Source organism: Thermosynechococcus sp. M98_K2018_005 (assembly GCF_015295825.1).
GTDB lineage: Bacteria > Cyanobacteriota > Cyanobacteriia > Thermosynechococcales > Thermosynechococcaceae > Thermosynechococcus.
In genome coordinates, this window is the sequence record NZ_DVEH01000064.1 from 1 (window position 1) to 45,209 (window position 45,209).

General features: G+C 54.1%; 38 protein-coding genes, 2 tRNA genes, 1 other RNA gene and 1 pseudogene. 14 read left to right on the plus strand and 28 right to left on the minus strand.

Features of this window, described 5'->3' with window-relative positions; genetic code table 11:
• The 3 genes from IGQ15_RS08490 to murC all read right to left on the minus strand — a co-directional run.
• Positions 1-1,094, minus strand: a 1,094-nt coding sequence (locus IGQ15_RS08490; RefSeq protein ID WP_297050782.1) for a glycosyltransferase, incomplete at its 3' end; no start/stop codon positions are given.
• A gap of 5 nt (positions 1,095-1,099) precedes the next feature.
• The gene (murB, locus tag IGQ15_RS08495; protein WP_297050784.1) at positions 1,100-2,005 is read right to left on the minus strand and encodes a UDP-N-acetylmuramate dehydrogenase; all 906 of its coding nucleotides are present in this window, start codon (positions 2,003-2,005) and stop codon (positions 1,100-1,102) included.
• Positions 2,002-3,426 carry a UDP-N-acetylmuramate--L-alanine ligase gene (murC, locus tag IGQ15_RS08500; protein WP_363315828.1) on the minus strand — a complete coding sequence of 475 codons (1,425 nt, stop codon included), beginning with the start codon at positions 3,424-3,426 and terminating at the stop codon, positions 2,002-2,004. Before murC ends, murB begins: the two co-directional genes overlap by 4 nt.
• 348 nt (positions 3,427-3,774) lie before the next feature.
• Here murC and IGQ15_RS08505 point away from each other — a divergent pair, with 348 nt between their 5' ends.
• From IGQ15_RS08505 to fba, 5 genes are all read left to right on the plus strand, one after another.
• Positions 3,775-4,869 carry a Ycf66 family protein gene (locus tag IGQ15_RS08505; RefSeq protein ID WP_297050787.1) on the plus strand — a complete coding sequence of 365 codons (1,095 nt, stop codon included), beginning with the start codon at positions 3,775-3,777 and terminating at the stop codon, positions 4,867-4,869.
• 555 nt (positions 4,870-5,424) lie between these two features.
• The gene (locus IGQ15_RS08510; protein WP_297050789.1) at positions 5,425-5,628 is read left to right on the plus strand and encodes a DUF2811 domain-containing protein; all 204 of its coding nucleotides are present in this window, start codon (positions 5,425-5,427) and stop codon (positions 5,626-5,628) included.
• A gap of 24 nt (positions 5,629-5,652) precedes the next feature.
• The gene (hemG, locus tag IGQ15_RS08515; protein ID WP_297050793.1) at positions 5,653-7,056 is read left to right on the plus strand and encodes a protoporphyrinogen oxidase; all 1,404 of its coding nucleotides are present in this window, start codon (positions 5,653-5,655) and stop codon (positions 7,054-7,056) included.
• A gap of 2 nt (positions 7,057-7,058) precedes the next feature.
• Complete coding sequence (locus IGQ15_RS08520; RefSeq protein ID WP_297050795.1) at positions 7,059-7,304, plus strand: type II toxin-antitoxin system HicB family antitoxin; 246 nt, start codon at positions 7,059-7,061, stop codon at positions 7,302-7,304.
• Positions 7,305-7,465: 161 nt separating this feature from the next.
• The gene (fba, locus tag IGQ15_RS08525; protein WP_297050797.1) at positions 7,466-8,545 is read left to right on the plus strand and encodes a class II fructose-bisphosphate aldolase; all 1,080 of its coding nucleotides are present in this window, start codon (positions 7,466-7,468) and stop codon (positions 8,543-8,545) included.
• Between the two features lie 112 nt (positions 8,546-8,657).
• On the opposite strand, the gene IGQ15_RS08530 is transcribed toward fba, so the two are convergent.
• Positions 8,658-8,731: transfer RNA gene (locus IGQ15_RS08530), tRNA-Arg, on the minus strand.
• A gap of 113 nt (positions 8,732-8,844) precedes the next feature.
• Here IGQ15_RS08530 and IGQ15_RS08535 point away from each other — a divergent pair.
• Both IGQ15_RS08535 and IGQ15_RS08540 read left to right on the plus strand, forming a co-directional pair.
• A complete protein-coding gene (locus IGQ15_RS08535) occupies positions 8,845-10,512 on the plus strand; it encodes a hypothetical protein (RefSeq protein ID WP_297050799.1) in 1,668 nt (555 codons plus the stop codon).
• A 24-nt stretch (positions 10,513-10,536) separates the two neighbouring features.
• Positions 10,537-10,618 (plus strand) — tRNA-Leu (locus IGQ15_RS08540).
• A 4-nt stretch (positions 10,619-10,622) separates the two neighbouring features.
• Here the strand turns inward: IGQ15_RS08540 and IGQ15_RS08545 are convergent.
• Positions 10,623-12,062 (minus strand): TldD/PmbA family protein, encoded by a 1,440-nt coding sequence (locus IGQ15_RS08545; RefSeq protein ID WP_297050801.1) that lies wholly within the window; start codon positions 12,060-12,062, stop codon positions 10,623-10,625.
• Between the two features lie 45 nt (positions 12,063-12,107).
• Here IGQ15_RS08545 and IGQ15_RS08550 point away from each other — a divergent pair, with 45 nt between their 5' ends.
• Entirely contained in the window at positions 12,108-12,731 is a 624-nt protein-coding gene (locus tag IGQ15_RS08550) for a TMEM165/GDT1 family protein (RefSeq protein ID WP_297050803.1), read from the plus strand.
• Between the two features lie 49 nt (positions 12,732-12,780).
• Here IGQ15_RS08550 and IGQ15_RS08555 read toward each other — a convergent pair whose 3' ends face one another.
• The 5 genes from IGQ15_RS08555 to IGQ15_RS08575 form a co-directional block, all read right to left on the minus strand.
• Positions 12,781-14,481 (minus strand): hypothetical protein, encoded by a 1,701-nt coding sequence (locus tag IGQ15_RS08555; RefSeq protein ID WP_297050806.1) that lies wholly within the window; start codon positions 14,479-14,481, stop codon positions 12,781-12,783.
• Between the two features lie 111 nt (positions 14,482-14,592).
• Entirely contained in the window at positions 14,593-15,642 is a 1,050-nt protein-coding gene (locus IGQ15_RS08560; RefSeq protein WP_297050808.1) for a SpoIID/LytB domain-containing protein, read from the minus strand.
• Positions 15,643-15,716: 74 nt separating this feature from the next.
• Positions 15,717-16,706 carry a glycosyltransferase gene (locus IGQ15_RS08565; protein ID WP_297050811.1) on the minus strand — a complete coding sequence of 330 codons (990 nt, stop codon included), beginning with the start codon at positions 16,704-16,706 and terminating at the stop codon, positions 15,717-15,719.
• A gap of 91 nt (positions 16,707-16,797) precedes the next feature.
• Entirely contained in the window at positions 16,798-17,745 is a 948-nt protein-coding gene (locus IGQ15_RS08570) for a F0F1 ATP synthase subunit gamma (protein ID WP_297050814.1), read from the minus strand.
• Positions 17,746-17,807: 62 nt separating this feature from the next.
• Positions 17,808-18,875, minus strand: a complete 1,068-nt coding sequence (locus tag IGQ15_RS08575; RefSeq protein WP_297050816.1) for a hypothetical protein — start codon at positions 18,873-18,875, stop codon at positions 17,808-17,810.
• A gap of 103 nt (positions 18,876-18,978) precedes the next feature.
• Between IGQ15_RS08575 and IGQ15_RS08580 the strand changes: the two genes are divergently transcribed.
• Positions 18,979-20,229 (plus strand): APC family permease, encoded by a 1,251-nt coding sequence (locus tag IGQ15_RS08580; RefSeq protein WP_297050818.1) that lies wholly within the window; start codon positions 18,979-18,981, stop codon positions 20,227-20,229.
• Here the strand turns inward: IGQ15_RS08580 and IGQ15_RS08585 are convergent.
• Positions 20,199-20,783: a GerMN domain-containing protein gene (locus IGQ15_RS08585; protein WP_297050820.1), complete on the minus strand. Its 585-nt coding sequence runs from the start codon at positions 20,781-20,783 to the stop codon at positions 20,199-20,201. The genes IGQ15_RS08580 and IGQ15_RS08585 overlap by 31 nt on opposite strands.
• A gap of 143 nt (positions 20,784-20,926) precedes the next feature.
• Here IGQ15_RS08585 and IGQ15_RS08590 point away from each other — a divergent pair, with 143 nt between their 5' ends.
• Positions 20,927-21,172 carry a DUF6439 family protein gene (locus IGQ15_RS08590; RefSeq protein ID WP_297050822.1) on the plus strand — a complete coding sequence of 82 codons (246 nt, stop codon included), beginning with the start codon at positions 20,927-20,929 and terminating at the stop codon, positions 21,170-21,172.
• Here the strand turns inward: IGQ15_RS08590 and IGQ15_RS08595 are convergent.
• Positions 21,169-21,660 carry a metal-binding protein gene (locus tag IGQ15_RS08595; RefSeq protein ID WP_297050825.1) on the minus strand — a complete coding sequence of 164 codons (492 nt, stop codon included), beginning with the start codon at positions 21,658-21,660 and terminating at the stop codon, positions 21,169-21,171. The genes IGQ15_RS08590 and IGQ15_RS08595 overlap by 4 nt on opposite strands.
• 270 nt (positions 21,661-21,930) lie before the next feature.
• Here IGQ15_RS08595 and IGQ15_RS08600 point away from each other — a divergent pair, with 270 nt between their 5' ends.
• The gene (locus IGQ15_RS08600) at positions 21,931-23,733 is read left to right on the plus strand and encodes an N-acetylmuramoyl-L-alanine amidase (protein WP_297050827.1); all 1,803 of its coding nucleotides are present in this window, start codon (positions 21,931-21,933) and stop codon (positions 23,731-23,733) included.
• Here the strand turns inward: IGQ15_RS08600 and ssrA are convergent.
• The 3 genes from ssrA to IGQ15_RS08615 form a co-directional block, all read right to left on the minus strand.
• Positions 23,731-24,116, minus strand: a transfer-messenger RNA (tmRNA) gene (gene ssrA, locus IGQ15_RS08605). The two genes, IGQ15_RS08600 and ssrA, sit on opposite strands and share 3 nt — an antisense overlap.
• A gap of 54 nt (positions 24,117-24,170) precedes the next feature.
• Entirely contained in the window at positions 24,171-25,871 is a 1,701-nt protein-coding gene (locus IGQ15_RS08610; protein WP_297050829.1) for a DUF87 domain-containing protein, read from the minus strand.
• Between the two features lie 231 nt (positions 25,872-26,102).
• A complete protein-coding gene (locus IGQ15_RS08615) occupies positions 26,103-26,867 on the minus strand; it encodes a TPM domain-containing protein (RefSeq protein ID WP_363315829.1) in 765 nt (254 codons plus the stop codon).
• A gap of 241 nt (positions 26,868-27,108) precedes the next feature.
• Between IGQ15_RS08615 and IGQ15_RS08620 the strand changes: the two genes are divergently transcribed.
• A complete protein-coding gene (locus IGQ15_RS08620) occupies positions 27,109-27,324 on the plus strand; it encodes a DUF2949 domain-containing protein (protein WP_297050834.1) in 216 nt (71 codons plus the stop codon).
• 143 nt (positions 27,325-27,467) lie between these two features.
• On the opposite strand, the pseudogene IGQ15_RS12080 reads toward IGQ15_RS08620, so the two are convergent.
• From IGQ15_RS12080 to mrdA, 4 genes and pseudogenes are all read right to left on the minus strand, one after another.
• Positions 27,468-27,563, minus strand: a pseudogene (locus IGQ15_RS12080) (IS630 transposase-related protein); the annotation flags it as partial.
• Positions 27,564-27,693: 130 nt separating this feature from the next.
• Entirely contained in the window at positions 27,694-29,802 is a 2,109-nt protein-coding gene (locus IGQ15_RS08625) for a M3 family metallopeptidase (protein ID WP_297050836.1), read from the minus strand.
• Positions 29,803-29,809: 7 nt separating this feature from the next.
• A complete protein-coding gene (locus tag IGQ15_RS08630) occupies positions 29,810-30,748 on the minus strand; it encodes a M23 family metallopeptidase (RefSeq protein WP_297050838.1) in 939 nt (312 codons plus the stop codon).
• Positions 30,749-30,825: 77 nt separating this feature from the next.
• Positions 30,826-32,604 carry a penicillin-binding protein 2 gene (gene mrdA, locus IGQ15_RS08635; RefSeq protein WP_363315827.1) on the minus strand — a complete coding sequence of 593 codons (1,779 nt, stop codon included), beginning with the start codon at positions 32,602-32,604 and terminating at the stop codon, positions 30,826-30,828.
• A gap of 96 nt (positions 32,605-32,700) precedes the next feature.
• Here mrdA and IGQ15_RS08640 point away from each other — a divergent pair, with 96 nt between their 5' ends.
• Both IGQ15_RS08640 and hisF read left to right on the plus strand, forming a co-directional pair.
• Positions 32,701-33,384, plus strand: a complete 684-nt coding sequence (locus IGQ15_RS08640; protein WP_297050842.1) for a hypothetical protein — start codon at positions 32,701-32,703, stop codon at positions 33,382-33,384.
• Between the two features lie 15 nt (positions 33,385-33,399).
• Positions 33,400-34,194 carry an imidazole glycerol phosphate synthase subunit HisF gene (gene hisF, locus IGQ15_RS08645; protein ID WP_297050844.1) on the plus strand — a complete coding sequence of 265 codons (795 nt, stop codon included), beginning with the start codon at positions 33,400-33,402 and terminating at the stop codon, positions 34,192-34,194.
• A gap of 25 nt (positions 34,195-34,219) precedes the next feature.
• On the opposite strand, the gene IGQ15_RS08650 is transcribed toward hisF, so the two are convergent.
• The 9 genes from IGQ15_RS08650 to psbA form a co-directional block, all read right to left on the minus strand.
• A complete protein-coding gene (locus IGQ15_RS08650; protein ID WP_297050846.1) occupies positions 34,220-36,658 on the minus strand; it encodes a phosphoketolase family protein in 2,439 nt (812 codons plus the stop codon).
• A gap of 202 nt (positions 36,659-36,860) precedes the next feature.
• Positions 36,861-37,670, minus strand: coding sequence for a TatD family hydrolase (locus tag IGQ15_RS08655; RefSeq protein ID WP_297050848.1), 810 nt, complete (start codon positions 37,668-37,670; stop codon positions 36,861-36,863).
• A gap of 5 nt (positions 37,671-37,675) precedes the next feature.
• Positions 37,676-37,972: a 30S ribosomal protein S20 gene (gene rpsT / locus IGQ15_RS08660; RefSeq protein ID WP_149820827.1), complete on the minus strand. Its 297-nt coding sequence runs from the start codon at positions 37,970-37,972 to the stop codon at positions 37,676-37,678.
• A 42-nt stretch (positions 37,973-38,014) separates the two neighbouring features.
• Complete coding sequence (gene larB, locus IGQ15_RS08665; protein ID WP_297050853.1) at positions 38,015-38,776, minus strand: nickel pincer cofactor biosynthesis protein LarB; 762 nt, start codon at positions 38,774-38,776, stop codon at positions 38,015-38,017.
• A complete protein-coding gene (locus IGQ15_RS08670; protein ID WP_297050855.1) occupies positions 38,777-40,234 on the minus strand; it encodes a site-2 protease family protein in 1,458 nt (485 codons plus the stop codon).
• Positions 40,235-40,259: 25 nt separating this feature from the next.
• Positions 40,260-42,188, minus strand: a complete 1,929-nt coding sequence (htpG, locus tag IGQ15_RS08675; RefSeq protein WP_297050857.1) for a molecular chaperone HtpG — start codon at positions 42,186-42,188, stop codon at positions 40,260-40,262.
• A 37-nt stretch (positions 42,189-42,225) separates the two neighbouring features.
• On the minus strand, positions 42,226-43,425 hold the full coding sequence (hemW, locus tag IGQ15_RS08680) for a radical SAM family heme chaperone HemW (protein WP_297050859.1): 1,200 nt from the start codon (positions 43,423-43,425) through the stop codon (positions 42,226-42,228).
• A gap of 7 nt (positions 43,426-43,432) precedes the next feature.
• The gene (locus tag IGQ15_RS08685; protein WP_297050862.1) at positions 43,433-44,239 is read right to left on the minus strand and encodes a hypothetical protein; all 807 of its coding nucleotides are present in this window, start codon (positions 44,237-44,239) and stop codon (positions 43,433-43,435) included.
• 101 nt (positions 44,240-44,340) lie between these two features.
• Positions 44,341-45,209 (minus strand): photosystem II q(b) protein (gene psbA, locus IGQ15_RS08690; RefSeq protein WP_297050865.1); only part of this gene is annotated, 869 nt, incomplete at its 5' end.

A 45,209-nucleotide genomic window follows, 5' to 3' on the forward strand; every position in this document is an offset into this window, starting at 1 on the left:
GACCTCTCCTCGCTGGGTGAGAGAAGTCCCATTGCCTGCAGTTCTTGGGTGAGGCGCTGGGCTTCCGCGGGATTTTGATCGCGCAATAGGTTAATGGCTTGACGCAGCTTGTCAAGAGCCGCACTGACGTTTCCTAAGCGCAGTAGGAGTGCCCCCTGATTTTGATAGGCCAAGGCACAGGTGGGATCCAATGCTTGCAGGCGATCGTAGGTGGCCAAGGCATCACCCCAGCGTTTTAATTGCTTTTGGGCTTCTGCTAGCCGCAGATAGGTGGCAAGATGCATCACTGTAGGGGTGGGCGTTCGTAGGGCCATTTCATAGGCCGCAATTGCCGCTGGCCACTCACCGCGCTCGGCATAGAGATTCCCCTGCTGATAGTAAAGTTCATGGGCGATCGCCGGCGGGAGTGTCTTAGCCTTTAAGCCCTGTTCTAAACACTGCTGAGCCGACTCCAAGTCACCTTTGGCCAGATAGACACCGGCTAATTTACTCCACAGGTAGACATCCTCAGGGTGCTGCTCAAGGTGGCGGCGCATGATCCGCTCGGCTCGTTCCTGTTTCTGTTGTCGCTGGGCACCAAGATAGCCGCTATGGACAATGGCGACACCGTTGACGTGACCAATTTGCCAATGGGGTTCCCGCTGTTGCAGGGCCAGCACGCTGTCATCAATCGTTTCGTGGTAGGGACGCTGAAAAACGAGGTCGGGATGGCGACGAAAGAGGCGCGACACATAGGTATAGGGGGGCACTACACCCAATTCCTGCCGTAGCAGTGTCACCACGAGCAACTGGGGGTGTTGGCAAATGTCAGGCAGTACAGCCGCAAAGGCGGGAGTTAGGGTTTCATCGGCATCCAGAACCAGCACCCACTCCGTCGCGACATATTGCAGGGCAATGTTGCGAGCTGCTGCAAAATCCTCTTGCCAAGGGACTTCATAGACCCGTGCCCCCCAATCGCGGGCGATCGCCACCGTTGCATCCTGTGACCCTGTATCCACAATCACCGCCTCATCCACAACACCAGCCACACTGGCAAGGCATTGGGGCAAGCGTGCCGCCTCATCCCGCACAATCATGCAGAGGGTGATGGCCATAGGCGCTAGGCAAAGTCACCAATCAGCTTGACTTCTGGGTGCAGCCACACCGACCAGCGATCGGCCACAGTGGTTTGCACATGGCGGATCAAATGATAGACCTCCATGGCCGTTGCGCCACCACAGTTGAGGATAAAATTGGCGTGTTTCTGAGAAACTTGGGCACGTCCAATCTGGTAGCCCTTCAAGCCCGTTTGCTCAATTAACCAACCCGCCGTTCGCTCTTGGGGATTGCGGAAGACACTGCCACAGTTGGGGAAATCGTAGGGCTGCGTCCGCAGGCGATCGCTCAGGTGTTTTTGGGTCGCTGCCTTGACTTGCGCTGGATCATGGCCAGGTTCCAACTGCCATGTGGCTTGCAATACCAAGCGCGGCGTATCCTGAAGATTCGAGGTGCGGTAGGCATAACCCAACTCCTGGGCCGATACCACTGCCAAGGTGCCATCGGGTTCTAGAATCACTGCTGACACCAACCGCTCCGCTGCACAGCCGCCATGGGCACCCGCATTCATCACCACTGCCCCTCCTACGGTGCCGGGGATGCCAACCATCCACTCCAGACCGCGCCAGCCCAGTTTTGCGGCACAGTGAGCCAACCTAGGTAAGGGATACCCCGCACCCACCGTCAGTTGTCCAGTCTCTAGATCACGTTTGAGATAGCGCAGATGCTTAGTCGAGATCACAAGACCGGCCACACCGCGATCGCTCACCAGCAGATTAGACCCTGCCCCCAAAACCGTAATCGGCAGTGCCTCTTCCTGTGCCCAAGTATAGGCCGCTTGCAATTCAGTAATCGTACGCGGTTCCACAAACCATTCGGCAGAGCCACCCACATTCAAGGTGGTAAACTCGGCAAGGGAGATGTGGCGTTGCAGAGGGCACTGGGTTTGGGGCACGCAGGCCAAGCTCATAGGGCGATCGCCTCAGTAAGGGAAGAGACACTTAATTGTTCTTGATCCGCCATCACAGACGGAATGAGTTGATTGAGGTTGCCAGCCCCAAGGAAGATAACCAAATCTCCCGGCTGCAGCAGATGCGCCAAGCGAGTTTGTACCGCTTCAAGGGTGGGGCAATAATCCACTGCAGCATGATACTGACGGGCACAGGTGGCCACATCGGCACCACTAATTGTGCCGGGATCGGGTTCGCCCGCACTATAAATATCCGTCAAGATCACGTGATCCGCTGCGGTAAAGCACTGGCCAAAGGCCTCGAGAAAGGTTTGGGTGCGGCTATAGCGATGGGGTTGAAACACGGCTACGACCCGTTGCCAAGGGGCTTGCGTACCCACTTGCAGGCGGGCTGCCTCTAGGGTTGCAGTAATTTCGCTGGGGTGGTGGGCATAGTCATCAATAAAGCGAATCCCATTCACCTGTCCCCGTTCTTCAAAGCGGCGGCGGGCACCGCGAAACTCCAAAAGGGCAGCAGCAATGGTGGCAAAGTCAATGCCAAGATAACGTCCCACGGCAATCACCGCCAAGGCATTTTGCAGGTTGTGGGCGCCCAAGACATTCAATTGCAAAATTCCAAGGGAGGTGCCCCGCTCCCAAACCCGTGCCGTGGTGCCCTCAGAGGTGTATTGAATATGATCCACACAGTAGTCCACCGCTGCTTGCCGCTGAAGGCTATAGGTCAACAGGCGCGGATGATGCAGGCGATCGCGAATATTTGGACAATCGGCACAGCCAATAACAATGTCTGCCTGATCGGCAAACTGCTGAAATGTGGCCACCACCTCTTCAAGGGAATTGTAGTGATCCGGGTGGTCGAGTTCGATATTTGTAATCACCCCAATATGGGGATGGAATTTGCGCAGGGAGCCATCGGACTCATCGGCTTCAGCAACAAGGTAAGAACCTTGACCCACACGGGCATTGCCCTGCCACGCCGCCACTTCACCCCCGACAATAATCGTTGGATCCAGTCCGGCTTGCAACAGCAAATAGGCAATCATGCTGCTGGTGGTTGTCTTACCGTGGGTACCGGCAACGGCAATACTTTGGCTACGGTGCATCAGTGCCGCCAGCACATCGGAACGGTGAAAAATAGGACAGCCTAACCGTTGAGCCGCTTGATATTCGGGGTTATCGCTGCGAATAGCGGTGGAGCAGATGACTTGAGGCAGAGGGGCAAAGGGATACGTTTCAAGGTTGGCAGCACTCTGGCCAATAAAGATCTGCACGCCTAACTCAGCCAGTTGCGCGGTCAAGCGGTTGGGGCGCAAATCGGACCCAGACACCCTAAAGCCCTGCTTGGCGAGAATGTAGGCAAGGGCTGACATACCAATACCACCGATGCCAATGAAGTGGAATGGACGCTCACTAAACTCCATCACTGGCTGATTTGCCACAAACAACTCCTTTGCTCCACCAAAAAGAAATACTCTGAATCAATAATTAATATCAATAGATGAGTATTAATAGGCATAAATCCTTAGGCTCATCATAGCAGGTCACCCTCAATCCTCATGGGCTAATACTGGCAGATCCAAGGCAAATATGTCACCCTGAGCCAAAATTTTTTTTGCAAACAGTTTATTCAGCCTATGGCGCCCTCTTCCTTCGGGATCAGCGGTTCGACAAAGAATAAACTCTAGTAGAGACAAATTCAGTGCGGTGTAAGGTAGAAGGTTGATACCGCCTTGTCGGTGTGTGTGCCGTTATCTTGCTGAGGACTGGGAATGCTGACGAACTTGCTGGCTTGGAGTATGGCGATCGCCAGTTTAAGCCTGTATCTGTTGGGGTTCTTCCTGCCGGAACTGTACCGTAGGTTTGATCTGGTGGCCAGTGGCGCGGGATTATTCTTTGCCCTAACTCTGTGGATCTATGGCGATCGCATTGGCGGTGGATTGCTCCTAGGAACAGCAGCCGCAGTGGCCTTAATTCTCTGGCTGGGTTGGCAGACCCTTAGCTATCGCTGGCAACTCACCTATCCGGGCGATCGCACCGACACCCAAAAAGCCCAAGCCCTCTGGCAAAAAGTCCAGTCTCTACTGCCCGAAGGCACCTTTGCGAAAATCGGTGAGCAACTGCAAGGCCTCATCAGTGGCTTGCGCGATCGCCTCCAGAAACAGCCGGATCGCCCCCAGCTTCCCGTGGATACCCCGCCACCGCCGATGGATACTGGTGACATCAAAGAAGATCTGTGGACAGGGGAGACAGAGACTCCCAGTACCGTTGCCAAACAACCCACCCCAGCCACTGAGGAAGCTGCCGCAGTCCCAGAAGAATCTGCTGAACCTGAACCAACGCCAGTTGCAACAGCCAGCCCCACCGCAGAGACTCCTACAGGCGCACTGGCTGATCTGCCGTCCGAAGGGGTTGCCGAAATGACTGCCCCAGAAGCGCCTAGGGTTGAAACGCCGCCGCCGCCCCCTGCGAGCACCCCAGAGGAGTCAGAACCAGCAACGGTTGCCGCTTCAGAAGAACCACCCCCTCCTGAGACAACAGTTGATGCTCCCGAGCCCACAGTGACCGCCGAAGCACCAGAAGAGGACGCATCTCCTGAAACAGCAGTTGAGACTCTAGAACCCACGGCAACCCCTGAAGCAGTGGTTGAACCCCCTCCAACCTCTGAATCTGCTCCCGATGCTGAACGGCCAGAAACGCTGCCTCCAGCTCCAGAATCGCGCACCTCTGCTGCCGATCTCCTAGGGGATATTCCCGAAAGTAGTGATGTTGACGATGAGGCAACGCCAGAGGGAACAACCATCGAAAATCCAGAACATACTCCCCCTGAGGACGATGACTGGCCGCCCCGTGAAGCCCGTCTGTGACATCTCACTCCATCGGGTGCAGGGCAGGACTTATCGCTCCCCGAATCCCGCAAAAGTTAATAAAGTCATGAATCCCTGACTTTTGCTGCTTTTATTTTCTCTGAAGCGAACCTTAATAGAACCTTAATTTTCCCCTAACTTTCCCCAAAAATTCCCCAATTTTCCCAACGTTTTCCACAGATTGGGGCAAAGTTTTCCACAGGTCTTTACGGTGTGATCGGATTTCAAGACATTTCTGGGGATAACTGCCTCTGGTCCCTTGGGGAAAACGCAAGGAGCGCCAAAAGTCTGGAAACGCTGATTCTGTCGTGGATTGCGATCGCCAAGATGGGTGAAAACAAGGATTGACAGACCCTAGAACAACCCAGACAATGGAGTTCCACGGATAGAGATTCACTTGCTCTGAAACCTTGTGGATGTAGGGCTAAATCCCGCTCTGAGTCAGAGGTTTGGGGATTTGGTCAGGACTTTTATGTGAAGTTTTCCACAGGTTTACCCAGGGCGAGCTGATGGTGCCTGCAATTTTGTCTTGGTTTTATTGAGGTAACTCACGGTATGAACGCTCAAGCCACGATTAGTATTCTTGCCGAGATTCCAGAGGAGCTACACGAGACCCTGAAATACTACCTCGAGCGGCATCCCGATTGGGATCAAGATCGTGTCTTTGTGGCCGCATTGTCGCTCTTTTTGCTGCAAAATGGAGAATGCGATCGCCGCACGGCACGGGTCTATCTCGACTCGTTGTTCAAGCGAGCCTAGACACTTTGGAGGGTAGCAAAACGGGTGAATGAGGTAGATGTCGCAATTGTGGGTGGTGGCCTCAGTGGCCTGAGTCTGGCTTGGCGGTTGCAGCAAAGTGCCCCCCAGTACAGTGGGGTTCTTTTCGAAGCCAGCGATCGCCTTGGGGGGAATATTACGACACAAACAGCGGAGGGCTTTGTCTGGGAACTGGGTCCCAATAGCTTTGCACCGACCCCTGCCTTGTTACAACTCATTGCTGAGGTGGGCTTGCAGTCGGAACTCATTCGGGGCGATCGCCACCTGCCCCGCTACATCTACTGGCGGGGACAACTCTACCCCCTAGAACCCACCCGTCCCCTTGCCTTAGCCACCTCAAATCTCCTCAGTCCTTGGGGAAAAGTGCGGGCGGCCCTTGGTGCTTTAGGGTTTGTGCCCCCCTATCTGGGCAGTGGCGATGAATCAGTCAATTCATTTTTCCGTCGCCATTTGGGGCAGGAGGTGGCTGAACGGCTGGTGGCGCCCTTTGTCTCTGGGGTTTATGCGGGTGATCCGCAACAACTGAGTGCCGCTGCTGCTTTTCGCCGTATTGCTCACCTAGAAAAACTCGGGGGTGGCCTCATTGCTGGTGCCCTGCGCCTGCGGCGTCAACAAGCCCCTAAACCGAAGCCGCCTACGGGGGTGCAGATGCGACCGGGGGAACTTGGCTCCTTTAAGGAAGGCTTGGCTGCGCTACCTCGGGCGATCGCTCAACAATTGAAGGCACCGATTCACCTGCAAACCGCGGTTCAAGAAATCACCCCAGAACCCAAGGGTGGCTATCTGCTGCGCAGTGGTGAGCAAACGTGGCACGCTCGCAGTGTGGTCTTGGCAACGCCCGCCTATCAAAGCGCAGAGTTGGTAGCGCCTTTTCAGCCAGCGATCGCCCGTGTTTTGGCCACTATCCCCTATCCCACCGTGGCCTGTGTGGTCTTGGCTTACCCTGCTGGACTGGGACGCAGTGTCCGCTGCGGCTTTGGGGTACTGATTCCTCGCGGTCAGGGCATCCGCACCCTTGGCACCATTTGGTCGTCCTGTCTCTTTCCCCAACGCACTCCCGCCGGTTGGCAAGTCTTTACGAGTTTTATTGGCGGTGCCACGGATCCTGATTTGGGGAGCCTGAGCGAAGAAGCCATTATCCAGCAGGTGCAGCAGGACTTGGCCCGACTCCTTGATTTACCCGCAGCTAAGGCACGCTTACTCGGTATGAAGGTTTGGCGACGGGCAATTCCCCAATACATGGTGGGCTACCCTGAGCAGTGGCAGCAGGTGACCCATGCCCTTCGTCAAACTCCCGGCCTTTTTCTGTGTAGTAACTATGCTGAGGGTGTCGCCTTGGGCGATCGCGTCGAACATGGCAATCGAACCGCTGCTGCTGTTGCTGCCTACCTGTCAGGAGGCCACCCCTAGGGATGTCGCTGTCGGACTATATGAATGCGGCCCTTGAGCGGGCTATCTATCACTTCAATGCAGAGGATGGACTGATCTACGGTGAAATTCCAGACCTTGAGGGGGTCAAGACCCATGGCAACACAGTGCTGGAATGCCGCGAGCATCTCTCCGAACTTTTGGAGGACTGGATCTATTTCCATGTCTCGCGGGGCATCCCTGTACCCGTGATTAACGGCATTGAAGTACCCGTACGCGAGATTTTTTGAACCTTATCCTCATTTTGTGTACCCCTTATCTATAAAAAGGGACTGTATTCTCAATAGGCCAGCGATCGCTCCCCTGTAACATAAACGAGCAAACATAGCCTAAGATTATCGGTAAGGTTAACGAAGCGATACATCCGCTCTACTAAGGAGGACATCAGCCTATGGCACTCGTACCCATGCGCTTGCTGCTAGATCACGCAGCCGAAAATGGTTACGGCATTCCCGCCTTCAACGTCAACAACATGGAACAAATCCAAGCCATCATGCAGGCGGCCCACGAAACCGACAGTCCCGTGATTTTGCAAGCATCGCGGGGTGCCCGTAAATATGCTGGGGAAAACTTCCTGCGTCACCTGATTTTGGCTGCGGTGGAAACCTACCCCCACATCCCCATTGTCATGCACCAAGACCATGGTAACGAGCCTGCCACCTGCTACTCCGCCATTCGCAACGGCTTTACCAGTGTGATGATGGATGGCTCCCTCGAAGCCGACGCCAAAACTCCCGCTAGCTATGAGTACAACGTCGCTGTCACCAGTGAAGTGGTAAAAGTCGCGCACTCCATTGGTGTTTCTGTGGAAGGCGAGCTGGGCTGCCTTGGTTCCTTGGAAACCGGTAAAGGGGAAGCCGAAGATGGCCACGGGTTTGAAGGTGCCCTCGATCACTCGATGCTCCTCACCGATCCCGATCAAGCCGTGGACTTTGTGGAGCGCACCCAAGTGGATGCCCTTGCAGTGGCCATTGGGACCAGCCACGGTGCCTACAAATTTAGCCGCAAGCCCACCGGTGAAATCCTCGCCATCAGCCGCGTGGAAGAAATCCACCGCCGTTTACCCAACACCCACTTGGTGATGCACGGTTCTAGCTCCGTGCCCCAAGACTTGATTGACATCATTAACCAGTACGGGGGTACAATTCCTGAAACCTACGGCGTGCCTGTGGAAGAAATCCAAAAAGGTATCAAGAGCGGCGTCCGTAAAGTGAACATTGACACCGACAACCGCCTAGCCATTACCGCTGCGGTGCGCGAAGCCCTTGCCTTGGCACCCAAGGAATTTGACCCCCGTCACTTCCTCAAGCCGTCCATTAAATACATGCAAAAAGTCTGTGCCGATCGCTATCAGCAATTTGGCACCGCCGGCAACGCCAGCAAAATCAAGCAACTCAGCCTCGATGACTATGCCGCCAAATACGCCAAAGGTGAACTGAGACAAGTGACTCAGAAAACCGTGGTGGTCTAGGCAGTCTGCGATCGCTGAGAAACCATAAAAATTCAGTAAAGGGTGGCGACGACCACCCTTTTTCCTTTGAATCAATGAATCAACAGAGGAACACTCTTATCAATTGATTTAACGGGCTTGGAGGGACTCGAACCCCCGACCTGCTGATCCGTAGTCAGCCGCTCTAATCCACTAAGCTACAAGCCCAAGTCAGGAACACTATCTTAGCATGAATTCCCAGAGATCTCAAAGGGGGAACAAAAAATTTGGGCGCCGGTGTGCCATAGTCGGGAGCGAAGGCCGTTGACCCAAATGGATAGATGCTGAAGAAACTCCACCGCTGGTTCCTGACCACTCCCCATCTGCCGCGATCGCTGGTGGCTTTTGGTCTGAGTCTGGCTGCCCTTGCCCTCTTGGATAGCAGTGCTAACCTTGTCCTGACTCATCTGAAAGCGACTGCCCCAAGGCTCTTTGCTGGGTTGGTTGCCGGTACCTTTGACACTGACTTTGCCCCAGAGGTGTGGCTCTCGGTGATTGGCCTCACCCTCGGCACCTTAATCATTGTGATTTCCATTGCGGCGCAAAATATTCCCAAAATTACTGAACTGTACATGCAGGACTGGACAAGCCTGATCTATGTCTGGTGTCTGGTTTTGGGCGGTGCCCATATCTTCTACATCAAGATTTTGCAGGACTTGGGCAGGCCTGCCGTTGGCAGCATCCTGTTGAATTTATACGGCCTTTTGCCCTTGGCGATTTTGACGGCACTGCCCTACATCTTCTACATCCTCAAGTCCATCCAACCAGAAAGTGTGGCTCAGCAAATTTACCGCCGCCAGTATCACTACATGAGTCAACTGGGCATCGTTCTCAAGGATGGCGTGTCCTATCAACCGCAGTTTTTGCGCCGCAGTCAGGCTCACCTGATCGCGGGATTGAACCAATTGGATGATTTGCTGGCCTATGTGGCGTTTCGGGGAGCGCAGGCCGAGATTATTGGTGCAGTCAGTGAACTGCTTCAGCACTACATCAGTTGCAAGCCGAACTACCCAGCCTATTTCTTTCGCCTCAGTGGTGCGGTAATGGGGGATATCGCCTTCAAGACGATGTTCGATCAATTTAGCCAGATTGAAGAGAACCATACCTTCTATGAGCAGAAGTGTTTTCGGCTCCTCGGGAATGCCTATGTGCGCTTTTTGGAGGAGGAGCAGTTTCCTTTGGCGTCGCTGTGTGCCTCTGAGATGTGTGCGATCGCCCACCGCATTCTCAGTATGGGGGATGACATTTTGCTGGACTTAATTATTATTCGCTTCAATACAATGATGCGCTTTGCCATTAAACACGGCAGTCGTCATAATGAGGCACGCAATCTCTATAACTTGGCCTTTCACTATCGGCGGTTTATCGAGAGTCTGGTGCATTACCAGCGACCCCAGCTCACCCAAACGTGTGTGAATTATCTACGTGCCTACGGGAATGAAGTCTATGAGTTGGCACAGAATAGTCCTGCCCTTTACTTTATTGTTGATGTTTTTGCTGCTGAGCTAAAGAAGGTCTTGATCCTCGTGAACGAGCAGCAGTGGGAGCAGCGACTGCAACTAGAACTCTTGGAGGAAATGCTTCGCCTAGATAATCCGCCGGAACTGCGTCAACCCCAAAATGGCGATCGCCCCTATGGCAAAAGTACAGGCGTGCGCCTACTGCAAATGGGACTCGCCCTCTTTTACTTGGCACGGCAACAACCCCAGTTTGCCCAGCGGATTGTTGAGGATATGGTGGAGGATGCAGCGGTTCTGGGCTTGGCGGGGTTTAAGCGTCTCTTTCAGCAAAATTGCGATCGCCTGCGCCATGCTCAGCCCAAGTTTTGGGAGGACACCGATCGCGGCAATGCCAATTTGTACTACTCAGAACACACCGAGCAACTGCCTGCCCTACAGACCCTTGTGGAGCGCGCTTGTCACGCTCTGGAGATGGCTCAGTCGTCCTAAAGCATGGTACAATAATAAGTCTGAGGGCGAGTGGCGAAATGGTAGACGCACTACACTCAAAATGTAGCGGGGTTTCCCCATGTCAGTTCGAGTCTGACCTCGCCCATTGACTAACCACCACCAAAGACTTGGATATTGGCAAAGGCACATACTGGCGAAGCGTGTCCCACACGAATGGCTTGGTTCGGTTCTCCCTTGCCACAAAACGGTGTGCCAAAGATGCCAAAGGTGGAGGCATCTCCGACAGCAATCAAGCTCTGCCAAAATTCGGGGGTTGTGCCGCGATAGTTGGGATTGCGCAGTGTGCGGGTCAGGCGGCCATTTTCAATGAGCTTGGCATATTCGCAGCCAAACTGAAATTTGAGACGATAGTCGTCAATTGACCAAGAGCGATTGGATTCCATGTACACCCCTGACTCGATATTGCCGATAATCTGATCAAACGATTGTGTGCCCGGCTCGATATTCAGATTGGCCATACGGTCAATGGGGGGACGATTCCAAGAACAGGCACGGGCATTGGCAACACCGGCAACCCCGGCTCGCTGCTGACTTTCAAGGCTGCCCAGACCCCGCAGCAGGCATCCTTCCTTGATGAGATAGGTGCGTTCAGCCGGCACCCCCAAGTCATCAAAGGCGTAGCTGGCCAGCTCACCGGGAACCGTCGGATCAAACGTGACATTCAAGAGGGGGGAGCCATACTGCCGCTGCCCAAAGTCCTCAAGGCGAATAAAGCTGCTGCCGGCATAGTTGCGCTCATCTCCCAAAATACGGTCTAGCTCTAGGGGGTGGCCGATGCTCTCATGGATTTGCAGCATCATTTGATCGGGAGCAAGTACCAGCGTCGTCGTTGTTTCTGGACACTCTTGGGCACTGAGGAGTTCAACGGCCTGCTCGCCAATGTGGTGGGCGCGATCGCTCAATTGATCAGTCGTCAGCCATTCTAGACCCCCTTGATAACAGCGGGCTAACCAACCGTGATCTGTCCGTTGCTGCACTACCCCTGCCCCCTGAGCGGTGGCACTCATGTCGGTGAGCACTTGATAAAACTGCTGTTCAATTTGACTGCCATCACTGGTGAACCACTGGCTAGTAGTCTCTACGGTTTGCACAAAGGCACGGGTTTGCACAATCTCGTCACTCACCTTGAGGCTATGGCAAATGTCCTTGAGGAGGTGACTCAACTCAGCGGCTGAGAGGTGATCAAAGGGTTGCTGTTGGGGCGATCGGTAATGTCCTTTGCCCTTGCCCCGTGCCGCTGGCGTAAAGTTAAAGACTCGCCAATGGGCAGCGGCTTTCGCCTGTTGATAGGCCTGCTGAATCGCCCGATGGATAGCACTGGGTTGCAAATCTGGGGTTGCTGTATAGGCAAATTGACCATTGACGAGCACCTCAACCATGACACCCCGCTGGTGCGATCGCTGGTTCATTTCAGGATGTCCATCCCGAGCACTGCGAGTCGTGACAATCTCCTCAACATAACGCAGCCCTAGCCAATCGAGGGGTAAATCAATCTGATTCAAGATGGCAGTAAAGTTGGGTGCAGTCATGGCAGCGTGCTACCTTAAGGGGTGGTCAAGTTAGAATCCTTTCCTATGCTAACGGCTTTTACTGCGGGGCTGACCCTCATCACGATTTCTGAGCTGGGAGACAAGACCTTCTTTATTGCTATGATTTTGGCGACCCGTCACAGCAAGCGGTGGGTCTTCCTAGGGTCATGGGCGGCTCTAATTGTGATGACACTGCTTTCAGTGGCCGTGGGTAAGGTCTTTCAACTTTTACCGCGAGAATTCACCTTCTATGCGGCGATTTTGCTCTTCACCATTTTTGGCCTAAAGATGCTGATTCAAAGCTGGCAGATGGAGGATACCCCCTGTGAGGATGAGTGTGAAGCGGCAGTGGAAACCGTTGAAAAGGCAGAAGCCAATCTCAGCCGTTGGGGCAGTAATCCTGCTTGGGCGACTTTTTTGGAGGCCTTTAGTCTCACTTTCATTGCTGAATGGGGCGATCGCACCCAAATTGCTACGATTACCCTTGCTGCCACTAACCATGCTTTGGGCGTTGCCCTCGGTGCCATGATGGGCCATGGAAGCTGTGTGGCGATCGCGGTGCTAGGCGGTGGCCTGATGGCTGGACGGATTTCGGAGCGGATACTGACCCTGAGTGGGGGAGCCTTATTTTTAATCTTTGCAATTGTAACTGCATTAGGGGGAGTTTGATTCATCAGTCCCTATTCCTAACTATTGGGACCATTGAGTCCAGAATTGATTAGGGGAGACACTGAGAGGCTGCAAATTTGCCCACTGTGGTGCGAATAAAGTCTTCTAGGGAACGTATGCCAGCCTGATCTTCAAACACCTTAGGGAGGTTCTGTTGCACCTTCTGGCGGATATACTGGCGATATTCAGGATTTTGCCCCAGTTCGGCAGCCCTTTGAATGTAGGCTGGGATATTTGGGGCAATCAGTTCAGGCATCTGTAATAGGGTCAGAATTCCCGCTGTATGTCGTCCGCGCATAAACCGCCCCGGTGTTGTTACAATTGGCAATTGAGCATAGTAGAGCGCCTCCAGGGTAGAATTACCCCCTGACCACTCAATACTATCCAAGAAAACATCTAAGCAGTGGAGCAGAGATGTAAAGCCATAGAAGTTCAAGGGTCGTGAGAAGAAACAGTAGTCCTGATAGTCTAAATTTTTTTTAGCAAAGGATTGCTCTAGCCGCGCTTCAAACCGCCGGCGGGTGTTCTTGCTCATCATAGTGGTGAGAAAGACAAATTGACAATTGGGAACCAATGCCGCAATTTCGGGATAGATAGTGTCAAATTGGGGCAGATACTTAAAAACACTCTGAAGGCAGCCGTAGATAACAGCGTCCTTCTTCAGCCCAAACTCCTCACGGGTGATAGGAGGCCGCGGATCCTGTGGCAGCGGCGAGAAGAAAATACCCAGATTTTTTAATTGCACTAATTTTTCAGTGTAGTGATTCTGGCCGTCGGTAGGCTCCATTAACTCACTACTTAGAAAGTAGTCTATTGTGGGTAGCCCCGACGTATCTGGGTGTCCCCAACTCATACACTGAATAGGGGCCAACCGCAACGCCGCCAACATTAAAACCGTGAAACTCATGCCAATTTCTGGAAAAAGGATTAGGTGGAGGCGATCAGAGCGGATCTGCTTTAGCCACCAATCAGGGGGATGATTCCCCTGAACAAATTTGTAGGCGTAGGTTTTAGCGATCTCTGTGCAAGAATTATTTCGATCAGAAACGGAGTAAACGTACAACTCAAACTCCTCTTTATTGAGGTGTTTCAGCAAGCCATGGAGCATGAGCTTCCAGACCGTGTGTTCCCAAAAGTGCTCACTGAGAATGCCAATCCGTAGGGGCTGGTGGGGGGCCACTGGCGGCAGCGGAGGACGCTCCTTGCCCTCCGGAAAGACGCTGGTTAGGACTTCGTGGAGGATGGTTCCATAGCACTGCTGGAGATTGCGCGTTTCTTTGCCCAAATAGGGCAGTAGGAAAGTGTTCGTTGTGCACAACCAAGAGTAAAGGGATTTTTTCTTTTCTGTAGAAAAGGTCTGAAAGTCGCTGTAGAAGTCTAGAAGGTCGGCTTTGAAGCGCTGATAGCATTCCTCTACCTCGGCTGGATCGCGGTAGCTGTAAAGAAGGTGGCGCGTTATGGAGAGATAGCGAATTCCTAATTCCCAATCTGTCCTCAGGCTAACTGCTCGGCGGTAAGCCTCCTCAGCTACTTCAGGCCTACTATCGTAGCCACTCAGTAGTCCCAATAACTGCCATGAAGTTTCGAGGGTGGGATTGAGGGCAAGGGCATGATGCACGGCAGCAATAGCGGCCTGCTTGTCTTTCTCTTCGTTTTTCTTTAGAGCCAGTTTTTGCCACCCTGTAGCAAAGGCCACATTACTTTTCTTGGCGGCAGCCTCCTGAAAGAAGAGCTCTAGCTCAGTAGCCATTCTTAGAATCCAGCTCTCCCATTTAGTATAGCCAGTACAGCTAGGGGGAATATCCTATCCTGAGGTCACTAACAATAGCCACATCTACATCAGTTGGCTCACTGCTTCGTCTTAATTTAGACGAATTTGTGATAGACCTGCCCCTGGGTAGTAGGTGCCTAAAATTTGCAGGTGGTTGTAGCCACGCTTGCCCAGTTCATAGGCACCCGTCTGACTCATTCCCCGCCCGCCAAAGACATCCCGCACAATGTCGTCGGTTGCCGCATACATCGAAACCATCACTCGTCCACTTTTGGTGAGGACAATGCCCCGTGTGGCTTGCACTGCCGCTTGCGTGGTGTTCCACTCGGTTTCAATTCCACGATACACCTGCCAACGCTCATCGTTCCCCAGATCAAAAAAGCGGCTAGCGGGTTGAAACATTTGGGCAAGGGCATAGGAACGGGCGGCAATTGCCTGTGCTTTTAAGGTTTCCATTGGCCAGTGGGGATAGACTTCTGAACCGACAACACTCACTAAGTAGTGTTCTAGATCTACTTGGTTGACAGCTGTAACTGTATTTCCCTGAGCAATGAGGCGGACAGCACCACGATACCATTTCTCACCCACAAATATAAGTTGATTGCTGGAGCGAATCCAGAGGGAGGGAGCAAGGGGTTGGCCATTCCAGAGCAACACTCCCCCACGGGCTGTGACCACAGCGCCTTGAAAAGGAGCAAGCTGCGTCATCACTTGCTGTTGATCATTGGTAACGGCGGTGGCTACGGCGGTGCCAACGGTCAGTTGACTTTGATCGCGGGCGATCGCCACCCGCACTTGAGGGGCAGGGCCTTGGCTCGGAGGCACGGGTTGCAAGGCAGGAGGGGGCACTGTGGGCAACATTGCCTTGGCGGGGGTAGAGGTAGCCGCTGGTGGTTGGGGGGCTTGATTGGGGACAGTTGCTAGTAGGGGATCGCGGCCATCCAAAATCGGCCGGGGCAGAGGTCGTTCAAGTTTAACTGGGTCAGGTAAAGGCATTGGTTCTGAGAGAGCCATCGGTGTCGGGGATAGACTCCGCAAAAACCAGAACCCTAGGCCTGCACTAGCGATCGTGGCCATCGTAAAGGAAATGAGCAACGGTGAGTGTCCTCGCTTTGTCCCCTGGAACAGAACCCAGCCCATTCAGGTGTCATCTCCACTAGCACCTTGCCTATTGTATAGGGGAGTACGGAATTGACCATGCAACATTTGCTGATTTAGAGCAGCGAAGAAGCTGCTACCTGCTGTAGCCATTGCTCCACCGTATTCCCATAAACAGCTAAGCTGTACTCCTGTTCCGCCTGCTGCCGACAGGCCGCCCGATCAATTTGATCAATCTTGCCAATGGCGGCAATTAAGGCCTCGACCGAATCTGGGGTAATGAGAAACCCTGTTTGACCATCACAGACAATTTCACTCGGCCCACCGCGATCGTAGGCAATGACGGGAACGCCACAGGCGAGGCTCTCAATGACCACATTGCCAAAGGCTTCAACCCAGCGGGAGGTGAGCAGGAGGGCGCGACACCGCCGCAAGCGTGCCTGCATTTCCCGGGTGGGGAAAAATCCCAAATATTCAATGGGGGCATCGGGGTAGTCGGCTTGGATGCGCTGCCAATAGTCCATATCTTGCAGTTGCCCCATGATTTTCAAAGGGGTGCGGGTGACATTGACGGCGGCGACAGCATCTTCGAGTCCCTTTTCGGGAGCAATGCGCCCCAGCCAGCACAGAGCATCCTCTGGTTCTGCACAAAAGTCGTAGAGGGAAAGATCAAGACCACTGCCCAAGCACACACAGCGATCGCCAAAGGGGAAGGTAGCGGCTTGGGTGCGGGTATAGACACTAATGGTTCCCGGATAGTCATCAATCACACGGGCGATCGCCTGATCCATGACATCGGAGACCGAGGCCATACTCACCAGGTGCCCCACAGGACGACTGAGAAAAGGCGTCAGGTAAAAGGGGAGCCAGTCGTAGGCAAAGTTGACAATGACATCAAATTCCTGTTGAAGCTGCCGCACCCGTGCCCACATATTCGCTAACACACTATTGGGCGGCAGCATAATCGGTTGATCGCGGGTTTGATGCTGTGCTGGCACTTGCAGGGCACCCGCTACTTGTTCAATGGTTGCCGCCACCGGCAAGTGGGAACCCTCGGGGGCAAGGATGTGAATGGTGTGCTGGCGATCGCCCAAGGCTTGAGCCATATTGAGGATCGTTAATTCAACACCGCCCCCTTTTCCTGTCCCCAGAGGGCCAACCGAAGTGGAAACAAAAAGCAGCTTCAGAGGTCAACTCCTAGCGCAGAGCTTCAGCACCCGCCACCACTTCAAGAATCTCTTGGGTAATGGCAGCTTGACGCGCTTTGTTGTAGGAGAGGGTGAGGGTCCCAATCAGCGCTTGAGCATTATCGCTCGCGTTATTCATTGCCGTCATCCGCGCTGCCAATTCCGAGGCGGCGGCCTCTTGTAGTGCCCGTAGCAACTGGTTATTCAAGTACAGGGGCAGCAGGGCATCGAGAATTTGCACCGGATCCTGCTCAAAAATCATGTCAGGGGGTAGAGCGGGCAATGTCGAGGTCACTTTCTCGCGGTTGACTTCCAAATGGGAGCCACGGGTTGTCAGGCGGAAAATTTCATCATCGGCGGTTTCTAGCCCCTGGGGATCGAGGGGGAGCAGGGTTTGGACAACGGGCTTTGAACTAATGAGGGAGACAAACTTGGTGTAGATGAGTTCCACCCGATCCACCGTTTCCGAAAGAAAGAGGGAGAGGAGTTCACTGGCAATTTGACCCGCTTCACTGGCGGAGGGGATTTGCTCTAGGCCAGAATACACGGCATCAATGGGATAATCACGGCGCTGGAAGTATTGGGCTGCCTTGCGACCAACAATCACCAGAATATATTTGACGCCCTCGGCTTCGAGTTCTCGGGTACGCTCCTTGGCACGGCGAATAACGTTGGTATTGTAACCGCCGCACAGCCCGCGATCGCCGGTCACCACTAGCAGCGCCACCGTCTTCACAGGACGCTTCGCCAACAACGGTAAATCAACATCCTGAAAGCGTAGCCGAGTTTGCAAGCTGTACAGAACCTGCGCCAAGCGATCGGCAAAGGGACGACTCGCCATCACTTGTTCTTGGGCACGGCGAACTTTTGCTGCCGCCACGAGGCGCATCGCTTCAGTAATCTTGCGGGTATCTTTAATCGTTTTAATGCGATCGCGAATAGCTTTGAGATTGGGCACGGTAATCTAAACTCCTAAGCAAAGCGTCCCTGCCCTAAGATTTTAGCCCAGAGGGGGATCGCCTAAGCAGTCTTTTCACGAGAGGTTGACCCACCCCTGCCAACCAGCGTTGTGATCACAGGAACTGCCAAAGCGGCGACAGGGGGAATCATGCGGCCAATGGGCTGCGGGAGATTTAAGCTGACGCTCAAGGCAGAAACCATAGTTGCGGCAATGCCACTGATCCAAAGCACAGTGTCACGCCGCCGTTGTTGTCGCTTCAGTTGGTGATTTTCTTGGGCTGCGAGGGGCAGTTCCGTAGGGGAAGATGGGTTGCGGAGAGCTTCTAAATCTTTCTGAAGGGCATGCAGTTCATTTTGGGTTTGGGCAAGTTCTTCTTGCAGGTGATCGCGCTCCCTTTCCACTTGGGTGAGTTGCCGCGTTATTTCCGCTAGTCGTTGGGCGAGGCCGGCATCTGGAGGATTAGTGAGGAGGGCGGTATCCTCTAAAGGAGCCGGTGGTGAAGCAGCCAACACCGTCTCAAGTTGTTGTTCGAGAGCAGCTTTTTCGGTTTGTAGTGAGGCCAGTTGATCTTGAAGTTCTTCAATTTGTGAGACTTGGGATTGCAGGGTTGCCACTTGACTTTGCAGTTCCTGAATCTGGGAGGCTTGCAGTTGCAGCGTTGCCAGTTGCTGCTGAAGTTCGTCTTGCTGAATGAGAGCCTGTGCCAGTTCCTGTTCAAGATTTTGCCGCAGGCCGCTCAAGGTGGCATTTTCTTCGCGGAGGCGGGCAATTTCGGCTCCAAGGGGGGCTGCTTCTACCGCTGGCGTTGCTGCTTGCGTCTCTAATTCTTTCATCTTGGCCAAGAGGGCTTCATGCTGCTGCTGAAGGCGGGCAAGGTCTTGGCTCAGTTGATCTCGCTGCTGCTGAACGTTGTTCAGTTCTGCAGTGAGCTGGCTAATTTGCTCCTGAAGGGCTTGGTTTTGGGCGATCGCCCGCTGTTCTGCGGTAAGGGTGAGCGACTCCAATTCAGCCGTCAGGGAATTGAGATCAATATCCTGTGCGGGAGGCTCGTCCAACTCACCCAAATCACTGATGATGTTTTCTAGGAGATCGTCGGGTTGGTTGCTAGGGGGTTCTGGACTGGCCATAATCCTAATACCTGCGCAAGTGCTAAGAATTGCTCCAATTATAGCGATCGCCGTCCCTATCCTCTAGGCTAGGAGGCGTTCTTCAATTCTTGAACTAACCTGCATGCTCAAACGCGAACTAGGGCTGTGGGGCGCCATTTTAACGGGTCTAGGCTCAATGATTGGTACGGGGCTATTTGTCAGTTTAGGCATTGCCACGGACCTCGCCGGCCCTTGGGTGTTGATAGCTCTGATCTTAGCAGCAGCGATCGCGCTGTGTAATGGTCTCAGTAGTGCCCAATTGGCCGCCTCCCATCCTGTGAGTGGGGGTACCTACGAATATGGGTATCGCTATCTTTCTCCCCCTTTCGGCTTTACAGCAGGGTGGATGTTTTTACTGGCCAAATCGGCTTCGGCAGCCACTGCCGCCCTTGGCTCTGTGGCTTATCTCTTCCAATGGCTTGGCCTAGAGGACAACAGCGGGCGCTGGCAAGTCATGGCTGCTCTGGGGCTACTGGCGGTCTTGACCTGTGTGGTACTTTTGGGGATCCGGCGATCGGCGCAAGTGAATCTGGGGATTCTCCTTGTCACGTTTACCAGTTTGTTGCTCTTTGTGGGCGTTGGCCACGTCCAACAGCAGGGAGGGTCACTTTGGTCGGCAGCATCGCAACCGCTGTCACTCAAGAATCTTCTCCAAGCAACGGCACTGCTCTTTGTCGCCTATGCAGGCTATGCCCGTATTGCTGTGCTGGCGGAGGAGGTCAAGACCCCCCGACGAACGATTCCCCGCGCCATTGTGATCACCATTGCCATTGTTCTGCTGCTGTACCTGAGTGTCACTTTCGTTGTCCTCGGCAGTCATGATTCAGCGAACCGCACAACTACTGCCTCCCTAGAGGTTGTGGCCAGTACCTTTGGCGTGCCTTGGCTACGCCCTTTCATTGCTTTGGGGGCGATCGCTGCCATGGTGGGGATTTTGCTCAATCTGTTGCTCGGCCTCTCCCGTGTGGTGTTGGCAATGGCGCGACGGCGAGATTTACCAGCAATTTTGGCTCAGATTCCAGCCCAAGGAAAACAACCTGTCGCTGCCATTCTTGCTGTCAGTGGAGGGATTGCCCTATTGATCCTCATTGGTAATGTAAAAACTACGTGGTCTTTTAGTGCGTTTAGCGTGCTGATTTACTACGCCATTACCAACCTTGCCACACTGCAACTGGAGGAGCCACAATTTCCCCGCTGGCTTGCGGTTACGGGTTTAATTGGCTGTCTAGGGCTGGCCTTTTGGGTCGAGGTCCAAGTGTGGCTATCGGGGTGTGGTCTCATTCTTCTTGGACTTGCTTGGCACTACTGGGTGCGAAGGGCAAAGGCCGCTTGAAAGTCTTGCCGGGTCATCGGTTGCGTCACTTCTAGCCCCTCACCCCCTAAAACGCGCAGGGGTTCACCACCAATGGAAATCCAAACTGGCGCATTGGGATCATTCGCTGTTGCTGTGTACAGTACCTGTCCTAGGCGTGCTTGCATGGAAGCACTTCCCCCACCTTTTGTAAACTCTGGGGAGAGATCCACATGGATGCCATCGGCTTTGACTTCTACACGATTGACACGGGTATTTTCCGGAATGCTGGTGGTGACATCTTGATTGGCGGGACCCGCCAAAAGCCGCTCCAGACGAGATTGAATAAAGAGTTCTGGCCGTGTTGCTGGGGTATTAATCTGTACCGTAGAGGGCACTAAAACGAGGCTATCCCCTTGATTTTTAACCCAAAAAATTTGAGTTTCCTGCTGCTGGGCAACTTCCGCTGGATTAGGAACCGGATCTCCCTGCCGGGGGGGATTCAAGGTTAGCCATGCCGCTGTACCAGCCGAGGCAAGGCCAATAACCGCCAGCACAATCAAAGCGGGGCGGGAGCGGGTGACTTTTGCTACCATCACGATCTCTCCTTGGCGGGATGCACCTGCCATTACCTTTGACGCTATGATTCAAGGGTAAAGTTCCAGTTTCTGTGGCCTTAGGGGCAGTTGCCCACTGCTTAAACTAGAGGATAGTTCCCCCTTTTGATAAAGTTTAAGTCATGGTGCAAACGACTCCCCGTGCAGAAGAACTGGCCACTGCCCTCCTTGATGCGGTTAGGATTGCTCCCCAAGATTGGCATCGCCTCAAGGGAAATCGCCGTGCTCGCGCCCTCGAACAAGCGGCTGCCGCTCTGATCTATCTCCTCAAGGACAATGATGCTGAGGCACTGGCGCATCTCCAACAGGCAGTGGGTTGGCTCGATCGCTCTATTAGTGCGCCGCCTTGCCCTACGCATCATCATTAGCGGTGCCAGCGTTGCCACTGGGAAACCACCAGATCGCTTGTGACATGGAGCAGTGCCGATAGCTCTAGGCCAAGGGCGATCGCAACTCCCCAGCGCCAGTCGATTCCCTGCCAACGATGTAGCCATTCCTGCACAAGGGAAAGGTGGCCTGTGCATGCGGCGACCCCGGCCACAAGACCCAGTCCTAACCCCAACCAAAAGCTTAGATAGAGCAACCGAATCAGCGTGCCCACCACTGGGCCATGGGTCCAAAATGAGCGATGGTGAAAAGCTTTTTGGTAGAGCAGCCATATTCCCCGCAGCCAGCCCCAACGGTAGTAGGGCAAGGAGGGGGTATCGAGGTCTGGACTGAGGAGAAAGCCGCCAATACCAAAACTAGTGCTGGCAATCGCCCCCCATATCCAGTCACGGGTGAGGGCACTGGCGGTGAAGCCCACAAGGGGCATGCCGATCCAAGTTAGGCGATCGTGGGTACGGCCACTGGGCATTGACGATTCCGCAGATATTTCCTAGGGCAAAGCTACGGAAAAACAGGCTGGATCATGCAATCGGAGAACTCATTGGCGCCAGTGTGCGTCTAAGTGGACTTGAAGCAAGCTGAAATTTGAATCTCATGAAGGGCGATCGCGCAAAACTAAATCGCAGGGTGTGCCAGTTCACATACTTGTTCCGGATCAAGTATGCTGAGCACGTTTGAGCAAGCGGCTTGGCTAGCCAACTTGGCAGTGTATTGTGCATCGCTGGTGGAGGAAGGGTGAATGGATCAACCGTGGCGTTGTTGGCAATTTCGAGCTGTGGTGAGTTTGCTATGGGCACCTGCCGCTGCACTGGTCATGGCTCAACCTGCTTCAGCCAGCCGCCTACAATTGTGGCAACTCAACCCTGCCACCAATCAACTGGAAATTCGCACCGAACGCGCTGTTCAGCCCCGTGCTGAGTTGGTCTATAACCCGACCCGCCTTGTCATTGACTTGCCTGGCGTGGTTCTCGGTAGCCCCCAGATCAGTCAAAACTACAGTGGTGCCATTCGCCAAGTGCGGGTTGCCCAGTTTGACCCCCAAACTACACGGATTGTGGTGGAATATGCGGACGGTTTTACAATTGACCCACAGCAGGTGCGCTTTCGGGGAGTCACAGCCAATAACTGGTTGGTGCAACTACCCACACCCCAGCAGCAAACAGTTTCGCTACCGCCGCTGCCCCCACCGTCTCCCCCTTCTGCTCCTCCCGTAACGCCCACAGGGCCGCTGCAAGTGCGAAGTTGGCGGGCAGATGCCACGGGTTTTTTAGTGCTAGCTGATCGCCCCCTGCCCGAGGGAAGCTACACCCTTCGCCGCCCTCAGCGCGATCGCATTGAAATTCTCCTCAGCAATAGTGAACTCATCCGCAACTTTAGTCCTCGGCGCTTGGAACTGCGCCGCTTTGGTCGGGATCTTGTCCGGGCAGAGGTCCGTACTCAAAGCAATCGCCAAGTCCAAATTACCCTCGACATTGACCCTCAAGATGCCGATTGGCAAGTGACGCCCCGTAGTGATGGCTTTGTGATTGTGCCTTCAAATACGGCAATTACACCCCCACCTCCCCCGACGGCGCCGCCACCGTCCCAACAACCTAGTGTGATTCCTGCGGCCAGTGCTCAAACTCCCGTCACAACGATCCAGCGCGTTGATCTGGGGGGACGAGAGTTGCTGATTCAGGGCGATCGCACCGTTTTCTATAACGTGGGCTGGGAAGGCAGTCGCTATCGCATTCGCCTGCGGCAAGCACAGTTGGACAGTAATCTGCGCGAACCCCGCCTTGTCACCGGTAGTCCCCTAAGCAATATTGAATTTCGCCAAGAGGATAATCAAACCGTTTCTATTCTCCTGACGCCAGCACCGAACTTTCGTATCCTTGGACCTCGCCCCCTCTCTGCGGAATCCTTTGTGGTGCAAATCCAAGGCGTGCATGACTCGCCTACGAGTGCTCCAACACCCATTGATATCCCTCCCACGGCAACCACCCAGCCCGTCCCGCGGGGGCGTTTTGTGGTGGTCATTGACCCCGGACATGGCGGACGCGATCCCGGGGCCATTGGTATTGGCGGCATTCGTGAAAAGGATATTGTTCTGGATATCAGCCTGCAAGTTTCCCAATTTTTGCAGCAGCAGGGTGTGCAAGTGATGATGACCCGCACTACAGACATTGACTTAGACTTGGCTCCTCGGGTCGCCATTGCCGAACGGGCACGGGCAAATGCCTTTGTGAGTATTCACGCCAATGCTATTAGTCTGGCTCGCCCCGATGTCAATGGCTTAGAAACCTACTTTGCCCCCGGACGCTCAAGTCGTTTGGCATCTGCCATTCACAATAGTATTCTCAGTTCCTTGAACATTCGCGATCGCGGGGTACGATCAGCGCGATTCTACGTCCTCCGCAATACGTCGATGGATTCTGCCCTTGTCGAGATAGGGTTCGTTACAGGCGCAGAGGATGCCGCCAATTTTCAAAATCCTGCTTGGCGGACGCAAATGGCACGGGCGATCGCCCAAGGCATTCTCAACTTTTTACAGGGAAGATGATGGAGCTGACGGGAGTCGAACCCGTGTCCGCCCTAGCTATTCATCGACTGCTCATTCACAGGCTTAGCCTTTCTGACCCTCAGGCGGGAACTGTTCCTTATCCCGAACAGTAGGATGCTCTGGTAGAGTCTTTGCTAAACAGCCCACCAGAGAGAACTGCCTAGCGCATCCGTTGGGGTTAACCCGCTGCCCTTAACGGAGTCGGACAACGAGTGCTCGAACCTGTTTAGAGGTCTTAGGCTACCGCAGCAGCTTTACGAGCGAAAGGAACGATGTTGTTCGCAGTTACTTTTGGTTTGGACTCTGGATTAACGAGAGATAGCCCACTCTCGACCTGTATCACAGCCCAACTTTCACTAGGACGTCGAAGCCGTTTCAGCCCCTTGTGTAGAGTTACCCCTAAGATAACGCATTTTTTTGGAGTTGACAATGGGTCGTTATTCGAGCGATCGCCGGCCAATGGTTCGCGGTTTAGGACGGGGTGCCGGGCCTACCATCGCCACCATGCGATCCAACTGTTTGTGTTGGGCAAAATACGCTTGCCACAGGGCAGGGGCATCCAGCGTGTCACCCCCATGAGTCGTTAAGCGTTGCCGCACCCGACAGAGGACAGGCGTATTCACACAGGCCCCCGCAATAATTACTTGCCCCTTACTCAGGGCAGGCAGTTCTTTGAGTAAATCTCGGCCAGCGGCCTCCACCCCATGTTTGAGGCTCTCTTGATCGACAGGGTTGACAATCCGCAGAATAAACTGGCTCATACACTGGGAGAGAACATCGCTATCGAGTTTGCCGGGACGCTGAGTAATCAGTCCCACCCCAAGGCCAAATTTACGACCTTCGCTGAGAATCGTGCGCAGCACCCGCTTACATTGCGAGGGTTCATGGGCAGGGGCAAAGCGATGTGCCTCCTCAATCAAAATAAAGACTGGGTAGGGTAAGTATTGCTCATCCCCCTCACAGACAAGCTCTTTTTGGGTATTCATGCGGGCGTGGTTGGTTTGGCGCAAAATTGCTGTGGCAATGACCTGCTGCTCCTCAAGGGGAATCTCATTCATTTGCAGAATCGTCACTTGGCCGGGGGTAAATAACTTTTGCGGTGGCAAGTGCTCACAGGCATGGAAATAGTCGGAGCGCTCCATTTTTTCCAACTTCCAAGCCAAAGCATCAGCAGAGGAACCCTGCTTGACATTGCCCTCTTCATCTTCAACGCGATCCACAGCATAGACCGCTGCAATCAAGTCCTGTGTACTCCAACGGCCATTGGGATAGAGGCGGCGCACTTCATCGTGGGCTTTTTTGAGAATGGCCTGCTGGCGATCGCTCATCTGGGGAAGCAGCGTCAGAATATCGTGAAACTCTAGGGAAGAAACACGAATTTTGACCTCTTGGGGCGTAATAATTTTCACCTGAGGTTGATAGCCATCCTCCCCTTGAAAGGCTTCGTGTCCCCTCAGTTGCGCCAGCGTGTGGTATTCACCGTGGGGGTCGAGGATCAGCACTGCGGCTCGATTTTTGGGCGACAGCAATTCCTCCACCAAAACTCCTGCTGTGTAGGATTTCCCTGACCCTGTCCCGGCAAGGATGGCCACATGGGTACTCACTAGTTCCTTCACATCGAGGACAATGGGAACGGCGCCCTCCTCGCGCAACAACAGCGACCCAATATGGGCTGCCCCCGGCACCTCCGGCTTTTTCTTGTTGAGAACCCGCCGCAGCAGTTCATCTTCCGCTAAATAGACTTTGGCACCAGGCAGGGGGAGCCGCCGCAAATTATTAAAGCCAAAGACCTCATGAAATTCCCCCATCACTTCTACGGTTATCTCATAGAGTTCCGCCGGTTCACAGGTAAAACCAATTAGGGCAGCCACGGCACTGGGATTCAGTTCGTGATCAGCAAACATCCGATCCGGTAGATGCTCAATCAGACGGCAGCCAGTAACCTTGCCCAAGACTTGGTGAACAGGACCAGCATGGGAGTTTGAGGCCACACTTGGGGAATGGCTCAACTCGTAATAGACAAATTCACCCATTCGCACAGGCTGGGCATCGGCAGTAATAAAGACGTACTCGCTACCGCTGTCTCCGGGTCCTTTGACAATGCCGACAATGTGACGCGAGGAATGATGACTATTCATGGCACAGGACAGGTTCCTCAACCAAGGTTGTATTGACACTCCCGCCGAATCAATTCGGGGGATTCTTGTGCAGCCGAAAAATGGACTCACAACGGCGCTGTCAAGCTGCCTCTACTGACTCCCCTCAGGTCAAACCTGAAAGTTGCCTCTACATTTCACCTTCGGGTTTTTCACCGAAGGGTAGCTAACCCCAATCCTACGCCATTTTCTAATCAAGGGTCTGCAAGGTGCCTATTCCTCAAGCACTGGCGGCGGCCCACTGGGAGCAGGAATCAAAAAGGCAACAATGGCACCCAAAGCAAAACCAGCAACATTGCGCAGAACAGGTAGCCATTCTTGGGTGCGCACCAGAACAGGGCCAAGGCCAAAGGCAAAGAAGAGCATCCCCCACAGGGGCGAAAAGAGGAGAATCCACTTCCAAGCCACTTTTTGATCAGCACGGCGGGGACGAGCCACAAAGCCCAAAATGATGCCGCTAAGGATGGAGGTGGCAAGGGTGAGAATCCATTGCTCTTGGGGTAATCCCGGTACGGCACGGCATCCCCCTTGGGAGAGGCAGGTTTCAATGGCATGGAGAGATTGCAGGATCGCCTGATCTTCACCGTTGTCGCGAACAAAGTATTGATTGCCAAAGCGGGTTTGCAATTCAACCCAAAAGGTGCGCTGGAGGACGCGGTAGGCGGTGTCACCAACATTGAAGTTCAAAAGATTACCGCCCCTTGTATCGGCCACTAGCAGAATACTGCGATCGTCTAAGTCCCAAAAATCCCGAACCGCTAGGCCGGGGGTGCGATCGTACTGGGTAAGGACGCGCAATTTCCAGCCCGTCTGTGCTTCAAATTCTGCCAGTTCGCTGTCAAGGCGCTCTTTTTGAACGGGTGTCAGAATCTCAGCTAAGTCAACGACATTGGTTGGCTCCCTGGGCAATAACTCTGGATTGTTGAAGCTATGGGCAGGAGCGATCGCCCCCAACCAGCAGAAGCTCACAAGCACCATCACTAAACCAATTTGGCGAAACCAGCGCCGAACTTGTTGTGGCATCGTAATAAAAATTTACAAACAGGGCATCTTTTTTAATTATCTTAAGGGTATGCTGCGAAACATTGCAATCAGCCCCCTCGTCTTCTCAGGCAAGATGCAGCTTTTGTTAAACTCACCCTATCCTGAGAATCCCATTGCTATACTGCAAGTCTAAAAGTTTTGTTGTCCCTGTCTCATCAGTCACTCCTCACGTGCGATGCCCTACTCTCCTCAACTACTGCAATACCTTGAACAGGAACTGGCACTGCCGCCAGAGAGTATTGCTATGGCTTTGCGTCAATGGCAACAGCAGCGCGGATCGTTGCCGATTATTCTTTGGCAGTATGGATTGATTACACTCGAGCAGTTGGATCGGATTTTTGAGTGGCTCGATCAAACGCGGGGCGATCGCTCTTCCCACATTTCTTCCTAGGACTGGTGACTAGCCTGCTGCCGCTCGTGACCCGCCGCTTTGACCACTGCCTGAAGGGCTCCTGTCGGATGAATTGGTGCATTATCCATCGAAAGTCAACCCCCCCCTTTCCAAGGACGACGGGGCACAACCGTGGGCGCTCCTCAGTCCTCTCGCTTCAGCCAGTGATGGAGGATAGCGCGACTGACCTGAAAGATTTGAGTCGCTTCACTGATTTTGCCACCCTGCTTGCTATGGGAGACAACCCACTCTCGTCAGTCCAAGCGATAGCTCATGTTCCTGAGTGATATGCATGAGTCTTTGAGTATAGCCAATCTCTCACGCCCTTTCGAAATAGCTATATTCTTCCTCTCATTATTAATCATCACTTTAACTGACTGACAATAGGCCTCGGTGACGGAGCAGGGGTTCGGTGATCGGTTCACGGCCTCGAAAAGCTTTGAAAATCTCCATAGGGGGTTGGCTGCCGCCAAGGGCAAGCACAGTGTCGCGATAGCGTCGTCCCATTTCAGCAACGGCCTGCTCGTTGTCTAGACCTGCTTCCTCAAAGGCAGCAAAGGCATCGGCGCTCAGAACCTCTGCCCAAAGATAGCTGTAGTACCCCGCTGCATAGCCGCCCGCAAAAATGTGGCTAAAGCTACAAAGAAAGGCATCCTCTGGCAGAGGGGGTAGAATCATCGTTGTCTGCGCTAGGCGATCGCGCACTCCCTGGGGCGTCTCCCCCTGACCCGGTTGATAGCGATGGTGCAGTTCTAAATCCAACAAACTAAAGTGCAACTGCCGCAATAGGGCACTGCCTGCGCGATAGGTACGGGCGGCAACCAGTTTGTCGTAGTAGTGTTCTGGCAGGGGTTCCCCCGTTTCATAGTGGCGTGCCATGCCAAAAAGGGTCGGGCGATGGTAGCACCAATTTTCCATAAATTGACTGGGGAGTTCGACGGCATCCCACTCCACATTGTTAATGCCCGCTGCCCCCGCTTCATCCACCCGCGTCAGCATGTGGTGCAAACCATGCCCAAACTCATGGAAGAGGGTTTCCACTTCGCTAAAGGTCATCAGGCTCGGCTTGCCATCCACGGGTGGCGTTTGATTGCAGACCAAGTAGGCAACGGGTAAACGGGTACGCCATTCCCCCTGAATGCGATATTTGGCGCGGCCAAGGCAATCGTCCATCCATGCGCCGCCGCGTTTTTCGGCAGGACGGCTGTAGGGGTCAAGGTAAAAGTGGGCGATCGTCAGATGATTTTCATCGAGGATGGCAAAAAAGCGCACATCAGGGTGCCAAACGGGGGCTTGCCCATCTGCTGGCACAACGGTTACACCAAAGAGCCGCTTCACTAGGCCAAATAGACCCTCAAGCACTTGGGGGAGAGGAAAGTAGGGACGCAGTTCCTCATCGTTGAAGTCAAAGAGGGCTTCCCGCTGCCGTTCGGCCCAATAGGGAATATCCCAGTGCTGCAGATCGTTGACTTCGGGTGCCCCTTGGGCAGCAGCAAAGGCTTTCAGTTCTTCCAGTTCTCGCGCGGCAGCGCGATAGCTGACTTGACGCAGCTCCTCGAGGAGCTTTTCCACACTGGCGACGCTATCGGCCATTTTGCTGGCAAGGCTGAGTTCAGCATAGGTGTTGAATCCCAAAAGCTGTGCCTCTTCGACCCGCAGGGCAAGGATGCGCTCAAGAACGGGGCGGTTATCCCACTCACCACTGCTGGCACGGGAAATATAGGCGCGATAGACCTGCTCCCGCAAGTCCCGCCGTTGGCTGTGCTGCATAAAGGGGCCATAGCTGGGAAAGTCAAGGGTAATGTGCCATGGTCCTGTTTCGGGGGTGGCGGTCTCAATACCATCTTGGCGAGCGGTTTGGGCAGCCAGTGCCAGTAGGCTGGGGGGAAGTCCAGCCACTTCATCGGGTTGGGTGAGCTTGAGGCGAAAGGCCTTGGTGGCATCCAAAAGATTGTTGGAAAACTGGGTAGATAGCTCCGCCAATTCCAGTTGAATGGCGTTGAAGCGCTCCTTGGCGGCTCCTGTCAAACTCACGCCACTGTGTTCGGCGTTGCGAATGGCGGCCTCAACAATCCGTTTGCGCGCGGGGGGATAGCTCTGAAAGTCTGGGCTCGCAGCCAGTGCCTTAAAGCCTTCATAGAGGGGACGCGATTGCCCCAAACGGGTGTAAAACTCCACCACTTGGGGTTGAACGGCTTCGTAGGCTTGACGCAGTTCAGGACTGTTTTTGACCCCTGTGAGATGGCTCACAATGCCCCATGTCCAACCGAGGCGATCGCTCAAACGTTCGAGGGGTTCCACTAACCCTTCCCACGTAGGCGTGAAGGATTGCTCGAGGGTCTCTAATTCTTGGCTGAGTTCCTGCAACAGTTGGCGCACGGCTGGCTCAACATGGCTCACCTGAATCTGATCAAAGGGGGGAAAGCCGTCGCCCCGCAAGAGGGGATTATCGGTGTCAGGGGAAGTGGCAATAACCATCGGTGTCCTACGAACTGCGATGCGATTGCTGACGCGCTTGGGCGATCGCCTGCTTTAACTGCACTAATGCCAATTCTAACCGCGCTTCGGGAGCCACGGGAATCAACCCCTGGGCAGTCATCTCATGGATTTCAAAATGCAGGTGCGGACCTGTGGAGTTGCCCGTACTGCCGACAAGGCCAATCACATCTCCCTGCTTCACCCATTGACCGGGATTGACAAAAAGCTGTGAGAGGTGGGCATAGAGGGTTTGATGCTGTTCTGGTGGGTGTTGCAAAATTACGGTGAGGCCGTAGCCCCCCAGCCAGTTCGACTCAACGACGCGGCCATCAAAAACAGCCAGCACAGGTGTCCCTTGAGGAGCGCCTAAATCAGTTCCCGAATGGAAGCGGCGATCGCCAAAAATGGGATGGATGCGCCAGCCAAAGGTTGAGGTAATGGGCACTGGAAACGGCAAGGGAAAGAGCATTTGGCCATTGTTGACCTTTAGCCAACGCAAGGGATTGGGTCCCGGAAAGGGCTGGCGTACATAGGCCGGCGCAGCCGTTTGGGCAGATGGCACAAAATTTCTTGGGTTTGCAGCCACCACGGGGCGATGGGAAGCTGATGTAGCTATGGGGGTCACTGGGGGTTGCTGAGCACCTTGGGCTTGGCAAATGTTGGGGGGAATACCCTCGCTAACGATCGCTTGACAGCCTGTGGAGCGTTCTTGGATCACCACGGGGATAGAGCGGGCAGGCTTCAGGTTTTCGAGGGGTTCGCTGCCGGGGGGTGGATCCACCGGTTTTGTGGAGAAAACAAGAGGTTCACTGTCCAACGGTTGAACAGGATTCACAAGGATCGGTGCAGCCGCTTCTGGTTCCACTGGCATCGTTTCAGCAACACTCTGGGTAGGTGTCAATAGACCCATTGTCAGCCCAAGGGCAATGACGCGCCGCTCGATCATAGTTCACCCCATCACATGCATTCCTCCAAATTCTAGGCGTAACCTTGGGGAATGACAATCTTCTGAACCGCAAGGGGCTAGCGATCGCGAATTTTCATATAGGTCTGAATCACTTTGAGCACCATCGGGCCTGCCACAGAACCACCGCTGCCACCGGAGTTCTCAGCAAAGGCGACGACCACAATTTCAGGCTTGTCCGCAGGGGCATAGGCACCAAACCAAGTGTGGTGAGGACGGGGGGGGTCTTCACCGGTGCCACTTTTGCCGGCGATCGCCACCTCAGGAACATTTAATGCAGCACCTGTACCACTGGTCACCACCTGCCGTAAGCCTTGGCGCAGCACCTGCACCGTAGAGGGCTTCAAATTCAATGACTGTCGCCAGCGATCGGGATTTTCAGAAGCAATTAAGTGCGGCCGCACTTTGTAGCCCCCATTCGCAGGCACCGCAAACATCACCGCTGCTTGAACTGGACTCACCTGTAATGCCCCTTGGCCAATGGACGTGATCAATGAGTCACCGTCGTACCAACCTTCACCAAAGGTTTCCTGTTTCCACTTAGGGTTAGGGACAAAGCCAGCCGCTTCACCGGGCAAGTCAATGCCAGTCTTAGACCCCATGCCAAAGCGTCGTGCCCACTCAATGAGAGTCTCAGGACCAATACGGCGCGCCACTTGGCCAAAAAAGGTGTTACTACTCCACGCCATCGCACCTGCAAAGCCAAGGGGGCCAAAGCCTGCCCGGTTCCAATCATGGAAGGCAAAGCCACCCGTGTAGAGGGCGGGATACGTCATCAGTACCGTATCAGGACTGAACTTCCCAGACTCCAGACCCGCCACCGTCGTTACGATTTTGAACGTACTCGCGGGGGGAAATCCTTGGAGGGCACGGTTGACAAAGGGAAATTGCCGCCGTTGTAGCTCGTCCCATTGCTGTTGGGTCATGCGGCGGGCAAACCAATTGGGGTCAAAGGCAGGATAACTGGCAAGGGCAAGAATCGAACCATCGCGGGGATCCATAGCCACGATCGCCCCCGGCCGACTCCCTAAGGCTGCTTCCGCCGCTTTTTGCAAGTCTAAATCCACTGAAAGCGTGATGTCATTCCCCGGTCGAGCCACCTTTTGACCCAGAATGCGAATCACTTTACCTTGACCATCCACCTCCACCTGCTGACCGCCCCATGTCCCGCGTAGTACCTTTTCATAGGTGGCTTCGACGCCCATTTTGCCCATGACATCGCCAAGGCGGTAGCCCTGATCCCGACGTGCCGCTAGTTCCTCTTCATTCAGTTCGCCGATGTAGCCAATGATGTGAGCGGCAGTTTCGCCGTGGGGATAAAAGCGCATGGCTTCACGGTCAATTTCAACCCCCGTCAGGAAATTGCGGTGTTCTTCAAGGGCAATAATTTGCGCTTGGCTAATCCCTTGGGCAATACGAATCAACGAAGGAGAATTCACCCCTGCTTGTTTGACCCGCGCTTCGATCTCACTGGCAGGGATATTGAGCACCCGCGAGAGAATGTTCACTGTCTGCGGCCATTCGGGCTTTTTCGCCGCAAGGGGCCAGAGAAATACCGAGTAGGAGAACTTATTTCCCGCGAGGATCCGCCCTTTGCGATCCAAAATCTTCCCCCGCTCCGGCGGTTTGGGAATCAGGCGAATGCGGTTTTCATCGGCCATCTGGCGGTTGCGATCCCCCTCAACAATTTGCAGATAGCCCAAGCGGGCACCAATGCCCCCCAGCAAAAATACGGTCATGATCGAGAGCAACACCAAGACCCGACCCTGTTTGCCAACCACGCGATCGTAGGCTTGATAGGTGAGGGGACGAGGGGGGCGCGTTTTTAGCATTGCCATAGGCAGGAGGAGTTGAGAAGTTAATCCCTGAGTCTTTTCAATTGCCACTCTATCAGATGCGCCAAGACCAGAGGTCGAGAATTCCGGTAACCTAGAATGAAGTCTCTGTACTGCCGCTGCATGAAGCGATCGCGCTGCCGTCCCCAAGTCCAAGCCCCCAGTCAAAATCTGGACTCATTCCTCGATGTCCTCACGAATACCGTGGGGGTGATGATCTTTGTCTGCCTCTTTGCTAGCTTGACGGCAGCGGTGTCTCCTGCGCTGGTGCGCACCCCCATTGCCCGCGAAACCCGCAAGCAGGTGTATTTCTTTGAGTGTCGTGAAAATCGTGCCATGCCCCTTGAGGAGGATCAAGCCAGTGAGGCCATTGATCGCCATCTGCAGCAGATCACAGAAAATCCCTTTGCAGATCCCGGCCAAATTCAGCAACAACTGGAATCCTTTCGCCACAGTACTCGCTACTACGATGTGCGCCTGAGTCTGGTTCGCAGCCAAGGGCAACCGATTTTGCAAACCTTCTTTGAACCCCGCGATCGCAGTGGTGGCGAATCCTTTAGCACGCTGGAAAAACCCGCGTCGAACTTTCGGCGTACCCTTGATCGCCTCTCCCCCAGCCGCTATTCCCTTGTCTTTTTTGTGCGTCCCGATAGCTTTGATTGTTTCCGGACAGCCCGTGCAGTGGCTTGGCGCAGTGGCTTTGATGTCGGTTGGGAACCGATGGCGGAGGGTCGCGCCATTATCTTTGTCAGTGGCGGTGGGCGCCGTGTCACTGTGCAGTAGTTCCAAGGAGGCCAAATGCTTGCCAAACGAATTTTGCCCTGTCTGGATGTGAAGGCGGGTCGCGTTGTCAAGGGCGTGAATTTTGTCAACCTGCGCGATGCTGGCGATCCCGTCGAACTCGCCCAAGCCTACAATGCAGCGGGTGCCGATGAACTAGTGTTTCTCGATATTACAGCCACCCATGAGGAGCGCAACATCATTATTGATGTTGTCTATCGCACAGCGGATCAGGTGTTTATTCCCCTGACGGTGGGGGGTGGGATTCAGTCCCTGACGATGATCAAAGACCTATTGCGCGCCGGGGCAGATAAAGTAAGCCTGAATTCGGCGGCAGTGCGGCAACCCGATCTCGTGAATCAAGCCAGCGATCGCTTTGGGGCCCAGTGTATTGTTGTCGCCATTGATGCGCGGCGCGAACCCCACTGCGATCCAGACCAACCCCGTTGGCAAGTCTATGTGCGCGGCGGACGTGAAGCCACGGGGCTAGATGCTATTGAATGGGCGGTGGAAATGGCTAAACGGGGTGCTGGTGAATTGTTGGTGACCAGTATGGATGCCGATGGGACACAGGCGGGCTACGACCTCGAATTGACGCGGGCGATCGCCGAGCGGGTGGAGATTCCTGTGATTGCCTCTGGAGGGGCGGGCACCTGTGAGCATATTCGCGCTGCCCTAGTAGAAGGGAAAGCAGAAGCGGCACTCTTGGCTTCGCTCCTACACTATGGCCAACTGACGATCGCCCAGATCAAGGACTATCTCCATCAGCACCAAGTGCCCGTGCGCCAAGCAGAACCCCTCCCTTGCCGATAAGCGAAAAGAGGGACAGAGCATCAAGCTAAAATGGCCAAGTCCAGTGGCTAAACTCCGGCTTGTCCACACCGTACTCGTAGGCGTAGTTGCGGGCTTCAATTTGCATGTTGCGGAATTTTTCCTTGGCATGGGCACCTGCCACTTGAAGACCGGGGAGACGATCGATGGCATCAATGGCGAGACTAAAGCGATCAATCTCATTATTGATGGCCAACTCCAGGGGGGTGTTGATGTTGCCCTTTTCTTTGTAGCCGCGCACGTGCAAATTACGGTGATTGTGGCGGCGGTACGCGAGACGGTGGATCAACCACGGATAACCATGGAAGTTAAAGATAATCGGGCGATCGAGGGTAAAGAGACTATCAAAGTCGCGATCGCTGAGGCCGTGGGGGTGTTCTGTTTCCGGTTGCAGCTTAAAGAGATCCACCACATTGATATAGCGAATCTTCAGCTCTGGAAACTCCTGCCGCAGGAGGGCGATCGCCGCCAACGCCTCTTGGGTGGGAATGTCCCCGGCACTGGCCATCACTAGATCGGGTTCACAGCCTTGATCATTACTGGCCCAGTCCCAAATGCCTAGCCCCTTCGTGCAGTGCACAATGGCTTGATCCATCGTCATGTACTGCAAGTGCAACTGCTTGTCAGAAACAATCACATTCACATAGTTTTTGCTCCGCAGGCAGTGATCCGCCACCGACAGCAGTGAGTTGACATCGGGGGGCAGGTAAATCCGCGTTACCTTTGCACTCTTGTTGCAGACAATATCCAAAAAGCCCGGATCTTGGTGGGTAAAGCCATTGTGATCCTGCCGCCACACCGTTGACGTAATCAGCAAGTTCAATGAGGCAATATCAGCCCGCCACGAAAGTTCATTGCAGATGCTCAACCATTTGGCATGTTGGTTAAACATCGAGTCAATGACATGGACAAAGGACTCATAGGTGGAGAAGAACCCATGCCGACCCGTCAGCAGGTAGCCCTCCAGCATCCCCTCCATGGTGTGCTCGCTGAGCATTTCAATGACACGACCATTGGGGGACAATTCGCCGCCATCGGCATCCTCCTCAAAGTATTCCGCAATCCAGAATTTCTTGCTGACCTCGTAAATGGCATTGAGTTTATTCGAGGTATTTTCATCGGGACCAAAGACGCGGAAATTGGTCATGTTATTGCGCATCACATCCCGCAGGAAGACCCCAAGGGGACGGGTATTTTCCACCTCAATTTGGGCGGGTTTCTCAAACGTAATGCCGTACTGCCGAAAGTCTGGCATTTTCAAATCCTTGCGCAATAGCCCACCATTGGCGTGGGGATTCATGCCCATACGGTAGTTGCCCGTTGGTGCTAAAGCCTTGAGTTCAGGGCGGAATGTACCATTCTCATCAAAGAGTTCTTCGGGACGGTAACTGCGCAGCCAGTTTTCCAAGAGCTTGAGGTTTTCAGGGTTGGTGTGGACATCAGCTAGGGGCACTTGGTGGGCTCGCCAGAAGCCTTCCACTTTGTGGCCATTCACTTCTGCAGGGCCTGTCCAACCTTTGGGGGTACGCAGCACAATCATCGGCCAACGGGGTAAGGTGGTGACGCCCTCTTCGCGCGCTGCCCGTTGAATCTCTTTAATTTTAGTGACGCAGTAATCGAGGGTGGCGGCCATGGCTTGGTGCATCGAGGGGCGATCGGAGCCTTCGACAAAGCAGGGTTCATACCCTAGACCTCGGAAGAAGTTTTCCAAATCCTGATGGGGAATCCGTGCCAAAATCGTCGGGTTGTTAATCTTGTAGCCATTCAAGTTGAGAATCGGCAAGACTGCCCCATCCCGCGCTGGGTTGAGGAACTTATTGATATGCCATGAGGTGGCCAAAGGCCCCGTTTCTGCTTCGCCATCGCCAACCACTGCCGCCACAATTAAATCAGGATTGTCAAAGGCAGCACCACAGGCATGGGAGAGGACATAGCCCAGTTCCCCCCCTTCGTGAATCGAGCCGGGCGTTTCTGGGGTGCAGTGGCTACCAATGCCACCGGGGAAGGAGAACTGCTTGAAGAATTTTTTGAGGCCGTGGGCATCTTCACTAATGTTGTGGTAAATCTCGGTGTAACTGCCCTCAAGGTAAACGGGTGCCAAGACCCCCGGTGCTCCATGACCGGGACCCGCTAGGAAAATCACCTCCTGTTGGTACTTTTTAATAATGCGATTGAGGTGAAGGTAGCAAAAAGCTAGACCCGGACTCGATCCCCAGTGGCCAAGGAGGCGTTTTTTGATGTGTTCGGGCTTGAGGGGTTCTTTAAGTAGGGGGTTATCCAGTAAATAGATCATGCCCACGGCCAGATAGTTACAGGCACGGAAGAAGGCGTCCATGGCCTCAACTTCACTATCACTCAAGGGCTGTCCTTGAATCGTGGCGCGAGCAGGACCAAAAGCATGAATATCAGCGGTGAGTTCAGTGGGACGGGGAGGAGAGCTAACCATACAGTATCCTCGTCAAGTCAGCATGAGCATCAAGAAAATAGATCAAAGTAAAGTGCCAACGGCATTCAAAAGAGTCCACAGGTGACTAAAAGCATTTGCTAATTTAAGGACACATCCTAAACAGCCGTCTTCAGTCTACAGCCCCATCCTAGGATGCTGAAATGAGTAGGCGCGCAAATGCGCTAGATTTTTTAACGTTGATTCAATTCGGAATTGATGCAGCAAGTTCTGGGGGTAGGGGTAGGCGAAAAAGCTGACAGGCGTTGAGGGTGGTTTGCTGTTCTAATTCCAAAAGGTCACACTGTCGCAGACGGGCGACGGCTTCGGCTACAAAGCACACATAGCTGGGTTCGTTGCGTTTTTCGCCGCGTTTGGGCACAGGGGCAAGGAAGGGGCAATCCGTTTCTACCAGCAGGCGATCGCTGGGAACCATTTGTGCCGAGGCATGGATTTGTTTGGCGTTCTTAAACGTGACGGTGCCGCTAAAGCTAATAAAAAGACCCAAGTCGAGGAACCACTCGGTTTCTTCGGGGGTACCGCCCCAGCAGTGCATCACTCCTTGCACCGGCCCGCGATCCCGAACAAACTGCTGAAGCAAATCCCGTGCAGCAGCGGCTGCCTCCCGACAGTGGATAATCACTGGCAGATTCAAGCTGTGGGCAACCTCTAACTGGGCCCAAAAGGCAGCTTCCTGTTCCTCGCGGTTCGTGGCTTTGTAAAAATCTAAACCCGTTTCGCCAATGGCCACCACCCTAGGATCACTGGCGGCAAGGCGGACAATTTTTTCCTTGAGATCCGGCTGCCACTGTTTTGTATCTAGAGGATGGAGACCCACTGCCATAAAGAGCTCGGGAAACTGCGCGGCAAGGCGCTGAATGGTGGGAAATTCACTGGGTTCAACGCAGGAATGAACCAGCCGCACCACTCCCGCCGATCGCCAGCGTTCAGCCACTGCTTCCAGATCAGGCGCGTACTCTGGAAAGTTGAGATGGACGTGGGTATCCACCAACATGGGGATTAGGCAGCGGGTTGCAGCGTTTTGTTGAGGATACGGGTTAGCCGAGCTTTACGACGGGCACCGGTGTTGCGATGGAGAACACCGCGCTTAACCGCTTTGTCAATTTTGCTAAAGGCCAAGTTGAGTCGCTGCTGGACTTCCGCCAGTTTTTCCGGCGTGGGATCGGCGGCGTACTGACTAATGGCCGTCAAGTAGTTTTTAATCAGCGTCCGCACTGCCGAGCGATAGGCTTTGTTGCGAAGACGGTTGCGCTCAGCAATTTGGGCACGTTTAGCGGCAGATTTGATGTTAGCCACAGGTCACCTGATGATCAATCACACGTTAAGAACAAATAACCATTATAACCGTTGGCTGAGCGATCGCAAGATCTTGGCTGCCAGCATTGCCGCCCCAAAGCCATTGTCAATATTGACAACACCAATGCCGGGGGCACAGGAGTTGAGCATTGTCAGTAGCGCTGCCAAACCGCCAAAGTTTGCGCCATAGCCAATACTGGTGGGCACAGCAATCACGGGCACTGAGACTAGCCCCGCCACCACACTGGGAAGGGCCCCCTCCATGCCGGCAACCACAATGAGCACGGCCATCTCCTCCAGGCGATCGCGCACACTCAACAGCCGATGAATGCCAGCCACCCCCACATCCCAAAACCGCTCAACGCCAAATCCTGAGAGCTGCAACGTCACTGCTGCCTCTTCGGCCACGGGTAGATCCGCTGTGCCTGCACAGACCAAGCCCACCTGAAGCGGAAACTGCGGTGGCAAAATGGGGGCTGTACTGCAAATCCGTGCCTTTTCAAAATAGTGCAGTCCGCCAACGCGCGATCGCACTGCCTCAAACACCTCTGGGGAAATGCGCGTGGCCATCACACAGGGATAGTGGGGACGCATCCGCTCCAGAATCTCAGCAATCTGCTGCGGGGTTTTGCCGGGTCCCCAAATCACCTCTGGAAAGCCAGTGCGCTGCTGCCGCTGGTGATCAATGCGTGCAAAATCGCCAATGGGTTCGTAGGAAAGGTGTTGCAGCTGGCGATAGGCGGTCTCTACGCTCAGTTGCCCCTGGGCGATCGCCGTTAAAATTTGCCGCAGTGAATCGGGCATTTAGCCTCCAATTCCCAAGCGACCCGCCAGCCCCGGCGCCATCGGGATCAAGGTAGCGGCCATCAGGAACAATAGCAGCAGGCCAAGACCCGCACGGGTATCATCGGGTTCGGTGATCTCATCGAGACTGGGCTGATCCACATCCCGCTGCAACAGCAGGATCACCAACGCCCAATACAAGGCCAAGGGGTTGACGATCGCCACCAAGCCCAAGACCACAAGGGTAATAATCGTGAGTCGTTTGGCGGTTTTGGCACCGTAAATGGCTTGAATAATCCGCCCCCCATCCAGTTGTCCTGCGGGCATCAAGTTCAAGGCAGTCATGATCAAGCCCAGCCAGCCCAGAATCACAAAGGGATGCACTATCACCACTTCGCTTTGTAACTGCTGCCCCAAAAAGAGCTTGGCGATCGTCCCCACCAAAATCGAGCCTTGGAAAAAGAGGGTCGGCACCTCTAACCCCTGACTCGTGGGCGAGAGAACAAGGCCAATGGCCAACAGCAGCAGCGAAACACTACCGGCGGCGATCGCCCCCGCTGCACCAATGTCAAAGAGTTGACTGCGATTGGCAAGGAAAGATTCAATGCGGGTCATGGCACCAAAAGTCCCCAACTGCCACGCCGGCAAAAAGATGGGCGGCCCTAAGCGTGCCCGATAGCGTTTGGCCATTAGCCAGTGACCCACTTCCCGTATAGCGGCAACGCCAAAGAGGCCAAGGGCAAAGGGGAGCGATCGCTGGAAGAGGCCAGTGGTTGGATTTCCCAGTAAGCTAAACCCCTGCAAGATAGCGCTGGTCTCGAGACAGGTTCCAAGGGTGGCCACCGCCAAGAAAACCGCTGCCAGCTTCTGAAGATTGCCAGAGCGAATCGGTTCGGTCGTCATCGGTAAAATCACGACCATCGGCTTGCCATCCCCATTGGACACCATAAAGAGGCGATAGCGATCGGGCAAGGCAGCCTGAAGTCGTTCGGTAAGTTGCTGATGCACCACTTGGGCCTCTCCCCGCAGATTCCCCGGGCAGATCACGCCCCCCTTGTAGGGAAGGTAGTCGGTGGCGAAGTAGGTATCAACGCTAAAGATATTTTGAATGACTTGCAGGTCTTCAGGGGGAAGGCTAGGTCGTTCAGTAGGCTGGGCTGGCGTCGTCTGCTCTCTGGTGGCTTGCTCCAGTTCAGAACGGCCAGAGGGTAGGGGCAGTTCTGCAGTGGCGGCCAGCGATCGCAACCAACGGCCAAGGGCAACATAGGCCACAATCGAGAACACTAGCCCAAAGAGCACGGCAGCAAAGTTAATCACAACTCCAAAGCTGAGGCTACCAAAAACCACCAGCCAAGGGAGCATCAGAACAAGGGTTTGCAGCCAAGCCACAATCCCCAGCTTGCCGTAGGGCAGGTTGCGGTACAGTCCCCACGCCAGTAGGGCGATCGCTCCCGCCAATAGGCCTACCGTAATAATCATGCGTTACCTCCCGCCTCTGCAAACGTTAGCGCGTGGCCATGGTTGTCAGCTGGGTCAGGACTTGACTGGCACGCTCTGTAAATTGCTGCATACCATTGGCATCAAAGCCCCGCTGCGACATTAAGGCCAAATCGTAGATATACTGACACAGCTGTTCGACCAATGCACCCGTCTCTGAGGTGCCGCTGGTTTGAATAATCGTTCCTTGGTTGAGGCTGAGGAGATTTTGCACCAAGGGATGGGCGGTGTTGACAACCAAGATATGCTCCTCTGGCAACTGCGCATTGGCTTGCTGCTGCATCATTGCCATCATCTCCTGCATCCGCCGACTGGTTTCCGGCAACAGGATCATCGCCGGGGGGGCATCGGCCTTGAGGGCTTCGGTGCGAATCGTCAGCTTTGGCTTTTTCAGCACGGATTCAAAGAGGGATTTGATCTGCTCGCTGCGGGTCTTCTTCGTGGTGGGATCGACAAGTTCGCTCTCTTTGTTTTTGTCAATGAGCGTCTCATCGAGTTCTGCATCCACCCGCAGGAACTTGACATCGCTGTAGTTCTGCTCCAGCCACGGCACAAAGTGGGTATCAATGAAACTGTCCATAAACAGGACTTCAATCCCTTGGCTTTTAAGCAGTTGCACGTAGGTAGCTTGGTTCACCTCATCGGTGCAGTAATAGACGCGATTGCCTTGGCGCTCTTTGTTGCGCTCGAGGTATTCCTTGAGGGTGGTGTAGGTTTTGCCATCCACTTGAATGCCCCCCTCACTGGCCCAGACATCTTCGCTTTCTTTAGAGGTTAATTCGGCAGTGGTGCGGTAGATGAGAATGTCCTCCACCTGCTTTTTGAACTTCTCGTCATTGATCGAGCCAAATTTGACAAAGGTGCCCAAGTCTTGCCAAGAGCGCACGTAGGCAGCGGGGTCTTCGCGGTATAGCTCCTTCAGGCGATCGCCCACTTTTTTGGCAATGTAGTCAGCAATTTTGCGAACGGTGCGATCCTTTTGCAGGAAACTGCGGGACACATTCAGGGGAATGTCGCTACTGTCAATCACCCCCCGCAGGGGAAGCAAAAAGCGCGGGATGACCTCTTCACAGTTATCGCTGACAAAGACTTGGTTGCAGTAGAGCTTAATTTGCCCCTTGCTGACATCAATATCGGGGCGCAGCTTTGGAAAGTAAAGAATCCCATTGACCACAAAGGGATAGTCGGTATTGAGGTGAACCCAGAGCAGAGGGTCTTCCTGAAAGGGATAGAGATAGCGATAAAACTCTAGGTAGTCCTCTTTGCTGAGGCTATTGGGGGCACTCTTCCACGGGGCAATTTGTTTGTTGATTTGCTCGCCTTCGAGCCGAATCGGTACGGGCAAGAAGTCACAGTACTTGCGGATGAGTTCACGGATGCGCCCCGGCTCTAGATACTCTAGTTCACTGTCTTGGAGCGTTAGGGTGACGGTTGTACCAACACTGGTGCGCTGGCCATCGGAGAGGGTAAATTCGGTGGAACCATCACAGGTCCAATGCACGGGGACAGCACCTTCGCGGTAGGAGAGGGTATCAATTTCCACCCGTTCTGAGACCATGAAGGCGGAGTAAAAGCCAAGGCCAAAGTGACCAATGATTGCGTCTGCCCCTTCACCTTTGTATTTTTGAACGAATTCCTCGGCACTGGAAAAGGCCACTTGGGTAATGTATTTTTTGACTTCCTCGGCGGTCATGCCAATGCCGTTGTCGGCGATCGCCAGCTTTTTGTTTTCTTTGTCAATCGTGATCGTCACTTCCGGGTGATCCACATCGCCACTATATTCCCCAGAGCGCGCTACCATCCGCAGTTTTTGAATGGCATCTACGGCGTTGGAGACCAGTTCCCGCAGGAAAATCTCATGATCGGAGTAGAGCCACTTTTTAATGATTGGAAAAATGTTCTCAGTATGGATTGAAATGGTTCCCTGTTCCAACATGATGCTTCCCGTGAGTGTATTCTTGGTCAGACAACTTCTAGTGTATCGGTAGGGGTTGCGCTTCCTGTTGGCGGAAAACCGATCCCTCCAATGCTTCCCAAAGGGTGACAATGACGTGATTGGCCACTAGAAATCCTGCCGGCTGTGTCAAGTGCAGGCGATCGCCCGTCAAAGAAAGCATCTCTGGAGACATTTTTGCTGCTGCTGCTTGTAGTGCTTCAACCCACGACACAGGAAATTCATCCGCTAGCGCAGCTAAAGAGAGGCCATCCCTGAGGCGCAAGCCCAGCATGAGGGTTTCCAACCAGCGATCCCATAGGGCATCTGGACTCCCTTGATTCAGGCTCTCTGGTAAGCTTTGCACCCATTGATAGTATTCACGGCGGGTACGCGGACGGCTGAGACGGCGATGCCCTAGATAACTGGTGGCGCCCATGCCAAAGCCATAGTAGGGTTGATTGCGCCAATACACTTGGTTGTGACGACAGGCAAACCCTGGTCGGGCATAGTTAGAAATTTCGTAGTGGTCGTAGCCCGCTGCGGTTAAGATTTCGTGACCAAGGCGATAGGTAGCGGCGGCCTGCTCTTGGGTAGGTAGGGGGGCTGCTTCGGGTTGATAGCGTTTGCTGAAGACGGTTTTTGGCTCAATGATGAGGTCATAGAGAGAGAGATGGGTTGGGTTGAGGGCGATCGCTCGCTCTAGGGAGAACTGCCAATCCGCCAAGGATTGTTGCGGCAAGCCTGAAATCAAATCCATACTCCAATTTTCTACCCCCGCCCTATGAATCATCTCCACTGCCCGCTCAACATCGGCCCCATCGTGACTGCGGCCACACACCTGCAATAGCTTATCGTCAAAGGCCTGTACACCCAAGCTGACGCGATTCACCCCTACCCTGAGATAGCCCTGCAATTGTTCTAAGTCAAAGGTTCCCGGATCCATTTCCATAGAAATTTCCGCCCCTCGGGCAATGCCCATCTGGCGATCGAGGGCTTCCAGCAGTTGGCCAATGTATTGAGGTGGTACTAGAGACGGTGTCCCCCCCCCAAAAAAGATCGTTTGGAGCGGTAGCGGCTCAGCAGGGGTCTGGGCAATTTCTTGACAGAGTGCAGCCACATACTCTTGGATGAGTGATTCTGCCAGCGTCGGAGAATCCCCCACTACTGTAATCGGAAAGTCACAGTAGAAGCAGCGGCGCCGACAAAAGGGCAGATGAATGTATGCGGCTCTAGTCATTGTTCTCCTAACTGGTTTGTGATGAAATCTGGTCAGGAAGCTGACCTTTGGCAACCAATAGCCCCCATGCCCGCAAAACAGCAACCAAATCAGAGGCAAGGCGGTATTCATTGGCTTCAGCAAAGCGCACCGTTGCGGTGGGGGTAGAGACGAGATGAATGGGCACCGCTCGCTCTAGGGGGATGGGTACAAAATCAAAGCCATTGAAGCGATCAAACCGGCGATCCCTCAACAATTGATTAAATTGACTGACTTGAGCAGGTGTCACCGTACGCAGGGTGCGGCTGAGGATTTCGCCACGAGCATTGGTGGTTTGCTGCACAATCCGACCATCGTTATAGAGCAGTGTTATTGTCGTTGAGGGTGGACGGTTCCCAGAGGCATCACTTTGCCGAATCACGCGAAAACTTACGCCCTCAGGAACGGGGGGTGGCAACGCCTCTGGACTCAGGCGTTGCGGTCGCTGAATCAGGGTACCAATCATCTGACTGCCAGCGGCATCCCAAAGAATCAGGGAACCACTTTGATTCGTGCGATAGACCCACTGTTGGGGATAAGGAGCATTGGGATTTGTCAGGGTAATTTCCCAACCGGGGGTTAGACGCTCAGCACAATCAACCCGCAATCCGCCCAAGCCCAAACAGCCATCGGACCAAACCTTAGGCTGAACTTGAACCACGCTAATTTGCTCTGGTTCTTCACCAAACTGCTCAGCAGCGATCGCAATCGCCCGCCTAATGATCTCTGGAGCCGGTGTTGCTGCTTGAACCACGAGGGGCACTGCCACTGCCAAGAGGGATGTCCAACCATTCATCAATATAGTCTCTACCCTTTGACCATCATCATAAAAAAAGACCGCCCCCAATCAAGAGGCGGTTCCTTTAACTAAAACGCTAGTTACAGTCGCTCTGGAAGTTAGCCGTTGATGCTGGGAGCAATCATGGCCACAGGAGCAGACTCAGCGCTTGCCAAGTCAAGGGGGAAGTTGTGAGCATTGCGCTCGTGCATCACTTCTATCCCCAAGTTGGCACGGTTGATGATGTCAGCCCAGGTGTTGATCACGTTGCCCTTGGCATCAATGACCGAGTGGTTGAAGTTGAAACCGTTGAGGTTGAAGGCCATCGTGCTGATACCCAGGGCGGTGAACCAGATACCGACCACCGGCCAAGCGGCAAGGAAGAAGTGCAGCGCACGGCTGTTGTTGAAGCTGGCGTATTGGAAGATCAAGCGACCAAAGTAACCGTGGGCAGCCACGATGTTGTAGGTTTCTTCCTCTTGACCAAATTTGTAACCGTAGTTGGTGGATTCGGTTTCGGTGGTTTCACGGATCAGGCTGGAGGTCACCAGAGAGCCGTGCATGGCGGAGAACAGAGCGCCCCCAAAGACACCGGCCACACCCAATTGGTGGAAGGGGTGCATGAGGATGTTGTGCTCCGCTTGGAACACAATCATGAAGTTGAAGGTACCGGAGATACCGAGGGGCATCCCGTCAGAGAAGCTGCCTTGACCAATGGGGTAGATCAAGAAGACCGCAAAGGCCGAGGCCAAGGGGGCAGAGTAGGCCACGCAAATCCAAGGACGCATACCAAGGCGGTAGCTGAGTTCCCACTGGCGACCCATGTAGCAGGAGGCACCCAACAGGAAGTGGAAGATGATCAGTTGGTAAGGGCCACCGTTGTAGAGCCACTCATCAAGGGAAGCAGCTTCCCAAATGGGGTAGAAGTGCAAGCCAATGGCATTGCTGGAGGGGACAACCGCACCCGTGATGATGTTGTTGCCATAGA

Excerpts from the sequence above, each read along its gene's own strand:
- murB (WP_297050784.1), bottom strand. The coding sequence starts at position 2,005 with ATGAGCTTGGCCTGCGTGCCCCAAACCCAGTGCCCTCTGCAACGCCAC.
- murC (WP_363315828.1), bottom strand. The coding sequence starts at position 3,426 with ATGGAGTTTAGTGAGCGTCCATTCCACTTCATTGGCATCGGTGGTATT.
- IGQ15_RS08505 (WP_297050787.1), top strand. The coding sequence starts at position 3,775 with ATGCTGACGAACTTGCTGGCTTGGAGTATGGCGATCGCCAGTTTAAGC.
- IGQ15_RS08510 (WP_297050789.1), top strand. The coding sequence starts at position 5,425 with ATGAACGCTCAAGCCACGATTAGTATTCTTGCCGAGATTCCAGAGGAG.
- IGQ15_RS08520 (WP_297050795.1), top strand. The coding sequence starts at position 7,059 with ATGTCGCTGTCGGACTATATGAATGCGGCCCTTGAGCGGGCTATCTAT.
- fba (WP_297050797.1), top strand. The coding sequence starts at position 7,466 with ATGGCACTCGTACCCATGCGCTTGCTGCTAGATCACGCAGCCGAAAAT.
- IGQ15_RS08535 (WP_297050799.1), top strand. The coding sequence starts at position 8,845 with ATGCTGAAGAAACTCCACCGCTGGTTCCTGACCACTCCCCATCTGCCG.
- IGQ15_RS08545 (WP_297050801.1), bottom strand. The coding sequence starts at position 12,062 with ATGACTGCACCCAACTTTACTGCCATCTTGAATCAGATTGATTTACCC.
- IGQ15_RS08550 (WP_297050803.1), top strand. The coding sequence starts at position 12,108 with ATGCTAACGGCTTTTACTGCGGGGCTGACCCTCATCACGATTTCTGAG.
- IGQ15_RS08555 (WP_297050806.1), bottom strand. The coding sequence starts at position 14,481 with ATGGCTACTGAGCTAGAGCTCTTCTTTCAGGAGGCTGCCGCCAAGAAA.
- IGQ15_RS08560 (WP_297050808.1), bottom strand. The coding sequence starts at position 15,642 with ATGGGCTGGGTTCTGTTCCAGGGGACAAAGCGAGGACACTCACCGTTG.
- IGQ15_RS08565 (WP_297050811.1), bottom strand. The coding sequence starts at position 16,706 with ATGGCTCAAGCCTTGGGCGATCGCCAGCACACCATTCACATCCTTGCC.
- IGQ15_RS08575 (WP_297050816.1), bottom strand. The coding sequence starts at position 18,875 with ATGGCCAGTCCAGAACCCCCTAGCAACCAACCCGACGATCTCCTAGAA.
- IGQ15_RS08580 (WP_297050818.1), top strand. The coding sequence starts at position 18,979 with ATGCTCAAACGCGAACTAGGGCTGTGGGGCGCCATTTTAACGGGTCTA.
- IGQ15_RS08585 (WP_297050820.1), bottom strand. The coding sequence starts at position 20,783 with ATGGTAGCAAAAGTCACCCGCTCCCGCCCCGCTTTGATTGTGCTGGCG.
- IGQ15_RS08590 (WP_297050822.1), top strand. The coding sequence starts at position 20,927 with ATGGTGCAAACGACTCCCCGTGCAGAAGAACTGGCCACTGCCCTCCTT.
- IGQ15_RS08595 (WP_297050825.1), bottom strand. The coding sequence starts at position 21,660 with ATGCCCAGTGGCCGTACCCACGATCGCCTAACTTGGATCGGCATGCCC.
- IGQ15_RS08600 (WP_297050827.1), top strand. The coding sequence starts at position 21,931 with ATGGATCAACCGTGGCGTTGTTGGCAATTTCGAGCTGTGGTGAGTTTG.
- IGQ15_RS08610 (WP_297050829.1), bottom strand. The coding sequence starts at position 25,871 with ATGAATAGTCATCATTCCTCGCGTCACATTGTCGGCATTGTCAAAGGA.
- IGQ15_RS08615 (WP_363315829.1), bottom strand. The coding sequence starts at position 26,867 with ATGGTGCTTGTGAGCTTCTGCTGGTTGGGGGCGATCGCTCCTGCCCAT.
- IGQ15_RS08620 (WP_297050834.1), top strand. The coding sequence starts at position 27,109 with ATGCCCTACTCTCCTCAACTACTGCAATACCTTGAACAGGAACTGGCA.
- IGQ15_RS08625 (WP_297050836.1), bottom strand. The coding sequence starts at position 29,802 with ATGGTTATTGCCACTTCCCCTGACACCGATAATCCCCTCTTGCGGGGC.
- IGQ15_RS08630 (WP_297050838.1), bottom strand. The coding sequence starts at position 30,748 with ATGATCGAGCGGCGCGTCATTGCCCTTGGGCTGACAATGGGTCTATTG.
- mrdA (WP_363315827.1), bottom strand. The coding sequence starts at position 32,604 with ATGGCAATGCTAAAAACGCGCCCCCCTCGTCCCCTCACCTATCAAGCC.
- IGQ15_RS08640 (WP_297050842.1), top strand. The coding sequence starts at position 32,701 with ATGAAGTCTCTGTACTGCCGCTGCATGAAGCGATCGCGCTGCCGTCCC.
- hisF (WP_297050844.1), top strand. The coding sequence starts at position 33,400 with ATGCTTGCCAAACGAATTTTGCCCTGTCTGGATGTGAAGGCGGGTCGC.
- IGQ15_RS08650 (WP_297050846.1), bottom strand. The coding sequence starts at position 36,658 with ATGGTTAGCTCTCCTCCCCGTCCCACTGAACTCACCGCTGATATTCAT.
- IGQ15_RS08655 (WP_297050848.1), bottom strand. The coding sequence starts at position 37,670 with ATGTTGGTGGATACCCACGTCCATCTCAACTTTCCAGAGTACGCGCCT.
- larB (WP_297050853.1), bottom strand. The coding sequence starts at position 38,776 with ATGCCCGATTCACTGCGGCAAATTTTAACGGCGATCGCCCAGGGGCAA.
- IGQ15_RS08670 (WP_297050855.1), bottom strand. The coding sequence starts at position 40,234 with ATGATTATTACGGTAGGCCTATTGGCGGGAGCGATCGCCCTACTGGCG.
- htpG (WP_297050857.1), bottom strand. The coding sequence starts at position 42,188 with ATGTTGGAACAGGGAACCATTTCAATCCATACTGAGAACATTTTTCCA.
- hemW (WP_297050859.1), bottom strand. The coding sequence starts at position 43,425 with ATGACTAGAGCCGCATACATTCATCTGCCCTTTTGTCGGCGCCGCTGC.
- IGQ15_RS08685 (WP_297050862.1), bottom strand. The coding sequence starts at position 44,239 with ATGAATGGTTGGACATCCCTCTTGGCAGTGGCAGTGCCCCTCGTGGTT.